Genomic DNA, 57671 nt, shown 5'->3' on the forward strand with positions numbered 1-57671 from the left:
CTTCCTTTGCCTATTCCAAGGGCTGGAATACCCAAAGGAACAGCTGGCGCTGTGTTTTTGCTGATCAGCCGCCACCCCCGCGCTGCGCGCGCTTCCCAACCTCCCACACCCATCGCAAGCTCTTGGAGTGGGAGGTTGGGAAGTAAAGGGGTGGCGGCAGATAAGCAAAAGGTTGAGGGAGAGGTTGAAGTTGAGAGACGCGGCGTAGTGAGTTGCCGGGGGTCGGGGTGACCTGTCCGAGGTAGCGTCAGCGCCCCGACGTACTGTCAGGTCATGGGAAGCATCAGCGCGTACCAAACCACGTCAGGCAAGCGCTATCGAGCGATGTTCCGAAAGCCCGACCACGCTCAGACCCAGAAGGGCGGTTTCAAGACCAAGCGCGAAGCCGAGCTGTTCCTCGCGAGCGTAGAGATCGACAAGAGTCGCGGTGCCTACATCGACCCGTCAAAGTCGCGCGTGCTCGTGGGCGAGTGGCTCGACGCATGGATGGATGGCCGCGCCGACTGGCGCGCAACCTCACGAGAGCGAGCTCGCGGGATCGTCGCGCTTCACATCAAGCCCTCGCTCGGCGGCTACCCGCTCGGCTCGTTGACCCACGGCACGGTCCAGGTATGGGCTGGTGGCCTCTCCAAGACGCAGTCGCCCTCGAGTGTGTGCAAGATTGTCAACGTGCTGTCCGGCAGTCTCCAGATGGCTGTGAAGGACGGGCGGCTTCCAGCCAATCCAGCCCACGGGCTGAATCTCCCCAAGGTCGGCAAGCCTGCCAAACGGTATCTCACTCACGACGAGGTCCGGGATCTCGCCGACGCCGTCGATTCGCTTGGCAAGGGGATGTATCGGGGTGAGCGAAACAACTACGGGCTCCTGGTGAAGGTGCTCGCGTATTGCGGGCTCCGCTGGGGCGAGGCATCCGGCCTGCGGGTTCAGGACATCGACTTCGCTCGTGGCCGGCTCGAGGTTCAGCACACAATTGTCGAGGTTGACGGGGTGCAACTCGACTCCGAGCCCAAAGACTACGAAGCCCGTTCCATCCCGGTTCCGGCGTCGATCCTCGCCGAACTCAAAACCCATGTCGAGGGCAAGGAAGGCGGTTCACCGGCTTTCGCGGCAGCCCGCGGTGGCTGGCTGCGTGGTCGCGTTTTCCGGCGCGGCTGGCTTGACGACGCGGCGAGCATGATCGGTCAGGACGGCCTGACCCCGCACGAGCTGCGGCACACGGCGGCTAGTCTCGCGATCAGCGCGGGAGCAAACGTCAAAGCCGTACAGCGGATGCTTGGACACGCGTCGGCCGCGGTCACGCTCGACGTCTACTCAGACCTCTTTGACAACGATCTGGACGCCGTGTCGGCGGTACTAGACATCGAGATAGCTCGGACGAGTTCGTCGGCACGAGCCTCAGCTATCTCCGAAGGTCCTCAATCGGGTTGAGACGAGCGCGCCGCTGGCTGTCGCACAACGATAGTGCGGTGAGCGCTGCGGCTTGTCCAACGGTCCTCACCGGGTTCTGCTTGGCAGCAATGCCGACATATTGCGGCAACAAGGACACCGCCATTTTTCGACAAGGGCCACAGGAGCGAGCGCCGGATCGCGAATAGTCCGGCCCGTAGGCCGACCTAATTACGGACAGCAGTCCACTCAAGGAGTGAATGCGGGAAGATCGGAGCATGGCGCGAGACGCAATTTACGTCGAGATCGAGATTCGCAGCCCGATGGATCGGGTCTGGCAGCTCACCCAAGAGCCGGCCCAGCATCCACGTTGGGACCTGAGGTTTAGCTCCATAACGCCGACTGCAGAACTTACCAGCGGCGGGTATCGATTCCGGTACGAGCGGCGCTTGCCGCTTCACACGATCATCGGCACGGGCACTTCGCTTGGCGAGCGAAGCAGACCTGACGGCACCCGGACATCCGCTCTGCGCTTCACGACCGACGACCGGTTGTCGCCACTCGGTGAAGGCCGCGGATACTGGCGCTACCTTCCGACACCGAACGGAGTCACCTTTATCACCGGCTACGACTACGCGCCAGGCTGGGGGCGACTGCTCGACCGAATCCTCCTGCGTCGATTTATTGGCTGGATGACCGCGTGGAGCTTCGACCGGTTGCGGATCTGGGCTGAAACGGGTGTCCCGCCCGAGACTTGGCCTCTCGCGTCAGTTCTGATGTTCTGGAGAGGCGACCGGCCACGCGCATCCCGCTGCCGAAGAGTGCCGCGTCGCGGCCGCGCCATGGACGATTTGCCCGAAACGCTCGGTACTCGCGAAGCGCCATGACCTCGATCTTCGAAAGCGCGCTCGGCGACGATTTCGCCCGACTGTCCCCGATGATGCAAAAGCGGTTCGGCGTCGGGCTCGACTCCGGCTACGCGTGCGTCGGTACGGGAGTGATGTCGCAGATCCGGCGAGGACCTTGGTGGGTGGTGCCGTTCCTTTATACCGGCAAGCTGCGCAACATCCTCATTCCGGATGTCGGCGAAAACGTTCCGTTTACGATCGAGAACTACCCGTACCGCGACCCGTTCGGGCGCGAAACGGTCACCTTCGTGCGCGAGTACCGCGTGCGACGCAGGCCGAGCCGTTTCGACGCGACCATGATTCTCAGCAACGGACGCGTGCTCGACTACCTCGGCACCCACCAGCATCTTGCAGTCGACCTGGACCTCAAAGTGGACGACGATGGCTCGCTTCGTCTCACGTCGAACGCCCAGCGGTTTTACGAGGGACGTTTCGTCGGGTTCCGATTCCCCATGCTGTTCAGCGGCCGCGCTCAGCTGCACGAACGCTTCGACGACGCCGCAGGTGTCTACAGGATCAGGATGGAAGTGCACAACAGGGTGTTCGGCTTCCTGTTCGGTTACGAGGGCGAGTTCACCTGCGAGTTCCCTGCTGCCGCGGACGCGCCTGTCCGCCTGAAACCAGTGCGTCACGAGCGACGGGTATGACCCAGTCGGTCTACGAGCGTGTGCTCGGCTCAGACTTCGAATTGCTTGCGCCAGAGCTGCGCGCATATTTCTCCGGCGGCCATGGAGTCGGAGTTGGTGGTGGCGTGTTCGAAGTCGCTGGATGCCGGCTCGCCATTCTTCGACCGATGCTCGCCTACCTGGCGCGGCAGCGCATCCTGTTCCCCGAGCTCGCTCGTGACGTGCCCTTCGACGTAGTGAACACCCCGACCGCGAGCGGCGAACTCGAGGCGCTGCGCACCTTCCACCTGCCCGCGCGCGATCGACCGCTCGAGGACACCATGCGGGTCATCGAGGGACAACTGCACGACTTCATGGGCAACAAGCGCGGGTTCGAAGTACGGATGGCCCTGGCGATCACAGACGGATCCCTGACGATGCGCTCCGACCGGCAATGGGTTCGCATTCTTGGCGCTCGAGTTAGGATTCCTCAACTCGCGACCGTGACAGTCTCCGAGTCCTGGCTTGACGGACATCAGCACGTGGATGTGCGATTGAGCACGCCCGTAATCGGTGAGTGGTTTCGTTATGCCGGCAGCTTCACTTACAGCTACCCCGGCGAGTGATTGCCGCCCGGAATCGCCACTAGCCGGCCGCTCTAACCTGATCTGTCCGAGTTCAGGCAGCGCTGAGATGGACCAACGAGTGCTCTACTCCCGCCAAAACAAGGGCTGCACCAGCCGCGCAGCCTGATCGCTGGGCTGCGATAAAAGTTCACCTTCCCGCGAGGCGAACACGTCGATGATCTGGGGGCAGCTCCACACGTCACGCTGTTCAATCATGCCGAAAAGGTAGCCCCAGCCCAGGTGCCGAGCGAAAGCCAGGTCACATTACCTTGGTTCGGCTTGCCACTTGGACCAGCATGAGTGTTGCCAAAGTTGTTGCCACAGACGGGGAAGGCTGCTTTGGCCCCGAAGTGGATATAGCCTCTGACCAGCTATTTTCTGTGGTGCCCCCAGGCAGATTCGAACTGCCGCCCCTGCCTCCGGAGGGCAGTGCTCTATCCCCTGAGCTATGGGGGCCAGGGTCAAGAGTCAAGGCTACCAGCCGCCGGGAGACGCGAACGTATGCTGGCAGCATCACCGACGAGTCCTGGCTCGATCGACTGCGCGCGCTTCGGGTGTTTGGCGGCGAACTGCCCGCGTTTGCCCCGGATGCCGCCCCCCGAGAACCCGCTGGCCCTGTTTTCCTAGTGGCTCGGATTCGCCATCGACTCGGGAGTGTCGCAGCCCCACGCGATGGCGATCGCGACCGTGAGCGGCGGTGGGGCGACATCCGCTCGCACTCTTCTGCTCAAGGATCTCGATGCGGAGGCCCTCTGGTTCGCCACGATGTCTACGAGCCAGAAGGGGCGGGAGCTCGCCGCGAACCCGAGCGCCGCGCTGCTCTTCTATTGGCGCGAGCAGGGGCGGCAGGTGCGGGTGACCGGGGATGCGGAGGCCGGCCCACGCGCGCTGAGCGAGTCGGACTTTCTGCAGCGCAGCCCGAACGTGCGGGTCGTCGCCTCGGCGGGCAACCAGAGCGACGTGTTGCCGGGTCTGGGGGAGTTCGACGCCGCAGTGGGGGAGTCCCGTCGGGCGATCGAGGCCGATCCGGGATTCGTGCCGGAGGGCTGGACCGCCTACCGACTGCGGCCGGCCGTGATCGAGTTCTGGCAGGCGACCCGCGACCGCGACCAGATCCGGCTGAGGTACACCAGGCAGGGCGACGGCCGGGCGCGCGAGCTGCTCTGGCCGTAGGCCAGGCACTCGAACGGGGCCGGTTCGGGCATCCGGGGCCGACGCGTCGGCCCAAAGTGCGCGCATTGGCCCCGATGGGACCCGGCCCCGATGGGACCCGGCCCCGATGGGACCCTGCCCCGAAAGGGAACCCGCCCGGATGGGACCCCGCCCCGATGGGACCCCGCCCCGAAAGGGACCCCGGCCCGGCAGGCGGAGCGGCACCCCGCGACGGAACGCGCTCACCGTCCCCGGGAGGAAACACCGGCGTGGGAGGATCGACGGATGCTGCGCAACGTCTCCGCCCGACTCGAACTCGACATTTCCGGCCGCGCCGACCTCGTGCTGAGCCTTGCCGTGGCGCACGGCGCCGAGCTCAGCAGTGAACGGCTGTCGATCGCGCTCAACGGCACGCCGATCGAGCCTCAGGAGATCGTGGACCGGCACGGTTCGCGGCTGCACACCCTGCAGAGCGACGCCGGCCGCATGACCATCGAGTACTCGGCCGAGGTGGTCGGCCAGGCCGAACCGGCGGCGATCGATGAGCTCGACCGCATCATCTACCTGCGCCCGAGCCGGTATTGCGAGTCCGACACCCTGCTGCCGACGGCGCGCTCCGAGTTCGCCGGCATCCGGGGTCTCGAACTTCTCGCGGCGGTGGGCGCGTGGGTGCAGGAACGGCTGTACTACGTGCCCGGTTCGAGCCGGGTGACGGATGGCGCGGTCGGCACGCTCCTGGCCCGCCAGGGCGTCTGCCGCGACTACGCCCACCTGGTGATCGCGCTGCTGCGCGCGCTGGACGTGCCGACCCGCATGGTGGCCGTCTACGCGCCGGGGCTCAGCCCGATGGACTTTCACGCCGTGGCCGAGGCGTTCATCGACGGCCAGTGGCACGCCGTGGATGCGACCGGACTCGCCCCGAGGCAGAGCCTCGTGCGCATCTCCACCGGACGAGACGCCGCCGACATCGCGTTTCTCACCAACCACTGGGCCAATCTCACCCTGCGTGAGCTGACGGTGCTCGCGATCGTCGACGTGCTGCCGACCGACGACCCGCTGCGGCTCGCCGAGATCCGTTAGCGCAGCTGCGAGACGGCGGAGGCCACGAGAGTGCGGGCATCCGCTCCGCTCGCGAAGTCCGACGCGCCCGCGAAGAAGACGGATGTCGCCACGAGCCAATACGTGCCGGTGAAGACGTCGAGTCGGCCGGTGCCGCCGCTCGAGGCGAAGTAGGCGGATTCGCCGATGCCCGCGACCGCGGTGCCGGCACCGGCGGTGGCCCTGAGCCCCGCGAGGGCGGCCGAACCGGGGCGCGCCACGGCGATGGTCACCTTGTCGCCGCTGGTCTGGTTGGTCCAGTCGCACGCGACACCCTTGGCCGCCACGGCCGTCGCCGCCGCCGTGCCGCCGGCCGGCTTGAAGCTCGCATCGAGCCCGAAGTTGGGGTTGAAGTCGTACATCGTCTGGGCTGAGACGAGCGCGTTGCAGCCGATCGTCACCGCCTGGGCCGGGGTGCCGGCCGTGGCGGTCGGGCTCGGCGAGGCTGGCGTGCCCGTGCCAGTCGGGGTCGGCGAGTGTGAGGCACTGGCGCTGGGGGAGGAGCTCGGCCCTGCCGGCTTCGGCGTGCCGACGCACCCCGTGAGTCCGATCGCGGCGATGGCGGCGACGCTCGCGAGCACGACAACCCTGTGACGGCGCGCGGCGGAAGTGGAAAACATGATGGACCCCCTGAAAGTCTCTGAGGCCATCTTCGCCGACGGCGATGACGACGCCAGCCGGACGCGCCAGCAAGCCCGGATAGAATCGATGCTCGTGACCCCAGCCGAACTCTCCGCCAACCTGCTCGCCATCGTCGAGGGCGCGCTCGAGCGACGCGGCGACGACACGACCACCGTCACGATCGACGACGTGCTGCTGGAGCGTCCCAAGAACCGGGAGCACGGCGACTGGGCATCGAACATCGCCATGAAGCTGGCCAAACCGCTCGGCACCAACCCGCGCGCGCTCGCCACCGAGATCGCCGACGGCATCCGCGCGATCGAGGGGGTCTCGTCGGTCGACGTTGCGGGCCCCGGCTTTATCAACATCAGCCTGGATGCGGCGGCAGCCGGCGCGCTCGCCAAGACGATCGTCGAGCAGGGCGAGGACTACGGCCACGGCGACCTCTACGAAGGCGTCACGATCAACCTCGAGTTCGTCTCGGCCAACCCGACCGGGCCCATCCACCTCGGCGGCGTGCGCTGGGCCGCCGTGGGCGACAGCCTCGCCCGAATCTTCACGGCCGAGGGCGGCATCGTCACCCGTGAGTACTACTTCAACGATCACGGCACCCAGATCGACCGGTTCGCCCGCAGCCTGCTCGCGAGCTACCTCGGCGAGCCGACCCCCGAAGACGGTTATGGCGGCCAGTACATCTCCGACATCGTCGACCGAGTGGTGGCGGGGTACACGGGCGACCTCTCCGAACTGTCCAGGGACGAGCAGCAGGAGGCGTTCCGAGCCGCCGGCGTCGAGCTCATGTTCGGCGACATCAAGAAGAGCCTGCACGACTTCGGCGTCGACTTCGATGTGTACTTCCACGAGAACCTGCTGCACGAGGGCGGCGACGTCGAGCGCGCGATCGCCCGCCTGAGGGAGCTCGGGCACATCTACGAGGCGGATGGTGCCACCTGGTTGCGCACGACGGAGTTCGGCGACGACAAGGACCGGGTGGTGATCAAGAGCGACGGCGACGCCGCCTACATCTCCGGCGACCTCGCCTACTACCTCAACAAGCGTGAGCGGGGCTTCGAGCGCAACTTCATCATGCTCGGCGCCGACCATCACGGCTACGTGAAGCGGCTGATGGCCATGACCTCCGCGTTCGGCGACGTGCCGCGGGTCAACCTGGAGATTCTGATCGGCCAGATGGTCAACCTGCTCAAGGACGGCACGCCCCAGCGGATGAGCAAGCGGGCCGGAACGGTTGTGGTGCTCGAGGACCTGGTGGAGGCCGTCGGCGTCGACGCCGCGCGGTACGCGCTCGTGCGATCGTCGAGCGACTCACAGCTCGACGTCGACCTCGACCTGCTCACGCGGCGCACCAACGACAACCCCGTGTTCTACGTGCAGTACGCCCACGCGCGCACCCGTTCGGTCGCGAGGAACGCGGCGGCGAGCGGGGTCGAACGCACCGCCTTCGACGCCTCCCTGCTCGACCACGACACCGAGAGCAGCCTGCTCGGCGTGCTCGCCGAGTTCCCCCGCATCGTGCGCCAGGCGGCCGAACTGCGCGAGCCGCACCGCGTTGCGCGCTACGCGGAGGAGCTAGCCGGCGCCTATCACCGCTGGTACGACAACTGCCGGGTCACGCCGCTCGGGGACGAGCAGGTCACCGACCTGCACCGCACCCGCCTCTGGCTCAACGATGCGACCGGCACGGTGCTGCGCAACGCGCTCGGCCTGCTCGGTGTGAGCGCCCCGGAGCGGATGTAGTGAGCGACCAGTCCACGGTTTCCCTTCCGCCCGATCCGGCCGCACCGCCCCGCACACGCCGTCGCGGCGTGGTGCTCTGGAGCGTGCTCGCCGCGATCCTCGTGGTGTTGATCGTCGCGGCGGTCGCGCTCGACGGAGTGGCGCGCGCCTACGCCGGCACTCTCATCGAAAACAAGGTGCGGTCGTCCCTCTCGATCCCGGCGAGCACGCCGGTCGACGCCAAGGTCGGCGGGGCATCCGTGCTGCTGCAGCTGCTCGCCGGCAAGCTCGAGAGAGTCGACGTGTCGTCGAAGGGGCTCGCGGTGGGGGCGCTCACCGGGGACGCCACGCTCACGGCCACCGGCATCCCCATCGACCAGAGCAAGCCCATCGATCACGCGAGGCTCGAGTTCACGGTGGACGAGACCCAGCTGAAGACGCTCGTCGGCACGGTGTCCGGCATCCCGGTCAACTCCCTCACGGTGCAGTCGGGGGCGATCGCCCTCGCCACCACGATCACGGTGCTCGGCATCGGCATCCCGGTGACGGTCGCCGTCGCGCCGTCGGCGGTCGGCGGGGAGCTCGTGCTCACGCCGAAGTCGGTGACGTTCAACGGGCAGACCCTCACGCCGGCCGACCTGCGCAAGACCTTCGGCTCGCTCGCCGACACGCTTCTCACCACGCAGAAGATCTGCGTCGCGCAGTTCCTGCCGAAGGCGCTCGCCCTCGACGCGGTGACGGTGAGTGGCTCGAACGTCGCCCTCGCCGTGTCGGCCGACAACGTCACACTGAACAGCGACCTGTTCGCGACAAAGGGCGTGTGTGCCTCCAAGTAATAGGATTCAGGGGGCTTGCATCCACCCGCTCCGGCGCGCTCGCCCCATCTTCCCGCCGGCCAGCCCCGAGGTTTCCCAGTGACAATCAATCCGCTTGCCCCATCGTGGCTCGCCCATCCGGCCGATGCGAACGCGCTCGCCCCCGGGCTCTGGTCGCACGGCACGGCACGCTCCGCGTCGGGGGAGGTCGAGGTCGCCGGCGTCGCGGTGTCAGATCTCGCGGCCCGCTTCGGCACGCCCCTGTTCGTGGTCGACGAGGCGGATGTTCGGTCGAGGGCCGAGTTCGTTCGCGAGTCGTTCGACCGGGAGTTCGCCCGCATCGGGTCGGCGGCGAAGGTCTACTACGCGGGAAAGGCGTTCCTCTCCGCCGAGGTCGCCCGATGGGTGAATGACGCCGGTCTCTACATCGACGTGTGCAGCGGCGGCGAGCTTGCCGTCGCCCTCGCTGCCGGAGTCGACCCGGCCAGGCTCGGTTTCCACGGCAACAACAAGTCGGTCGCCGAAATCGACCGGGCAGTGGCCTGCGGGGTCGGCGTGATCGTGATCGACAGCGACATCGAGATCGAGCGGGTCGCGGATGCCGCGGCTCGCCACTCGCGGGTGCAGCCGGTTCGACTGCGCCTCAACAGCGGTGTCCACGCCCACACCCACGAATACCTGGCCACCGCGCGGGAGGACCAGAAGTTCGGCATCGCGCTCGCCGACGCACCGGCCGCCGTCGCCGCGATCCGGGCGCACTCCTCCCTGGACTTCCTCGGCCTGCACTCGCACATCGGGTCGCAGATCTTCGAGTCAGACGGCTTCGCCGAGGCCGCCAGGCGCCTGCTCGCGCTGCAGGCCCGGCTGCTCGAGCATGGCCCGGTGCCGGAACTCAACCTCGGCGGCGGGTTCGGGATCGCCTACACGAGCGCCGAGACCGCGCTGCCCCTCGACGAGATCGCGGCAAGCTTCGCCGACATCGTGGCCGGCGAGTGTGCGAGGCTCGGCATCCCGGTGCCGATCGTGGCCATCGAGCCGGGCCGGGCGATCGTCGGGCCGTCCACCCTCACGCTCTACGAGGTCGGCACGGTGAAAGACGTGCTCGTCTCCGGCGACGGAACGACGCCGGTGATCCGGCGCTACGTGAGTGTCGACGGCGGCATGAGCGACAACATCCGGCCCGCGCTGTACAGCGCCGACTACTCGGTTCGCCTGGCCGGCCGCAGCTCGACCGCCGACCCCGCCCTCGTGCGCATCGCCGGAAAGCACTGCGAGAGCGGCGACATCGTCGTGCGCGCCGACTACCTGCCCGGCGACGTGCGGCCGGGCGACCTCGTGGCGGTGCCGGCGACCGGCGCGTACTGCTGGTCGATGGCCAGCAACTACAACTACCTGGGCCGGCCCCCCGTCGTCGCCGTGCGCGACGGCGAGGCCCGCGTGATCGTGCGCGGCGAGACCGAGGCAGACCTTCTCTCCCGGGATGCGGGCATCCTGGCAACGAACGGAGCACGATGATCGAGTACCGCAACCTCAGGGTCGCCCTCCTGGGCGCAGGATCCGTCGGCGCCCAGGTGGCGTCGCTGCTGCTCGAACACGGTGACGAACTCGCCAACCGTGCAGGCGCCGGGCTCGAACTGGTGGGGGTCGCCGTGCGCGACCTCGACGCGCCCCGCACCGCGAACATCCCGCGGGAACTCCTCACGACGGATGCCGAGTCCCTGATCCTCGGCGCGGACATCGTGATCGAACTGATGGGCGGCCTCGAGCCGGCGCGCACCTACATCCTGCAGGCGCTCACCTCGGGGGCCGACGTGATCACCGGCAACAAGGCGCTCCTCGCCACGCACGGCCCTGAACTGTTCGAACTCGCCGAGCAGGTGGGCGCCCAGCTCTACTACGAGGCGGCCGTCGCCGGGGCGATCCCGATCATCCGGCCGCTGCGCGACAGCCTCGCCGGCGATCGCATCAAGCGCATCCTCGGCATCGTCAACGGCACCACCAACTTCATCCTCGACCGCATGGACACCGCCGGCGAGTCCCTCGAGGCGGCCCTGGCCACCGCGACCGAGCTCGGATACGCCGAGAAGTCCGACCCGTCGGCCGACATCGAGGGCTTCGACGCCGCGCAGAAGACCGCGATCCTGGCCAGCCTCGCCTTCCACACGACGGTGCCGCTCGACGCGGTCTACCGCGAGGGCATCACCGCCATCACCATCGAGCAGGTGGACGCCGCCCGCAAGGCCGGGTACGTGATCAAGCTGCTGGCGATCTGCGAGCGGATGACGGATGCCGACGGCGTCGAGGGCGTGTCCGCCCGCGTGTACCCGGCACTCGTTCCCCGCAGTCATCCGCTCGCCGCCGTGCACGGTGCCAAGAACGCGGTGTTCATCGAGGCGGAGGCCGCCGGCGACCTCATGTTCTATGGCGCCGGCGCCGGGGGAATCGAGACGGCCTCCGCGGTGCTCGGCGACCTGGTGTCCGCCGCGCGTCGGCACGTGATCGGCGGCCCGGGCGTCGCGGAGTCGACCCATGCCAACCTGCCCATCCTGCCGATCTCGCGGGTCATCACGCGGTACCAGATCACGCTCAGCGTCGTCGACCAGCCGGGGGTGCTCGCCGCCGTGGCGACGCTCTTCAGTGAGCACGGCGTGTCCGTCGAGACACTGACCCAATCGGTGCAGGCGCAGCCGGTCCAGGCCGGTGCCGACCCTGCCCTGCCCAGCGCTACCCTAGTTATCGGCACCCACGAGGCGTCGGAAGCCGATCTCGCCGCAACCGTCGCGGCGCTCGAAACCAGCCAGGTCGTTCGAGCGGTCACGTCCGTACTCAGAGTAGAAGGATCCTAATGGCCCACCAGTGGCGCGGAGTTCTCCGCGAGTACGCAGACCGGCTCGACATCTCCGATGCGACCCCCATCATCACTCTCGGCGAGGGCGGCACTCCGCTGCTGCCGGCTCCCGCGCTCTCCGCCCGCACCGGCGCCACGGTCTGGGTGAAGTACGAGGGGATGAACCCCACCGGTTCGTTCAAGGACCGCGGCATGACCATGGCGGTGTCCAAGGCGGTCGAGCACGGCGCGAAGGCGATCATCTGCGCGTCGACCGGCAACACCTCGGCGTCTGCCGCCGCCTACGCTGCGCACGCCGGCATCACCGCCGCCGTGCTCGTGCCGGAAGGCAAGATCGCGCTCGGCAAGCTCAGCCAGGCCATCGCGCACAACGCGGAACTCCTCCAGGTGCAGGGCAACTTCGACGACTGTCTCGAGATCGCCAGGGACCTCGCGGCCAACTACCCGGTGCATCTCGTCAACTCCGTCAACAACGATCGCATCGAGGGCCAGAAGACCGCGGCCTTCGAGGTCGTCGAGGTTCTCGGAGACGCCCCGGACATCCACATCGTGCCGGTCGGCAACGCCGGCAACTACACGGCGTACTTCCGCGGCTACAGCGAGGAACTGGCGCGCGGCGAGACGACGAAGCTTCCGCGCATGTTCGGCTTCCAGGCCGCCGGCAGCGCTCCGATCGTGCTCGGCCACGTCGTGAAGAACCCCGACACCATCGCGAGCGCGATCCGCATCGGCAACCCGGCGTCGTGGGAGCTCGCCCTCGGGGCGCGCGAGACGAGCAACGGCTACTTCGGCGCGATCTCCGACGAGCACATTCTCGAGGCCTACCGCATCCTCTCCGCCGAGGTCGGCATCTTCGTGGAGCCCGCATCGGCGATCAGCGTGGCCGGCCTGCTGGAGCGGGCGGCTGCCGGACAGATCCCGCGCGGATCCACCGTCGTGCTCACCGTCACCGGCCACGGCCTCAAGGACCCGCAGTGGGCCCTTCGCACGGCCGACGGCTCGGACATCAAGCCCACCGTCGTGGCGAACGACACCGACGAGGTGGCCGGCGTGCTCGGCCTGTCCAAAGTCTCGGCCTAGCGTTGCCGACCACAGCGGTCTTCGGGAGCGCGAGATGAGGCCAGGGACGCCAGGGACGCCAGAGACAACGGGGTCAACCGGGACAACGGGGTCAACCGGGCCGTCGGGATCGACCGGGCCGTCGCTCGCCGGTCGTTCAGTCACGGTGAAGGTGCCGGCGACCACGGCGAACCTCGGTCCGGGCTTCGACACCCTCGGACTCGCGCTGTCGCTGTACGACGAGCTCACCGTGTCGGTGCGGCCCGAACCCGGTGCCACCGTCGAGGTGATCGGCGTGGGAGCAGGCGAGGTGCCCACCGACGAGTCGAACCTCGTCGTGAAAGCGATCGCGTACACCTTTGCCGCATACGGGCAGCCGCTTCCCGGGCTCGACCTCGTGGCGCGCAACAACATCCCCCATGGGCGGGGCCTCGGCTCATCCGGTGCCGCCATCGTCTCGGGCATCATGGCGGCGAAGGGCCTCCTCGAGGGAATCGTCGACATCGACTCCAACTCCCTGCTCGCGCTCGCGACGGCCATGGAGGGGCATCCGGACAACGTCGCGCCGGCCCTGTTCGGCGGACTCACGATCGCCTGGACCTCGGATGCCGGGCCGCAGCACAAGAAGCTGATGGTGCACCGCGGCGTCTCGCCCCTCATCGCCGTGCCGGAGTCCACGATGTCCACCGAGCTCGCGCGCAGCCTGCGACCGGCCTCGGTGCCGCACGAGGACGCCATCTTCAACGTCTCGCGGAGCGCCCTCCTGATCGCCGCCCTCATCCAGTCCCCGGAACTCCTGCTCGCCGCGACCGAGGACAAGCTCCACCAGAGCTACCGCGCGAGCGCCATGCCAGACACCGAGTACCTCATCGGCGAATTGAGGGCGGCCGGGCTGCCGGCGGTGGTGTCGGGCGCCGGGCCGTCGATTCTTGTGCTCTGCAGCGACCCGGCCCAGAGGCTCGTCGCCGCCGAGCTCATCGCGCGCCACGAGGGCGCGCCGTGGCAGTCGCTCGTGCTGGCCGTAGACTTCAAAGGTGCTACAGTTTCACTGCACCCGGTAGATATCTCGGCATAGCCGAAAGCCCCGGTTTGCACAATCACTAGCACTCGCTTCAATACTTTCCCTCACTGTGCAGCTGCTTACAACAGTCGCGCGGGCCCGGTGGAGAGTACGGACGACAAGCTCTCCCGCGAGCGTATCCCGCACCGTATCGGTGCGGACCTTGCGAGGGGAAAGGAACACTCTTAGTGACTGACCTCACTGTCCGCGCCACCCGGCCGGACTCAAGCACAAACCTCTCCAGCCTTCGCCTCCCTGAGCTGTACGCTCTGGCAGCCGAGTTGGGCATGAGTGGTGCCTCCAAACTTCGTAAGGGAGAACTCGTGGACGCGATCACCGAGATCCAGAACAACACCAAGACAACGGCGGATGCCGCACCGTCGACCAGCGAGGACGCCGCGGTGACCGAGTCGGCCACGACGGACGCCACAGCGACTGAAATTGCAGCGACTGAAATTGCAGCGACCGAGACCTCAGCGACCGAGGCCGCCGCCGCCCCGGCCGTTCGCAAGCGCGCACCGCGGCGCGCGAGCACCTCCATCGTGGACGCCGCCGCCTCCACCGCTCCGATCATCGACGCCCCGGCCTTCGAGCCGGAGCCCGTCGCCAAGGCGGCGCCCAAGTCGGTCACCAGGCACGTGAACCGTGCAGCGAGCGGCATCGACCTCATCCCCGGGCAGGAGGCCGAGCGCGAGGCGCAGGCCGACGCGCAGCCGACCGAGGGCCTCGACCGCATCCCCGGCCAGGAGGCCGAGCGCGAGGCGCTCGCCGACGCGCAGACCGAAAGCGTCCCCCGCCAGCGCAACACTCGCCAGCGCAACGCCCGCCAGGCCGGCATCGACCGCATCCCTGGGCAGGAGGCCGAGCGCGAGGCGCAGGCCGACGCGCAGCCGAGCGAGGGTCTCGACCGCATCCCCGGCCAGGAGGCCGAGCGCGAGGCGCTCGCCGACGACGGCGATGGGCAGCCGACGCGCAACTCCCGCAACCGCAACCGCAATCGTGGCGACCGTCAGCAGGCGGATACCGCCCGCGGCGACCAGGATTCCGACGACACCGCGCGCACCAACAACCGCAACGCCAACAACAGCCAGCAGAGCAACCGCCAGCAGCAGGGCGACCGCCAGCAGGGCGACCGCCAGCAGCAGGGCGACCGCCAGCAGCAGGGTGACCGGCAGCAGCAGAACGACCGCCAGCAGCCGAACAATCGCAACGGCAACGACCGCCAGCAGCAGCAGTTGCTGCAGGACGACGACGGCGAACGCAGCGGACGCAACCGCTACCGTGACCGCAAGCGCCGCGGCCCGGGCGGCAACGACGACTTCGAGCCCGAAATCACCGAGGACGACGTGCTCATCCCGGTGGCCGGCATCCTCGACGTTCTCGACAACTACGCCTTCGTTCGCACCAGCGGCTACCTCCCGGGCAACAACGACGTCTACGTCTCGCTCGGCCAGGTGAAGAAGTACAACCTCCGCAAGGGTGACGCCGTGGTCGGAGCAATCCGCCAGCCGCGCGACAACGACAACAGCGGCCGCCAGAAGTACAACGCGATCGTGAAGATCGACTCGATCAACGGACTGCCCGTCGACCAGGCCGCCGACCGTGTCGAATTCGGCAAGCTCACGCCGCTCTACCCCTCGGAGCGCCTGCGCCTCGAGACGGAGCCGCAGAAGCTCACCACCCGCATCATCGACCTCGTGTCGCCGATCGGCAAGGGCCAGCGCGGCCTCATCGTCTCGCCGCCCAAAGCGGGCAAGACGCTCGTGCTCCAGGCCATCGCCAACGCCATCGCCAAGAACAACCCCGAGGTGCACCTCATGGTCGTTCTCGTCGACGAGCGTCCGGAAGAAGTGACCGACATGCAGCGCACAGTCAAGGGTGAGGTCATCGCCTCCACCTTCGACCGTCCGGCAGAAGACCACACGACCGTCGCCGAGCTCGCCATCGAGCGCGCGAAGCGACTCGTCGAACTCGGCCACGACGTCGTCGTGCTGCTCGACTCGATCACCCGCCTCGGCCGCGCGTACAACCTCGCGGCCCCGGCATCCGGACGCATCCTCTCCGGAGGAGTCGACTCGTCTGCCCTCTACCCGCCGAAGCGTTTCTTCGGTGCAGCGCGCAACATCGAAGATGGCGGATCGCTCACCATCCTCGCCACCGCGCTCGTGGAGACCGGATCCAAGATGGACGAGGTCATCTTCGAGGAGTTCAAGGGCACCGGCAACATGGAGCTCCGCCTGTCGCGCCAGCTGGCCGACAAGCGCATCTTCCCCGCCGTGGACGTCAACGCCTCCGGCACGCGTCGCGAGGAGATGCTCATGGGTATCGATGAGACGAAGATCAACTGGAAGCTCCGCCGTGCTCTCGCCGGACTCGAGACCCAGCAGGCCCTCGAACTCGTACTCACGCAGCTCAAGGACACGACGAGCAACGTCGAGTTCCTCATGAAGATCCAGAAGTCGCTTCCGGGCGCATCGAGTACCAAAGAGGGCTAAGCAGCCATGGCAGACTCTGGCATTTTCGAGTCGGTGAAGACCCTGTTGGCCGAGCACGAGGATCTCCAGGAGCAGCTTGCCGACCCGGAACTCCACTCCAACCCGGCCAAGTCGAAGAAGGTCAACCGACGGTACGCCGAACTCAGCCGCATCGCCGATGCGTACCACCGCTGGGTGAAGCTCACCGACGACTTCGAAGCCGCGAGCGAGATGGCGGCGGAGGATGCGTCCTTCGTCGAGGAGCTGCCGAACATCAAGGCGGAACTCGACACGATGGAGGAGCGCCTCCGCCGGCTGCTCATCCCGCGCGACGAGAACGACGGCCGCGACGTCATCATGGAGATCAAGATGGGGGAGGGCGGCGCCGAGTCCGCGCTCTTCGCCGGCGATCTCCTGCGCATGTACCTGCACTATGCGGAATCCAAGAAGTGGAAGACCGAGATCATCGAGCAGACCTCGAGCGATCTGGGCGGCATCAAGGATGTCCAGCTCGCCATCAAAGGCAACTCCACCGACCCGGCGGAAGGCGTCTGGGCGCACCTCAAGTACGAGGGCGGCGTGCACCGCGTGCAGCGCGTTCCGGCCACCGAGTCGCAGGGGCGCATCCACACCTCGGCGGCCGGCGTGCTCGTGTTCCCGGAGGTCGACGAGCCTGAAGAGGTCGAGATCTCGCCCAACGACCTCAAGATCGACGTCTACCGTTCGAGCGGCCCCGGCGGGCAGTCGGTCAACACCACCGACTCCGCCGTGCGCATCACCCATCTCCCGACCGGGATCGTGGTGGCGATGCAGAACGAGAAGTCGCAGCTGCAGAACCGCGAGGCCGGAATGCGCGTGCTTCGTGCCCGCGTGCTCGCTCGCCAGCAGGAGGAGATCGACGCGGCGGCCTCCGTCGTGCGCAAGAGCCAGATCCGCACCATGGATCGATCGGAGCGCATCCGCACCTACAACTTCCCCGAGAACCGCATCGCCGACCACCGCACGGGCTACAAGGCCTACAACCTCGACGCCGTGATGAACGGCGCGCTCGACGCGGTGATCCAGTCGGACATCGACGCGGACGAGGAAGCCCGACTTGCGATGCTCGGTTCCACCGAGGAGTGAGTCCCCTCAGAAGCAATGGGCCCGCTCCGCTCGCACCCTTCGCTCTCGTCCGAACCGACCACCCTGGCTGCTCCCATGAATCCTGTTGTTAGCGTGGCGACTCTTCGCGACGAAGGCGTCGAGCTGTTGGCGCGCGCGGGCGTCCCAACGCCCGACGTCGACGCCGAGCTGCTCATCGGCCACGTGCTCGGCCTCAGCCGCGGAGAAGTGCAGGCGAAGGCCGTCATCGGCATGGCGGTGGCAGACGGCGACGCGACCGCCATCCGTGCCGCGTTCGCTCGCCGCGCCACCCGCGAACCGCTCCAGCACATCACGGGGACGGCTCCGTTCCGCTCGATGGAACTCGCCGTCGGACCGGGTGTTTTCGTGCCGCGACCAGAGACCGAGGAGGTCGCCCAGTTCGCGATTGACGCGTTGCGCGCCGCGGCCGCCCCCGAGCCGATCGCGGTCGACCTGGGGACCGGCAGCGGGGCGATCGCCCTCGCGATGGCGACCGAGGTGCCGCACTCACGCGTGTTCGGTGTCGAAAACTCCCCGCGCGCCTTCGTCTGGACCACCCAGAACTTCCGCGCCAGCGGAGCCGACAACGCGCGCGCCGTGTTCGTCGACCTGGCCGACGCCCTCCCCGACCTTGACGGCACCGTGGCCGTGGTCATCTCCAATCCGCCATACATCCCGTCCGGCGCCATCCCGCGTGACCCGGAGGTGCGGCTGTTCGACCCCGAGCACGCCCTCTACGGCGGTCCGGACGGCCTGGATGTCGTGCGCCAGGTCTCGCACACTGCGGCGCGCCTGCTGCACCCGGGTGGCACCCTCGTGCTCGAGCACGGCGAGCTGCAGGGGGCAGCCATCGCCGCGCTGCTCACCGCTGACGGCTGGCATGCCGTCGCGACGCACCGCGACCTGCTGGGCCGCGACCGCGCGACCACTGCCCTCCGCTAGCCCGACTGTTCCCCGTTCCGAAATCCATGCATTCCTAGCCGACACGCCGGTGGGGTGACAGGACACGCCGAGGTTCGGGCAGGGATGCATGGATTTCGGAAGTGCGGAAGTGCGGAAGTGCGGAAGTGCGGAAGCGGGCGAGCGGCTAGAGGGACTCGCTCGCCGCGTCCATCGCCGCAGCGCACTCGGAAAGGGCCTCCTGGGCCCACTCGCGCTGCTGGGCGGTGCCGAGGAGGTCTGCCCACCGGGCGGCCTCGGTGAACGAGGCGAAGGCGGCATCGAGGTTGTCCTCGTCGAAGTACCGCCAACCGAGGTTGCTGTGCAGCGACACGAGCCAGCGTTTCGTGCGGTCGTCGGGGGAGGCCTCGGCGAGTTCTACCGCGCGAGCCGTCCAGTCTTCGGCGCCGGGGGCGTCGACGATCGCGAGCATGTGCAACGCGTCGATCAGCAGGAACTCGGCGCCCAGGCGGCCGGCAATCGTGGCGGCCTGGCGGAACAGGCCGGCTGCGGCATCCGGATGCCCTGAGCTGTTCATGACGCGGCCGGACTCGAGGAGCACCCGCACCCCCACGATCGGATCCGACTCGTCCGGGACCTCGATCAGGAGCGCCGCCGCCTCGTCGAAACTGCCCTGAAGTCCGATCGCCCGCGCGAGCTGCGTGGTGAGCTCGGCGCGCTCCGTGTCGTCCCACGGGCCGCCCTGCTCCAGTTCGACCCGGAATCGGGCCTCCGACGCCGCGGGGTCGCCGAAGTCCCACAGTTCGTCGAGCGTGGGTTGGTCGATCATCCAGCTCTCTCCCTCTTTGGTCGTCTCCAGCCTAGGGCTGCGTCAGCGGGTACGGGCGAAGTCCTCGATCGCCGCGAGCAGGCCGGGGGCGCCGGCGAAGAGATGCCCGGTGATGCCGATCGAGCGAGCGCCCGCGACGTTCTCTGGCAGGTCGTCGGCGAAGAACGCGTCGCTCGCCGGTACGCCGTAGCGGGCGAGCACCCCCTCGAACACCTCCGGGTCTGGCTTGCGCGCCCCGTAGTCCGACGACGTGAAGAGATGGTCGCCGAAGATGGGCACGAGCTCAGGGGCGAGAGAGCGCAGGTGGCGCGAGGTGAGCGGGCCATTGTTGGTGAGGAGCGTCACCTGGCCGAGCTCGGCCGCGCGACGCACGGCGGCGATGGAATCCACCCACGGCGTCATGGCCGCGCCTCGAACTCGCACCCAGTCTGCCTCGTCCACGTCGATGCCGACGGCGGCGTTGAACGCGGCGAGGTAGTCGTCCGCACTGCCGATCCGGCCGGCCTCGGCCGCCCACTCGCCCTCGGCGTGCCACCAGCGCTCGCGCAGTTCGGCGAGGGAGAGCCCGGTGAGACCGGTCATCCCCGCCATCCGCCGACGCCAGTCGTAGTCGTAGAGCACGTCATCCATGTCGAAGATGAAGAGCATCATCACTTCTTCCTCGCGGCGAACCGCTCGATGGCCGCGTGCAACCCGTCCACCTGCGGCACGCCATTCAGGTAGACGAGGTGGTGCGTGTGGATTCCGACGGATGCCGCCCCGGCCACGTTCGCGGCCGAGTCGTCGACGAAGAAGGTGTCCTTCGGTCGCGCGTTGAACCGCCCGAGGGCGAGTTCGAAGACCTGCGGGTCGGGCTTCCGCACGCCGAGCTCGCAGCTCACCAGCCGGTTGTCGCCCACGATGGCAACGACATCCGGCGCGAGAACGGGCAGCGATTCGGCGAACACCGACGGGTTGTTGGAGAGCACGCAGGCCGTGCCGATCGACGCGGCGCGGCGCAGGGCGTCGATGCTGCCCGCGATGCGGGTGCTGGCGAGTGCACGCGCCTGCTGCCACTGCTCGAGGGTGATCGCGGCGCCCGTGATCCGCTCGAACTCCGCGAGGTATTCCACCGCGGTCGGCCACTCGCCCGATTCGGCGCGGATCTCGAATCCGCCCTGCCACCAGGTCTTGGCGATGTGGTACTGGCTCACCCCGCTCGCGATGCTCAGCGCGGGCAGCCGCTTGCGGGAATCGTACGCGTAGAGGGTCTTGTCGAAATCAAAGAAAAACAGGTCCACGGGGCTCCACTCGCAGCTACCAGTATCTCAGCCGACGCCGAGCCCGCCGTGGCCGGGCCTCCGCGAGGCTGTCAGGACGGTCGAAGTAGGATGGCTACCGACATGGCGACGACTTACGACTGCTCGGACCCCACCGGGCTTCTCACTGGCATGCGCCTCGCGAGGGTCGCAATCGGCCGAGGCGAGCTCGTAGTGCTGCCCACGGACACGGTGTACGGCCTCGCGGCCGACGCCTTCAGCCCGGAGGCGGTGCAGAGGCTCCTCGATGCGAAGGGCCGCACCCGCCAGTCGCCTCCTCCCGTGCTCATCCCGGGCATTCCGACCCTCGACGCCCTCGCCGAGGCAGTGCCAGACGAGGTCCGCGCGCTCGTCGCCGAGTTCTGGCCGGGCGGGCTCACCGTGATCCTCCCCGCCCGCGAGTCCCTCAAGTGGGACCTGGGGGACACCGACGGCACGGTCGCCCTGCGGATGCCGAACAACTTCTACGCGCTCGAGCTGCTCTCCGAGACGGGCCCGCTCGCCGTCTCGTCGGCGAACCTCACCGGCGAACCGGCCGCGACCACGGTGCAGGATGCCGAGCGCCTGCTCGGCGAGAGCGTAAGCGTGTACCTCGACGGCGGAGTGGCAGGCACGGACTACGCCGCCGGGGAGGGAACGGGGTCGACGATCGTCGACGCGACCGGGCTGCTCACCGAGGGCGGGACCCTGCGCATCGTGCGGCACGGGGTGATCTCCGAGGAGGCGATCAACGCCGTGCTCGACTCGGTTCGGGAGTCCAGGACGACCGAGTCCGGGGCCGCGGAGTCCGGAACGGGCCCCTCGTGAGAGTCATCTACTACGTCGCCGCCGGCGGACTCTCGGCCGTGGTCACCTTCGGCCTGTCGATCCTCATCGCGCGCCTGGGCATGAAGTACCGGCTGTACCCGGCGATCCGCGAGCGCGACGTGCACAAGCGCCCGACACCCCGGCTCGGCGGCGTCGCGATGTTCCTCGGCATCCTCATCGCGTTCGGCGTCGCGTCGCAGTTGCCGCAATTCCATCTCATCTTCGCCAAGCCCGGCCCGATCTTCGCGATCCTCGGGGCCGCCCTCATCATCGTGCTGATCGGGGTGGCCGACGACATCTGGGACCTGGACTGGGTCACGAAGCTCGCCGGCCAGATCATCGCCGCCGGGTTGCTCGCGTGGCAGGGTGTGCAGCTCACGTCGCTGCCGATCGTGGGCGGCATCGTCGTGCTGTCCTCGTACACGGGGCTGATCGTCACGGTTCTCGCGATCGTGCTGGTGATGAACGCCATCAACTTCATCGACGGCCTCGACGGCCTCGTCGCCGGTGTCGCCATCATCGCCAATGGTGTCTTCTTCATCTACAGCTGGATCCTCGCCACCAATATCGCCCAAACGGAATACTTCAATCTCGCCTCGCTCATCACCGCGGTGCTCATCGGCGCGTGCGTGGGGTTCCTGCCACTCAACTGGCATCCGGCGAAGCTCTTCATGGGCGACGCGGGCGCCCTGCTCGTCGGCCTCCTGATGGCGACCTCCGCCATTTCGGTCACGGGTTCGGTGGATGTCGGCCAGCTCACCTTCGCCAAGCAGCTCGTGCCGGCGTTCATCCCGATCCTGTTGCCGTTTGCGATCCTGATCGTGCCGCTGCTCGACTTCGGCCTCGCCGTCTTCCGCCGGCTGCGCGCCGGCAAGTCGCCGTTCAGTGCCGACCGCAAGCACCTGCACCACCGGCTGCTCGACATGGGGCACACCGACATCCCGGCGGTGCTCATCTTCTACGCCTGGACCACGGTGGTGGCCGTCGGCTGCCTGCTCTTCCTCTTCATGCCGGCCGCGCGAGCCCTCACCTTCATCGCCATCGGGCTGGTCGTCTGCACCGTGGTCACGCTGTCGCCGCTCACCAGGCGCAAGGCCGTCGAGGCGGCCGTGCAACTGGCAACCCCCGAGGAGGACGTGCCGGCGGTTGCCGCCCGCTTCGACCCGCTCGATGCGGCGGCCGACATGGTCTCGATCGGGACTGACGCCGACGACCACCCAGAAACGGATGCCGCGCAAGACGCGGCACTCGACGCCCTGAAGAAGAAGGAAGCCACATGAGCGCCGTCCCCATCCTCAAGCGCATCCTCGCCTACGGGGGCATCCTCGCGATCGTCATCGCGGTAGTCGGATCGATCATCGGCCTCGTCGTCGCCGGCGGCAGCGGGGTGCTGAGCGCCCTCATCGGCACCGCGATGGCCGTCGTGTTCCTCGGAATCACGGCGGCGAGCATCGTGGTCGCCACCCGCATCGCCAAGGGCGACTTCCTCAGCGTCGCCTTCTTCGGCATCGTGATGGGGGCGTGGCTGCTCAAGTTCGTGCTGTTCCTCGTGCTCGTGTTCCTGCTCAAGGACCAGCCCTGGATCCAGTCCACGATTCTTTTCCTCAGTCTCGTCGTTGCGGTACTCGGAACCCTCGTGGTCGACGTCGTCGTGATCGCCCGCTCTCGCCTGCCCTACGTGAGCGACGTGCGCCTTCCGGGGGACGCCGCCGAGGCGTCGTCGAGGGGCGAACAGGCCAAATAACGATTCTGGCCGCCTTCATTCTGTTGATAGAGTGGGAACGAACGCCCCCCCTTTCCATCGCCGCGTGACTACACGCCCCGATTCTGGAGATAGCGCTGTTATCTAACGCTCTCAATCTGCTCCTCCCTTCTGCCAATGACGGCGGCGGCGGTGGCTTCGTCGGGCCCAACATTGGCGAATTCTTCCCGCCCGTCGTGCTGTTCGCCGGAACCTATTTCGAGATCAACCGCGTCATGCTCATCCGCATCATCACGACGATCGTGATCGTGCTGGTCTTCTGGCTCGCCACTCGCAACCTGAAGATCGTGCCGGGCCGCGGGCAGTCGCTCATCGAGATGGGACTCGACTTCGTTCGGGTCGGCATCGCCGAAGACCTGCTCGGCAAGAAGGACGGCCGCCGCTTCCTGCCGATCCTCACCACCTTCTTCTTCATGATCCTCGCGATGAACCTCACCGGCACCATCCCCGGGTTCAACATCGCCAGCACCTCGGTGATCGGCGTTCCGCTGCTGCTCGCCGGCATCGCCTACTTCACCTGGATCTATGCCGGACTGCGTAAGCATCCCGGCAAGTTTCTCCGCAACGCGCTCTTCCCACCCGGCGTGCCGTGGGTGCTCTACATCATCGTGACGCCGATCGAAGTGCTCTCGACCTTCATCGTGCGGCCGATCACCCACACGCTCCGACTTCTCATGAACATGATCGTCGGCCATCTGCTGCTCGTGTTGTTCTTCCTCGCGACCTCGTTCTTCTTCTTCGAGGCGCCGGGGCTCTTCAAACTGTTCGGCATCGGAACGCTCGCCTTCGGGTTCGTCTTCACGCTGTTCGAACTCCTTGTCGCGGTGTTGCAGGCCTACGTCTTCACCATCTTGACCGCTGTCTATCTCCAGCTCGCGCTGGCAGACGAGCACTAATCGGATCGGGCGACCGCCCGCTTCATCATCACGGAAGGAATCACAACGTGGACACCACCACCGTCGCCGCCCTGAGCGGAAACATCGCGACGATCGGATACGGCCTCGCGGCCATCGGCCCGGCCATCGGCGTGGGCATCGTCGTCGGCAAGACGATCGAGTCCGTCGCGCGCCAGCCCGAACTGCAGGGTCGCCTCACGGTGCTCATGTACATCGGTATCGCGTTCACCGAGGCGCTGGCCTTCATCGGCATCGCCACGTACTTCATCTTCACTACCGGCCAGTAATGTTCCGTACAGTTTTCTCGGCAGCGGCTGAGGCTCAACACAATCCACTGATTCCGGGCGTTGCGGACCTCATCTGGTCCTTCGTGTGCTTCATCGTGCTGCTCGTCTTCTTCTGGAAGAAGATTCTGCCGTCGGTGCAGCAGAACCTGGATGCCCGTGCCGAGGTGATCGAGGGCGGGATCAAGAAGGCGGAGATCGCGCAAGCGGAAGCCGCCGCCGCCCTGGAGAAGTACACCGAGCAGCTCGCCGAGGCACGCGCCGAGGCCGGCACGATTCGCGAGCAGGCTCGTCAGGATGGCGTCAAGATCCTGAATGAGCTCAAGGAGCAGGCGGCCGCCGAGGCCGCCCGCGTCACCGCGAGCGCGTCCGCGCAGATCGAGGCGGAGCGCCAGTCGGCACTCGTGTCGCTGCGTGCCGAGGTCGGATCGCTCGCGATCGACCTCGCGTCCGGCGTGATCGGGCAGAGCCTGACCGACGACAAGAAGGCCGCAAGCCTGGTCGACCAGTTCCTGGCCGACCTCGAGAAGTCAGAAGAGACGGCAAAATAGTCATGGGATCAGCGACCAGGGAAGCGCTCGCCGCGTCACGGGCGAAGCTGTCGTCCACGGGCACTGCCGACCTGGCCACTGCCGACGAACTGTTCTCGGCCGGCCGGATCATCGGCGGCTCGGCACAGCTCATCTCGATGCTCTCTGACACGTCGACGGATGCCGCAGACAAGCAGGCCATCCTGTCGGCGGTCTTCGGCAGCAACCTCAGCGAGCCCACGCTCGGCCTGCTCGGCACCGTGGTCTCGCACCGCTGGTCGAGCACCGACGATCTTCTCGCGGGAATCGAGGAGCTCGGGCTGCGGGCGGCGGCGGATTCCGCGCCGGCCACCGTCAACATCGATGCGGAACTCTTCGCGTTCGGAACGGCGGTCTCGTCGGACTCCGAACTCGAACTGGCCGTGAGCAGCAAACTCGGCAGCACGGAGTCGAAGGTGGCTCTCGTGGAGGCGCTCTTGGTCGGGAAGGCCTCGCCGCAGACGCTCTCGATCGTGCGTCACCTGATGCAGCAGCCACGCGGCCGCCGCATCGGCGAGTTGCTGCGCACCGCGGCATCCATCGTGGCGGACCAGTCGGGCCTCGCGGTCGCGACGATCACGAGCGCCACCGCCATCCGCGCGGTTCAGCTCGAGCGCCTGCAGAAGGGCCTCGCGGCCAAGTTCGGGCAAGCGCTCAAGTTCAACCTGGTCGTCGATCCCGCGCTCATTGGCGGGCTTCGCGTGCAGGTCGGCGACAGGGTGATGGACGGCAGCGTCGCCTCGAAGCTCAAAGATCTCCGGCTGCAGCTCGCCCGCTAGGGCAGTACAGCCACAAACACAGACCCCCCGGAGCCGCACGGCTTCGCGAAGACAAGGAAACAACGGAAATGGCAGACCTCACGATCAGCCCGGACGAGATCCGCGACGCGCTCAAGGACTTCGTCAAGTCCTACGACCCCGCGTCCGCCTCGACGACCGAGGTCGGTTACGTCATCGACGCGGCCGACGGAATCGCGCACGTGCAGGGTCTTCCCGGCGTGATGGCGAATGAGCTCATCCGCTTCGCCGACGGCACGCTCGGCCTCGCCCAGAACCTGGACGAGAACGAGATCGGCGTCATCGTACTCGGCGAATTCGCCGGCATCGTGGAGGGCCTCGAGGTCACCCGCACCGGAGAGGTGCTCTCCGTGCCGGTGGGCGACGCCTACCTCGGTCGCGTCGTCGACCCGCTGGGCAACCCGATCGACGGCCTCGGCGAGATCGCCTCGGAGGGTCGCCGCGCGCTCGAGCTGCAGGCGCCTGGCGTCATGCAGCGCAAGAGCGTGCACGAGCCCATGCAGACCGGAATCAAGGCGATCGACGCCATGATCCCGATCGGACGCGGCCAGCGCCAGCTCATCATCGGTGACCGCCAGACCGGCAAGACGGCAATCGCGATCGACACGATCATCAACCAGAAGGCGAACTGGGCCTCCGGCGACACCACCAAGCAGGTGCGCTGCATCTACGTCGCCATCGGCCAGAAGGGTTCGACCATCGCCTCGGTGAAGGGCGCGCTCGAAGACGCCGGAGCAATGGAGTACACGACGATCGTCGCGTCACCGGCCTCCGACCCCGCCGGATTCAAGTACCTCGCCCCGTACACCGGATCGGCCATCGGCCAGCACTGGATGTACGCCGGCAAGCACGTGCTGATCATCTTCGACGACCTGTCCAAGCAGGCCGAGGCCTACCGTGCCGTCTCCCTGCTGCTGCGCCGCCCGCCGGGACGCGAGGCCTACCCGGGTGACGTCTTCTACCTGCACTCCCGCCTGCTCGAGCGTTGCGCCAAGCTCTCCGACGAGCTCGGTGCCGGATCGATGACCGGCCTGCCGATCATCGAGACCAAGGCGAACGACGTGTCGGCGTACATCCCGACCAACGTGATCTCGATCACCGACGGCCAGATCTTCCTGCAGTCCGACCTGTTCAACGCCAACCAGCGTCCGGCAGTCGACGTGGGTATCTCCGTCTCCCGAGTCGGCGGCGACGCGCAGGTCAAGTCGATCAAGAAGGTGTCAGGCACGCTCAAACTCGAGCTCGCCCAGTACCGCTCGCTCGAAGCCTTCGCCATGTTCGCATCGGACCTCGACCAGGCCAGCCGCCGCCAGCTCGCTCGCGGCGCTCGCCTCACCGAACTGCTGCGCCAGCCGCAGTACTCGCCGTATCCGGTCGAGCAGCAGGTCGTGTCGATCTGGGCCGGCACCAACGGCAAGCTCGATGAGGTGGCCGTCGAAGACGTGCTGCGCTTCGAGCGCGAGCTGCTCGACTACCTCGGTCGCAACACCGAGATCCTCACGAACCTCGCGAGCACGAACGTGCTCGACGACGCGACGGTGGCCGCCCTCGGCGAGGGAATCGACAAGTTTAAGCTCGAGTTCCAGACCGGCGAGGGCAAGCCGCTCGCCTCGGTCGGCACCGAGCGGTTCGTGGCGATCGAGCCGGAAGAAGTGCACCAAGAGAAGATCGTCAAGGCCAAGCGCTGACCGAGCACCGGCCGCCTCGCGGTCGGTGCGGCGCCCAGGCGCCCCACCAGCTCGACCCCACCGATCATCACGACAAAGGAAAGTAAGACACATGGGAGCGCAACTTCGGGTCTACCGGCAGAAGATCAAGGCTGCCCAGACGACCAAGAAGATCACTCGGGCCATGGAGCTGATCTCGGCTTCGCGCATTCAGAAGGCGCAGGCGAGAGTGGCGGCCTCCGGTCCGTACTCGCGCGCCGTCACGCGTGCGGTCTCCGCCGTCGCGACCTTCTCGAACGTGGACCACATCCTCACGACCGAGCCGCCGAAGATCGAGCGTGCGGCGGTGTTGCTCTTCACCTCCGATCGCGGGCTCGCCGGCGCGTTCAGCACGAACGTCGTGCGTGAAGCCAACGAACTCACGACGCTCCTGCGCTCGCAAGGCAAGGAGGTGGTCTACTACCTCGTCGGTCGCAAGGCCGCCGCCTACTTCGCGTTCCGCAAGCGTGCGGCCGAGGAGATCTGGACCGGCGGCACCGAGAAGCCCGAGTTCGAGACCGCCCAGAAGATCGGCGAGACCATCGTCGCCAAGTTCATCCAGCCGGCGAGTGAGGGCGGGGTCGACGAGATCCACGTCGTCTACAACCGCTTCGTGAGTGTGGTGACCCAGGTGCCCGAGGTCGTTCGACTCCTGCCGCTCGAGGTCGTGGAGGGCGTCGAGACGCCGGGAGAGAACGAGATCCTGCCGCTCTACGAGTTCGAGCCGGAGGTGGGCGACGTTCTGGATGCCCTGCTCCCGGTCTACATCGAGAGTCGTATCTTCAATGCCATGTTGCAGTCGGCGGCATCCGAGCACGCCGCCCGCCAGAAGGCCATGAAGTCCGCGAGCGACAACGCGGACAAGCTCATCACCAACTACACCCGGCTTGCGAACAACGCGCGCCAGGCAGAGATCACCCAGCAGATTTCCGAGATCGTCGGCGGCGCAGACGCCCTCTCGGTGAAGAACTGAATCAGCCCAGGAGAATAGAGAAGCAAATGACTACGACAGCCCCTGCTGCGAAGAATCCCGTCGCTGACACCGACTCGACCGCCATCGCCGGCGTCGGCCGCATCGCGCGCGTCACCGGTCCCGTTGTCGACATCGAGTTTCCTCACGACGCGATCCCCGGCATCTACAACGCCCTCAAGACCACGATCACCATCGGTGACGAGTCCAACGAGATCACCCTCGAGGTCGCCCAGCACCTCGGCGACGACCTCGTGCGGGCCATCGCCCTCAAGCCGACGGACGGCCTCGTTCGCGGCCAGGAGGTTCGCGACACCGGCGGACCAATCACGGTCCCGGTCGGGGACGCCACCAAGGGCAAGGTCTTCAACGTCATCGGCGAGGTGCTCAACGGAGCCCCCGGCGAGAAGTTCGAGTTCACCGAGCGCTGGCCGATCCACCGCAAGCCGCCGGCATTCGATCAGCTCGAGTCCAAGACCGAGCTCTTCGAGACCGGAATCAAGGTCATCGACCTTCTCACGCCCTACGTTCTCGGCGGAAAGATCGGCCTCTTCGGAGGTGCCGGCGTCGGCAAGACCGTGCTCATCCAGGAGATGATCCAGCGCGTCGCGCAGGACCACGGCGGCGTGTCGGTGTTCGCCGGAGTCGGCGAGCGCACCCGTGAGGGCAACGACCTCATCTTCGAAATGGAGGAGGCGGGCGTCTTCGACAAGACCGCGCTCGTGTTCGGCCAGATGGACGAGCCGCCGGGGACGCGTCTTCGCGTCGCACTTTCCGCGCTGACCATGGCGGAGTACTTCCGCGATGTGCAGAACCAGGACGTGCTGCTCTTCATCGACAACATCTTCCGGTTCACCCAGGCCGGCTCCGAGGTGTCGACCCTGCTCGGGCGCATGCCGTCCGCCGTGGGCTACCAGCCGACCCTCGCCGACGAGATGGGCATCCTGCAGGAGCGCATCACCTCCACGCGCGGCCACTCGATCACCTCGCTGCAGGCTATCTACGTGCCGGCCGACGACTACACCGACCCGGCGCCGGCCACGACCTTCGCGCACCTCGACGCCACCACGGAACTGAGCCGCGAGATCGCGTCGCAGGGCCTGTACCCGGCCGTCGACCCGCTCACCTCCACGAGCCGTATCCTCGACCCCCGCTACCTGGGCGCCGACCACTACCGCGTCGCCACGAACGTCAAGGCGATCCTGCAGAAGAACAAGGAACTGCAGGAGATCATCGCGATCCTCGGTGTGGACGAGCTCTCCGAGGAAGACAAGATCACCGTCTCCCGCGCCCGTCGCATCCAGCAGTTCCTGTCGCAGAACACCTACATGGCGAAGAAGTTCACCGGTGTCGAAGGATCGACGGTGCCGCTCAAGGACACCATCGAGTCCTTCGACGCGATCGTCCGTGGAGACTTCGACCACGTTGCAACGCAGGCCTTCTTCAACGTCGGCGGCATCAACGATGTCGAAGAGCAGTGGGCGAAGATCCAGAAAGAGAACGGTTAAGCATGGCCGAGCTCCAGGTGACAGTCGTGTCGGCGGACCAATCGGTCTGGTCCGGCGCGGCGTCGATGGTCGTGGCTCGCACGACGGAGGGCGAGATCGGCATCCTTGCCGGCCATGAGCCCCTGCTCGCGATCCTGGCCGCCGGCGAGGTGCGGATCACCGACCCCCGCGGCACGGTCGTGCGGGCGAAGGCCGACGACGGTTTCCTGTCGGTCGAGCACGACACCGTGACGATCGTCGCGCGGTACGCCGAACTCGCGACCGCCTAGCCGGAGGCCGCACGTGCTTATCGCGATGGCCGGGCTTCCGGGCTCTGGCAAGAGCACGATCGCCGAGATCGTCGGCGGTCGTCTTCGCGCGTCGGTGATCTCGGTCGACCCGATTGAGTCCGCGATACTGAGCGCGGGCATCGACAGAGACCAGCCCACGGGACTCGCCGCGTACCTCGTGGCCGAGAAGCTCGCCGAGTTCGTGATCGACGCCGGCCACGATGTGATCGTAGACGCGGTCAATGCCGTGGACCCCGCGCGAGAGCAGTGGGTGAACCTGGCGCGAGACCGCGGCGAGGTGCTCAAGTTCATCGAGGTCATCTGTTCGGATCTCGACCTGCACCGCTCGCGGCTCGAATCGCGGGAGCGCCGGCTGCCGCACCTCTCCGAGGTGAACTGGAACGCGGTGGAGCAGAGCGTCGACGAATACGACCCGTGGAGCGGGCCGAGCGCGGCTGTCGCGCGCATCACCCTCGACTCCGTGAACCCGATCGGCTTCAACGTCGACGCGGCGATGGCGTTCATCGCCTCCTGATGCTGATCCTGCTTCCCCCCTCCGAGACGAAACGAGACGGCGGGGCAGAGGGGTCGGCCCTCGACCTGTCGCTGCTCGGGCATCCGGAGCTCTCGCGGCCGCGCAAGGCCGTGCTCTCGTCCACCCGCCGTTTGTCGCGCAATCGGGCCACCATGTCCGCGGCCCTCGGGCTCGGACCGCAGCAGGCGTTCGAGGTTGATCGCAACCGGCAGCTGTCGACCTCGCCCACCATGCCGGCGCTGCTGAGGTACACCGGGGTGCTCTACGACGCCCTCGATGCCGCATCGCTCGAAGGGCCGGCCCTGGCGTTCGCCGCCGAGCACGTGGTGGTGCACTCCGCGCTGTTCGGGCTGGTCGGGGCGGACGATCCCATCCCCGCGTACCGCCTCTCGCACAACTCGCGGCTGCCCGATCTCGCCCTGCGCTCGACCTGGCGCGATGCAGTGTCGTCGGTGCTCGCCCGGCACGACGGGCTCATCATCGACCTGCGCTCGGAGGCCTACGTTCAGCTCGGGCCGATCCCGCCCGACCGGCACGCCTTCTTCGTGCGGGTGGCGGCGGAGGGACCGGACGGCCGCGTGCGGGCGCTCAACCACTTCAACAAGAAGGGCAAGGGCCTGTTCGTGCGTCGACTCGTCGAGGCGGGAATCAACCATTCGTCGGTCGATTCGCTCCTCGACTGGGCTGCGGCAGCCGGCATCCGACTCGCGAAAAAGGGTGAGTCGGAGCTCGAACTCGTGGTTGACTGACGTCAGGCCACGTGGTGCGCCCGTCGCACCGGCGAACGATCGAAGAGGGGTTCACATGAACGACAACGGATACGGACCGAGCGCCGCGGCGGCCCTGGCACTGGCACTGGTGTTCATCGTCGTCTACCTGGTGCTGATCCTCGGCGTCTATGCCCTCGTCGCCTGGATGCTGTCCCGCGTCTTCACGAAGGCCGGCGTGCTCCCCTGGAAGGCCTGGGTGCCGGTGTTCAACTACTGGGTGTTCTTCGAGATGGGGGGACAGCTGGGCTGGCTCGCCCTGCTGAGCCTCATCCCCGGCGTGAACATCGTCGCGGCGGTGTTCGCCTGCATCGCCGCGTGGCACGTCGGGTCGGCCTTCCAGAAGCCCGGGGCGGGCTGGCTTCTGCTCTACATCTTCCTGCCGGTGATCTGGATCGGGATCGTGGCCTTCGACGGTTCGAGGTGGGAGCCGGAGAAGATGGCCGTTCGACCTCTCTACGGACCCAACGTTCCCTGGCCGTCGACGGCCGGTTGATCCCTCGCTCGGTCAGGCCGCCCGCCAGCACCCCTCGAGGTGGTCGTCGACCATGCCGGCGGACTGCATGAGCGCGTAGAGAGTCGTCGGACCGACGAACCGCAGGCCCAGTGACCTCAGCGCCTTGCTCATCGCCGTCGACTCGGGAGTGACGGCTGGAATGTCGCCGAAGCCGCGCGGGCGCGATCGTCGCCCGCTGGGCGCGAAGCTCCACATCAGCTCGTCGAGAGCGCCGGGACTCTGCCGAACGAGCTCCTGCACGATGCGCGCGTTGCCGATCGTCGCGCTGATCTTCGCCCGGTTTCGGATGATGCCCGGGTCCTGCATGAGCGCCTCGGCCTCGGCGTCGTCCATGGCGGCCACCCGGTCGATGTCGAAGTCGTGGAACGCGATCCGGAAGGTCGGCCGCCGCCGGAGGATCGTGATCCAGGAAAGCCCGGCCTGGAATCCCTCGAGGCTGAGTTTCTCGAAGAGCGGCCGGTCTCCGTGCAACTCGAACCCCCACTCCTCGTCGTGATAGCGCCGGTATTCCGGATCGCTCGAGCCCCAGGCGCAGCGCGGCACGTCGTCTTCTCCGACCGCGACGGCGGGCCTCCCTTCGCTCACGGCCGGCAACTGATCATCACCCGTGTTCGGCGGCGTCTCCGGCTCCGTCACGAGACGTGCACGATCCCCTCGTGGTCGAGGAGCCACACCTTGGTCGGGATTCCATTGCCGCCGCTGTAGCCGGTGATGCGCCGGTTGGACGCGAGCACCCGATGACACGGGATGATGATCGGCACGGGGTTGGCGCCCACCGCTCCACCGACCGCCCGACCGGCAGACGGACGGCCCGTGGCGCGACCCAGCTCGCCGTACGAGGTGACCTCGCCGAACGCGAGCTCGGCGAGCTCCGCCCAGACCGCCTTCTGGAACGCCGTGCCTTTCACAGACACGGGAACGTCGAAGTTGGTGCGGGAGCCCGCGAAATACTCGGCGAGTTCGGCGGCCGCCCGATCGAGAACGTCATCGCTCGCCTCGGGGAATTCTTCGAGCGGGAGGTGGCCGGCTCGCTCAATGGTGAGGGAGGTAACGGCCGTGCCGTCGCCGGTCAATTCGATCCTGCCGATCGGACTCTCCAATCGACGGAGTTGTGCGGGCGGCATCGGCCCGATGGGTACTGAAGTCATGATTCGACTGTAGCCGCGGCCTCCGACCTCGCTCCGGCGGTTTTCGGACATCGGGTGGGAGGCCCTGCTCGCGGGTACCGGCGGAGGACTGGAGCCGTCGCAGCGCCTGGCCACCGAGATCTAGGCTGGAGGAATGCCTGACATCCAGTACCGCACCCTCGGCCGGTCCGGCCTCATCGTGTCAACGGTCGGCCTCGGCTGCAACAACTTCGGGCGTCCGAAGACGGCAACCGAGAGCCAGGCGGGCACCGATGCCGTCATCTCGGCGGCAATCGACGCTGGGGTGACGCTCTTCGACACCGCGGACATCTACGGCGGCGAGCGCGGCCTGAGCGAGACGCTCATGGGCAAGTCGCTCAAGGGCCGCCGGGGCGACATCGTGCTCGCCTCCAAGTTCGGCATGGATATGGCCGGTGCAAACGGACCGGACTGGGGCACCCGCGGGTCGCGACGGTATGTACGACTCGCGGTCGAGGCCTCGCTGCGTCGCCTGCAGACGGACTGGATCGACCTCTACCAGTTGCACGCCCCAGACCCGAGCACCCCGATCGAGGAGACCCTCTCGGTGCTCGACGACCTCATCACCGAGGGCAAGGTGCGCTACATCGGGCACTCGAACCTCACCGGCTGGCAGATCGCGGACGCCGAGTACAAGGCGATCCTGGGCGGGCATCCGAAATTCATCTCCGCGCAGAACGAGTATTCGCTGCTCGCGCGCGGTGTGGAGGCGGAGGTGCTTCCGGCGGTGAACCACTACGGCCTCGGATTCCTCCCGTACTTTCCGCTCTACAACGGCCTGTTCACCGGCAAGTTCAGCCGGGAGGGCGGGCCGGCGGACAGTCGGATCATGGCGATCCGTCCGCACCTGATCGAGACCGCCCCATGGGACACGATCGAGCGGTACGAGGCGTTCTGCGCCGACCGCGGAGTGAGCATGCTCGCCGCGACATTCTCCTGGCTGCTCGCCCAGCCGGGGCTCACGAGCGTGATCGCCGGCGTGACCAAGCCGGAGCAGATCGTGCAGAACATCGCGGCCGCCAATGAGTGGGCGCCGACCGTGGCCGACATCGCCGAGATCTCGGAGCTCTTCGCCAACCCGAGCTAGCCCCCGCGTCTCAGGGCAGAAGCAGCACGATCTTGCCGAGCAGGTGGCGCGACTCGAGTTGCGTGTACGCCTCGCGCACCTCGCTGAGCGGGTAGGTCGCGGCGATCGGCAGCACGAGCTCGCCGTCGGCCACGAGCCTCGCGAGTTCGGCAAGCTCGGCCGAGGTCTTTCCGCCGCCGCCGACCGCCTGGATGCCGTACTTGTCCACGCCCGCGTAGTAGACGATCGTGTTGATGCGCTTCGGATCGACCCGAAGTTCGAGGCCGAGAAGCACGGTCTCCTCGCCCGCGCTGTCGAGCACCGCCGTGATGCCGTTCGGTGCCGCGGCGCGCACCCGGTCGCCGAGTCCGGGGCCGTAGGCGACCGGGATCACGCCGAGGCCGCGCAGAAACTCGTGGTTCGCCTCGCTCGCCGTGCCGATCACGGTCGCGCCGGCGCGGATCGCGAGCTGGGACTCGAGCAGTCCGACGCCGCCGGCCGCCGCGCTCACGAGCACGGTGTCGCCGGGGCCGGGGGAGACGGCATCCGTCGCCCTCCTCGCGGTGTTGCCGACGAGGCCGATGCCTCCGGCCGTCGCCCAGTCGAGGGTTGCCGGCTTCGGCGCCAGCTGGGTCGGCGGCACGACCACGTAGTCGGCCTGCGCGGCGAAGGAGACCCAGCCGAGCACCTCGTCCCCGACAGCGACCCCCTCGACGCCGTCGCCGACCTCGTCGACGACACCGGCGAACTCGTGGCCCTGGCCGCTCGGGAGCTTCTTCGAGGGCAGGTAGGAGGCGTCCCGCCGCACCTTGAAGTCGAAGGCGTTCAGTGCGGCCGCCCGCACGCGGACCCGCACGGTGCCGGCGCCGGCGTGCGGCTCATCCACCTCCACCACGTCGAGTACCTCCGGACCGCCATTGCGGCTGAATCGCACTGCTCTCGACACGGTCTGCTCCCTAGAATCGAATTCCTACCATTCTGCCTCCGCCCACTTGTGAGTGAGTGCTCACTCATTTAGAATCCTGACGTGGAGTTGACGAAGACCAGCCGCGCGCGGCCCCTCCCGCTCGATGATCGTCGGGCGATGATCGTCGACGCGGTGATCCCGCTCCTCCTCGAACACGGCCGCGACATCACGACCCGGCAGATCGCCGACGAGGCGGGAATCGCCGAGGGCACCATCTTCCGCGCCTTCGGCGACAAGGAGTCGATCATCCAGGCCGCCGTGGACAAGTTCCTCGACCCGCTGCCGTTGCGCACCGCACTGCGGTCGATCGACCCCGACCTCCCGCTCGAGCAGAAGGTGCACGACATCCTGTTCCACCTGAGGGCCCGGTTCGCCGGAATCATCGGCATCATGTCCGCGATCGGCATGACCGGCCGGCCGCCGGGCCACGGCGCGCGCAACGAATTTGCCGAGATCGTGGCCGAGGTGCTCGAGCCGGAGGCGGCCAGGCTGAGGCTCGACCCGACGAAGGTCGCCTACCTCGTGCGGATCATCGCGTTCGCCTCGTCCATCGGTCCGTTCAACGATTCGCACCCGCTCTCCACCGACGAACTCACCGACATCATCCTGCACGGTATCGTCAGCCGACCCGACAACGACCACAAGGAATGACCATGCTGCTCAAAGTCTTGCGCACCTACCTCCGACCGCACGGGCTGCTGCTGCTGGGGGTTATGGTGTTCCAGTTCGCCCAGTCGATCGCGTCGCTGTACCTTCCGAGCCTGAACGCGGACATCATCGACAACGGGGTGGCGAAGGGCGACACGGCTTACATCCTCCGCCTGGGCATGGTGATGCTCCTCATCACGCTCGGCCAGGTCGCCTGCTCGATCATCGCCGTCTACTTCGGCGCGAAGGCCGCGATGGCGCTTGGACGCGATCTGCGCGGAGCGGTGTTCCACCAGGTCGGCGCCTTCTCCGAGCGCGAGGTGTCCAAGTTCGGCGCACCGTCACTCATCACGCGAACGACGAACGACGTGCAGCAGGTGCAGATGCTCGTGCTCATGACCTGCACCCTGCTCGTTTCGGCCCCGATCCTCGCGATCGGCGGGGTCATCGCCGCCCTCCAGCAGGATGTCGGACTGTCGTGGCTGCTGGTCGTGGCCGTTCCGGTGCTCCTGCTGTCGATCTCGCTGATCATCGTGCGGATGGTGCCCCAGTTCCGCCTGATGCAGAAGAAGATCGACATGGTCAACCAGGTTCTGCGAGAGCAGCTCACCGGCATTCGCGTCGTGCGCGCCTTCGTGCGCGAGACGGTCGAGACCGAGCGCTTCGAACAGGCGAACGCCGGCGTCACGCTCACCGGCCTTCGCTCCGGCCGGCTCTTCGCCCTCGTCTTCCCCGTGGTGATGCTCGTGGTCAACGTCACGAGCATCGCCGTGCTGTGGTTCGGCTCGTTTCGCATCAACGACGGCTCCATGCAGATCGGCGCCCTCATCGCCTTCCTGAGCTACCTCATCCAGATCCTCATGGCGGTGATGATGGCGACCTTCATGTCGATCATGATTCCGCGAGCAGCCGTCTCGGCCGACCGCATCGCCGAGGTGCTCGACACGGAATCGAGCGTGGTGCTCCACCACGCCCCGGTGACGTCATTGCGCGGAAAAGGCACCGTGCAGTTCCGCGACGTGACCTTCTCCTACCCGGGAGCGGAGGCTCCCGTGCTCCACCATCTCGATTTCGACGCCGTGCCCGGACGCACGACCGCCATCATCGGCAGCACGGGCGCGGGCAAGACGACGCTCGTTAGCCTGATCCCGCGACTCTTCGACGCGACAGGAGGCTCGGTCCTGGTCGATGGCGTGGATGTTCGCGAGCTCGAACCCGACCTGCTGTGGAGTCGCATCGGCCTCATCCCGCAGAAGCCGTACCTGTTCTCCGGCACCATCGCATCCAATCTCCGCTACGGAAAGCCGGATGCGACGGACGAGGAGATCTGGGAGGCGCTGGACATCGCCCAGGCGAGGGACTTCGTGTCCGAGATGCCGGAGAAGCTCGATGGGCCGATCGCCCAGGGCGGCACGAATCTCTCCGGCGGTCAACGCCAGCGACTGGCGATTGCGCGCGCGCTCGTGAAGACCCCCGAGATCTACGTCTTCGATGACTCGTTCTCGGCCCTCGATACGGCGACCGACGCCCGGCTCCGTCTGGCGCTCGCGCAGCGGGTCGCCAATGCGACCGTGATCGTCGTGGCTCAGCGGGTCTCGACGATCATCGGCGCCGACGAAATCCTGGTGCTCGAACACGGGGAGATAGTGGGCAGGGGAACGCACGACGAACTCGTCGGGTCGAACCCGACCTACGCCGAGATCGTCGGCAGCCAGTTGCGAGCGGAGGAAGTGGCATGAGCCAGGCATCGACACGGGGCCCATCCACACGGGCCCCATCGGCACCGGACCGCCCGCCGATCAGACGGGGGCCGGGAGGCGGCGGACCGTGGGCCGGCATGAGCATGCCCGTCGAGAAGTCGATGAACTTCGGGGCGTCGTCGAGGCGGCTCCTCGGGCAATTGCGCCCGGAGCGCCTCAAGGTGATCGGCGTGGTGCTGCTCGGCATCGTGAGCGTCGCGCTTTCCGTAGCCGGGCCGAAGCTTCTGGGCAACGCGACGAACCTCATCGTCGACGGATTCTTCTCCTCGAAGTTCCCCGCCGGAACGACGAAGGCGCAGGTGGTCGCCGGCCTCAAGGCGAACGGGCAGGACGCGCAGGCCAAACTCCTCGGCGGCGTGAACCTGAACCCCGGCCATGGCGTCGACTTCACCGCCCTCGGCAACCTGCTCCTGCTGATCCTCGCGCTCTACGTGTTCGCCTCGGTGTTCCAGTGGCTGCAGGGATTCGTGCTCAACGGAGTCACCCAGCGCACGGTCTATCGCATGCGCCGCGACGTGGAGGCGAAAATCAACCGGTTGCCGCTCGGCTATTTCGACAAGACCCCCCGCGGCGAGCTGCTCAGCCGGGTGACCAATGACATCGACAACATCTCGACCACGCTGCAGCAGACGCTGAGCCAGCTCATCACCTCCGTACTCACGGTGCTCGGCGTGCTCGTGCTGATGTTCACCATCTCGTGGGAGCTCGCGCTCATCGCCCTCATCGCTGTTCCGCTGACGCTGTTCATCGCGGCGACGATCGCCAAGCGCTCGCAGAAGAAGTTCGTCGTGCAGTGGGCGCATACCGGCGCGCTCAACGGCCAGATCGAAGAGGCCTTCACCGGGCACGCCCTCGTGAAGGTGTTCGGACGCCAGCGCGAGGTCACCGCGAGATTCGCCGACAAGAACGAGGAGCTGTTCCAGGCGAGCTTCAGCGCCCAGTTCATCAGCGGCATCATCATGCCGTCGATGATGTTCGTCGGCAACCTCGTCTACGTCGGGATCGCCGTCGTCGGCGGTGTGAAGGTCGCTTCGGGAACCCTCGGGATCGGCGACGTGCAGGCGTTCATCCAGTACTCGCGCAACTTCACTCAGCCGCTCAGCCAGCTGGGCTCGATGGCCAACCTGCTGCAATCCGGTGTGGCGAGCGCCGAGCGCGTCTTCGAGCTGCTCGATGCCGAGGAACAGTCGCCGGATGCCGGTGATGCGATTTCTCCGGCGGCCGGCCCCGGTCGGCTGGCGTTCGAACACGTCAGCTTCCGGTACGACCAGGACACCCCGCTCATCGATGACCTGTCACTCGTGGCGAATCCCGGGCAGACCATCGCGATCGTTGGCCCGACCGGTGCGGGCAAGACCACCCTCGTCAACCTGATGATGCGTTTCTACGAGCTCGATTCCGGGCGCATCACCCTCGACGGTGTCGATATCACGACGATGACGCGAGACAGCCTCCGGTCGAAGCTCGGGATGGTGCTCCAGGACACCTGGCTGTTCGGCGGCACCATCCGCGACAACATCGCCTACGGACGCACCGGAGCGACGGAGGAGGAGATCCTGGAGGCGGCGACGGCCTGCTACGTCGATCGCTTCGTGCACGCGCTGCCCGACGGCTACGACACGGTGCTCGACGACGAGGCGTCCAATGTGAGCGCGGGCGAGAAGCAGCTCATCACGATCGCGCGGGCGTTCCTCGCGAAACCGAGCGTGCTCATCCTCGACGAGGCGACGAGCTCGGTCGACACGCGAACCGAGCTGCTGGTGCAACAGGCGATGCGGGCCCTCCGCACCGACCGCACGAGCTTCGTGATCGCGCACCGGCTCTCCACGATTCGCGATGCCGACCTGATCCTCGTCATGGAGTCCGGCGCCATCGTCGAGCAGGGCACGCACACCGAGTTGCTCGCCGCGGAGGGGGCGTACTTCCGTCTGTACAACGCGCAGTTCGCGGCCCCGGCCACCGCCGAGCTCTAGGCCCGTTGGGCCCTACTTGCTCGGCAGGGCCGGCTGCAGGTTGAGCCCCTTGTATAGCTCGTTGGTCTGGTCGGTGAGCGCGGTGAGGGCCGCGTGGTCGGCGTTGAACTCGTTGTGCTTCGCGACGACGTCGGCGTACTGGGCGTCGAGCGCCGCCCGCCGGGACTCGAGAGCGCGCGTGGCCCGGCTGATCTCCGCGTTCGAGGTCCAGTCGGTGCGGGCGTTGAACGCGAGCACGTCGGCGTTGAGCCCCTCATAGCCGGAGGAGTACGCGGCGTACTCGGTATCGATCCCGGCCTTGAGCGCTGCCATGGCGGTGGAGAGCGCTGCCGAACGGGCCTGCAGGTCGGTGAAGACCGCATCCGATTTCTCGTGCAGGGCGACGACCGCGCCTCGGTCGCTGAGGTACTGGGCGTAGTGCGCCTCCAGGGCCGGTCCGATCGAGGCGACCTCCGTGCCGATGATGGAATGCAGCTCGTTGTCGTGCTCGCCCGGTTCGGCCTTCGCGTAGTACGCCATCCGGCTGGTGAAGTCGGCATTGCCGGAGAGTCGGCTCGCGGCCGCCTCGAGCTCGGGGATGAGCTGCTGGCGCTCCAGCGTGTTCATCCGGTCCCAGGCGGCATGCAGCATCTCGTGGGCGCCGACGACGTCTTCGAGGCCGGCGAGGCGTTCGTCGGTCACGTCGAAGAGGTGGATGGTACGCCCGGTCGGCAGGTAGCAGCCGAGGATTCCGCTTCCCTCCTGCTCGCTCGCGCAGCTCGAGTCGAAGAGTGCGGCGGGCTCCACCGCCGGCTTGCTCGCGAAAAAGAGGAATCGGCCATTCGCGGTCATCCGCGATCCGTCTGCAATCGACTCGGCCGCGGCGGACGGGGTGAAGGTCCAGACCGTGTACTGGTCGACGAGGCGCTGGAAGCTCACGACACCCCATGCGCCGGCGGCGACCAGTAGGAGGGCGATCACCGTCGGGATGACGCGGGACAGTCTCCGGCGACGTCGCGTCGGCGCGGCGTACGGCTGGTCGCCCCCGTCGAACAGTGTCATGGTCTCCTCGATCGCGCCTGCCGCCGACCCCATCGGCTTCGAAATGCTAGCAGGATCGCCTCGGCGTTCTCCTGACCGGTGTCAGTGTCCGACGAGCGGTCCCATGAGCTTCGCCACGACCGACGCGTGGCCGGTGATGCGCTCCTCCACGTCGGCGGCACCCATCGCGGCAAGGCCGAGATTCGAGCCGATGAAGCGCAGCGGTTCGGGTTCCCAGTCGGGGGAGACGTGGTTGGCCCACGGCAGCCGGGTGAGCTCGCTGTCCCGGCCGAGAATGAGGTCGGCGAGCGTTCGGCCGGCGAGGTTGGTGGTGCTGAGGCCATCGCCGACGTAACCGCCGGCGAAGGCGATGCCGCTCGCGCGGTCGAAGCTCGCGGCGGCGTGCCAGTCGCGCGGTACGCCGAGGGGACCGCCCCAGCGGTGGGTGACCGCCGCGCCCTTCGCTGCCGGGAACAGATCGACGAGGGTCTTGCGCAGGTGCTCGAAGACGTGGGGGACCCGGTCGTAGTCCGGACGGATGCTGCTGCCCCAGTGGTACCTGGCCCCACGGCCCCCGAAGGCGAAACGATTGTCGGCGGTGCGCTGGCCGTAAATGAGCAAGTGGCGGTAGTCGGTGAAGGTGTGCCCGTGCTCGATTCCGATCTCGGCCCAGGTCTCCTCGGCTAACGGTTCGGTGGCGATCATGAGCGAGTAGAGGGGCAGGATTCGGCGCCGGGTCCTGGGCAGCGTCGCGCCGTAGCCCTCGGTCGCGACGACCACGACGGGCGCGCTGACCGTGCCGCGAGTGGTCGTCACGCGGTGTTCCGCCCAGTCCAGAACCTCGGTGTCTTCGAAGATCGCGACTCCGAGGCCCTCGACCGTGTCCGCGAGTCCGCGCACGAGTTTGGCGGGCTGCACCCTCGCGCACGCCGGATCGAAGGCTGCGCCGATGGCGCCGGCCGCGCCGCTCGGGATGTCGTCTCCCCGCCGCAGTTCCAGCCGGTCCACGCCGAAGCGCGCGGCATCCGCAACCTCCGCGGCGGCCTCGCGCAGCTGCAACGGGCTGCGCGCGAACGCCAGGGTGCCGCCCCGCACGAAGTCGCAGTCGATTCCTTCCGCTTCGGCGACCCGACCGACCTCATCGACGGTGTCGACCATCGCTCGACGCATGGCGACCGCGGCGTCCCGCCCGTGGCGGCGTTCGAGCGCGCCGGCGCTCGCGGGGAAGAGGGCGGAACACCAGCCGCCGTTACGGCCCGATGCCCCGAATCCCGCGATCCTCTTCTCCAGCACGACGATGCGCAGCGCGGGGCGCGCCTTCGCGAGGTAGTACGCGGTCCAGAGGCCGGTGAGGCCACCGCCGATGATCGCGACGTCGGCGTCCCGGTCGCCTGGGAGGGCGGCGCGCGGCTCGAGGGCGTCAGCCCCGGACTCCGCGAGGGAATCGAACCAGAAGCTCAGGTCCCGGTAGGTCACGACCGTGCCCCCATCATCTTCGACATCCCTTCTCCGCCCTTCGCCCGCTCCGAAATCCATGCATTTCTCGGCGACACGCCGTAAATCGTGTCATTTGTGCCGTGTCGCCGGAAGAATGCATGGATTTCGGAAGCCCGAGCTGGAAGCCCGAGCCGGAAGCCCGAGCCGCGCCCTCGCCGGACCCGGCCGAGGCAGCGCGGACCGGGCGTGCGGCTAGAGGCGGGTCCAGGCCTCGGTGAGCACCCCGCGCAGGATGCCCTCGATCTCGTCGAACTCCTTCTGGCCTACCGTGAGCGGCGGGGCGAGCTGAACGACGGGGTCTCCGCGGTCATCCGCCCGGCAGTACAGGCCGGCGTCGAAGAGGGCCTTCGACATGAAGCCGCGCAGTAGTCGCTCGGACTCGGCGTCGTCGAAGGTCTCCCGAGTCGCCTTGTCCTTCACAAGCTCGATTCCGAAGAAGTAGCCGTCGCCGCGAACGTCGCCGACGATCGGCAGGTCGAGGAGCTTCTCGAGCGTCGCCCGGAAGGCCGGAGAGTTCTCGCGCACGTTCTCGTTGAGCCGCTCCTCCTCGAAGATGTCGAGGTTGGCGAGTGCGACCGCGGCCGAGACCGGATGCCCGCCGAAGGTGTAGCCGTGATAGAACGACACGTTGCCGTGCTTGAACGGTTCGTAGATCTTCTCGCTCACGATGGTCGCACCGATGGGGGAGTACCCGCTGGTCATGCCCTTCGCGCAGGTGATCATGTCCGGCACGTAGTCGTACGCGTCACAGGCGAAGAACTCGCCGATGCGCCCGAAGGCGCAGATGACCTCGTCGCTCACGAGCAGCACGTCGTACTGGTCGCAGATCTCGCGAACCCGCTTGAAGTAGCCGGGCGGCGGCGGGAAGCATCCGCCGCTGTTCTGCACCGGCTCCAGGAAGACCGCCGCGACCGTTTCCGGTCCCTCGAACAGGATCATCTCCTCGATGCGGTTCGCGGCCCACAGGCCGAAGGCCTCCAGGTCTTCGCTCGGCGCGCCCATCTCCGCCGCGCGGTAGAAGTTGGTGTTCGGCACGCGGAAGCCGCCGGGGGTCACGGGCTCGAACATCGCCTTCATCGCCGGGATGCCGGTGATGGCGAGGGCGCCCTGCGGGGTGCCGTGGTAGGCCACGTTGCGCGAGATCACCTTGTGCTTGGTCGGCTGGCCCTTGAGCTTCCAGTAGTACTTGGCGAGCTTGAAGGCCGTCTCGACCGCCTCGCCGCCGCCCGTGGAGAAGAACACGCGGTTGAGGTCTCCCGGCGCGTAGTGGGCCAGGCGGTCGGCGAGTTCGATGGCACTCGGATGCGCGTACGACCAGAGCGGGAAGAAGGCGAGTTCCTCGGCCTGCTTGGCGGCGACCTCGGCGAGGCGTCGGCGGCCGTGGCCGGCGTTGACCACGAAGAGCCCGCTCAGGCCGTCGAAGTACTTCTTGCCCTTGCTGTCCCAGATGTGGTGGCCCTTGCCCTTGACGATGATGGGCACGCCGTGACCGTCCTCCATCACGGACTGGCGCGCGAAATGCATCCAGAGATGGTCCTTTGCCTTGCGCTGAAGGTCGGCTTCGTCGTGGTCGAGCGGACGGGTTGACGGCTCGACGGGGGTTGGCATGGTCATGGTTATCTAGTTCCCCAGTTGTAGAACTGCTTCTGCAGTTTGAGATAGACGAATGTCTCTGTGGATTGGACTCCCGGGATTCCCCGGATTTCCTTGTTGAGCAGGTCGATGAGGTCTTCATCGTTCTCGCATACGACCTCGACGAGGATGTCGAAGCTCCCGGCCGTGAGCACGACGTAGTCGACGGCGGAGATCCTGGCGAGCTTCTCGGCCACCACGGTCGTGTCGCCGCTCACCCTCACCCCGACCATCGCCTGGCGGTAGAAACCGAGCTGCATCGGGTCGGTCACGGCCACGACCTGCATCACCCCGGAATCCGTGAGTTTCTGTACGCGCTGCCGAACCGCGGCCTCGCTGAGCCCGACCGCCTTGCCGATCTCGGCATAGCTCCGCCGGCCGTCGGCCTGCAACTGTTCGATGATCGCCTTCGAGACATCGTCGAGTTGGAGGGGTTTGGGATTCACGCTCATAACGTGATTCTGTCAGCGGATCGGGGCACTGACAAGTGAATCCGTAAGTCCGAGGGGCGTTTCGCGACGGAATCGGTGGAAAACAGGGAATGGCGCGCGCGAATCGACCTGACTATGTTGTGAACATGAGCGCCCAACTTCGCAACTTCATCAACGGCGAGTACGTCGCCGCTCACGCCGAGTCGTCCTTCGAACTGATCGACCCGGCGACCGAGCAGTCATACGGCACCTCGCCGGTCTCCAGCCGCGAGGACGTCGACAACGCCTTCGCCGCCGCGGCTTCCGCCTTCGAGGAATGGGGCGAGACGACCCCCGCCGAGCGCCAGCTGGCACTCTTCCGCATCGCCGACGCCATGGAGGAGAGGGCCGAAGAGTTCGCCGACCTCGAATCCAGGGACACCGGTAAGCCGAGGGGCTCCCTGGTGGAGGACGAGATCCTGCTGTCGGTGGACCAGATCCGCTTCTTCGCCGGAGAGGCCCGCCACCTCGGCGGGATGGCCGCGGGGGAGTATCTGAAGGACCACACCTCGTTCGTACGCCGCGAGCCGATCGGCGTGATCGGACAGGTGACCCCCTGGAACTACCCGCTGAACATGGCGGTCTGGAAGTTCGCCCCGGCACTCGCGGCCGGCAACACGACGGTGCTCAAGCCGTCGGACACGACCCCCTCATCCACCCTTCTCCTCGCCGAGGTCGCCGCCGAATTCCTGCCGCCCGGGGTGCTCAACGTGATCACCGGGGACCGGACGACGGGCGCCGCGATGATCGAGCACAAGACGCCGCAGATGGTGTCGATCACGGGCTCGGTGCGCGCCGGCATGGAGGTCGCGAAGTCCGCGGCGAACGACCTCAAGCGCGTGCACCTCGAACTCGGAGGCAAGGCGCCGGTCGTCGTGTTCGACGACGCGGACATCCCGTCGGCCGTTCGGGGGATCGTTTCGGCCGGCTACTTCAACGCCGGGCAGGACTGCACCGCCGCCACCCGGGTGCTCGTGCAGGCCGGGATCCACGACGAGTTCGTGGCCGCGCTCGCCGCGCACGCGAGGGACAACGCGAAGACGGGGGCGCCGAACGCCGGCGACGTGCTCTTCGGTCCGGTCAACAACGCCCACCAGCTCGCCCAGGTCGAGGGAATCATCGACCGCCTGCCCGACAACGCCGTGCTCGAACTCGGCGGTCGCCGGCAGGGCTCGGCCGGCTACTTCCACGAGGCCACGATCGTGTCCGGGCTGGTGCAGGCGGATGAGGCGATCCAGAACGAGATCTTCGGCCCGGTGATCACCGTGCAGAGATTCACGAACGAGGCGCAGGCGCTCGAGTGGGCGAACGGCGTGCAATATGGGCTCGCCTCGAGCGTGTGGACACAGAATCACGGCCGCGCGATGCGCTTCGCCAAGCACCTGGACTTCGGTTGCGTGTGGATCAACACCCACATCCCCATCGTCGCCGAGATGCCGCACGGCGGATTCAAGCACTCCGGCTACGGCAAGGACCTGTCGTCGTACGGCTTCGAGGACTACACGCGCGTCAAGCATGTGATGAGTTTCATCGGGGAGTGACGGTCTGAGCCCGGTTTGGCCGCAGAATAGACCGCATGGACGCCGAGGACGACAACACGGTCATCAGACCGCGGGCGATTCCGAACGCCGATGCGGGGATCCCCGACGACGACACGATCATTCGCGACCGGGTGCCGTTCGCCGACCTGGCCCTGATCTTCGAGGAGGTCGCCCGACGGGCCGGCGTGGCATCCGAACCGTTCGCCCTCGTCGAGCCGAATCGGGCACCGCCGACGGAGGCGTCCGTGCCGATCGTCGAGCGCGCGAGGGCCCAGTTGCCGCCAGCCGACGACTCGTCGCGGGCGGCGCCCGTCCACCGGTTCAGGGTCAACAACCACGAGCCGATCGCGCTGGATGCGCCGGCGATCCTCGGCCGGAGGCCGAGCGCGCCGCGCGTCACGAAGGGGCCGCTCGCCCGGCTCGTGCGAGTGCCATCTCCGCTGCGCGAGGTCTCCAGCACGCACCTCGAGTTGCGCCAGCACGGCGCATCGGTGATTGTCACCGACCTCAGGTCCACCAACGGCACCATCATCACCGTGCCCGGATTTTCGGCCCAAAAGCTGTTGCAGGGCGAGTCGGTGGTCGTTTCGGCGGGCACGGTGGTGGATATTGGTGACGGCAACCTCGTCGAGATCCTGCCGGTCGAGCGCGTGTCGGCGACCGGCGGATGATGCACAGGCATCGCAACCTGCGAAAGGCGTGACTTGTGACACAGCTCGGACGAAGTGAAGGACGGCGCTCCGTGGAGGTGCCCGGACGACCGGATGCCAGCCTCGTGATCGCCTGGGGTGCCGCAACGGACACCGGCCGCAAACGGCACCACAACGAGGACAGCTACCTCGCCGAGCTGCCGCTGTTCGTGGTCGCGGACGGCATGGGCGGTCATTCCGCCGGTGACGTGGCGAGCGCGGCCGTCGTGTCGAGGCTCGAGAAGGAGATCTCCTCGGACTTCGCCGAAATGGACGCGGTCGAACGCGGGTTGCATGCCGCAACCGACGACATCGCGCTCGCCGCCGACGAGAAGGAACTCGGCGTGGGCACCACGGCGACCGGCGCCGCGCTCACCCTCGAGAACGGCGAGCCGTGCTGGATGGTCTTCAACGTGGGCGACTCGCGGGTCTACATGTTCGAGAACAACCTCCTCAGCCAGGTGTCCGTCGACCATTCGGTGGTGCAGGAGCTCGTGGATGCCGGCCTCATCCGGGCAGAGGACGCCGAGTTCCACCCCGACAGCAATGTGATCACGAGGGCGGTCGGGTTCAACGCCGCGCCGTTGCCCGACTACTGGATCGTGCCGATCCGTACCGGGCTGCGGCTGCTGCTCTGCTCGGACGGCCTGACGAAGGAACTCGACTCGGAGCGGATCCGCTTGCACCTCGCGGCGGCGCTCGCCCCCGCGGAGACCGCGCAGGCCCTCGTGGACGCGGCCGTCGCCGCCGGCGGACGCGACAACGTCACCACGATCGTGGTCGACATCGTGGAGAGTTCCGGGCTTTACGACCTCGAGCACACGGTGCCGAGGCCAACCAGGTTGTGACGACGGCGACCAAATCACCCCCGAAGGGGGGACAAAAACAGGCGCTTCACCAGCGGATTTGTTCGACGGGGCACATTCGGCAGGTGCCTACAATGGGACACCGGGTCGTGCGATCAGGAAGATCGCCGCGACAGTATTCCGGCGAGCGCTGCAAAGGGGGAGCTCATGGCACGACGATTGCCGTCACAGCCTCCAGTGCTGCCCGGTTTCTCGCACATCCACATCCTCGGCTCCGGCGGGTTCGCCGATGTGTTCCTCTACGAGCAGAACATGCCGAGGCGCCAGGTCGCGGTGAAGGTCATGCTGAGCGAGGTCGTGAACGACCAGGTGCGGCAGATGTTCCAGGCCGAGGCGAACCTCATGGCCCAGCTGAGCTCGCACCCGTCGATCCTCACGGTGTACCAGGCGAGCGTCTCGTCCGACGGCCGGCCGTACCTCGTGATGGAGCTGTGCTCCTCCTCGCTCAGCGAGCGGTACCGTCGCGAGCGATTGCCGGTGCCCGAGGTGCTGCGAATCGCGGTCAAGATCGGCAGCGCCATCGAGACCGCCCACCGTGCCGGCGTACTGCACAGGGACATCAAGCCGTCGAACATCCTGCTCACCGCCTACGGGCATCCCGTGCTCTCGGACTTCGGAATCGCCTCGACCCTGAGCGAGGCCGAGACCCAGGAGTCGGTCGGCCTCTCCATCCCCTGGTCGGCGCCGGAGGTGCTGATGGATGAGACCCCGGGCTCGATCGAGTCGGAGGTGTGGTCGTTCGCCGCCACGGTGTACTCGCTGCTGGCCGGCCGTTCGCCGTTCGAGGTGCCGGGCGAGTCGAACAAGTCGGCCGACCTCATCTCCCGCATCAACCGCGCGAAGGTGCAGCCCATCGGCCGGTCCGACGTGCCGCCGAGCCTCGAGCGGGTGCTGCAGAAGGCGATGTCGCGCAAGCCGGAGGCGCGTCCGCTCACCATACTGGAGCTCGTGCGTGAGCTCCAGGCGATCGAGACGGAGCTCGGCGTGCCCCAGACGCCGATCGAGGTCGCGATGGACGACTGGGCTCTCGCCACGGTGTCCGATCTCGAGGACCGCACCCGCATCCGGGCCGTGCCGGGCTCCACGGGCCCGCCCAAACGGCGGCGTCGGCGTCGCATCCAGCCCGGCGTCTATTCCCCGGTCGGCACGGTGCTTCGGCAGACCGCGGGGTCTCCGCACAACAGCGGAACCCAGCCTCTGACGCAAAGCAGGGGGATGCAGGCGCTCGCGTGGGGCCTGGTGGCAAGCGCGGTGCTCGTGATCGCGCTCGGTGCGACGGCCACCCTCGTGCTCATCAAAGCGAACACGAGCGACATTCCCCGGGTGACCGACATCTCGGCGAAGTCCGCCGCCTCGTCGATCGAGTTCAGCTGGACCGATCCGGGCATCAAGGCGGGCGACTCGTACCAGATCACGACGAGCGACGGCAGGTCGAGCATCCAGCGGCTGGCGGCCTTCGCCGTCGAGGCGAAGCCCGGTGACCACGTCTGCATCACCGTCACCGTCAACCGCGAGGGCAAGACCGGCCCGGAGAGCGGCGAGAAATGCGTGGACTTCGGCAAGTGATCGATTCCCGTGTTTAGGCAGTGGCTCGGATCCCACAAGTCGCTCGTCGCCACCGCGACGAGTGGCACGGTCATCGCCGCCCTGCTCGCCACCGTCGCGATCGTATCCAGCGGGTACACGGCCCAGCGCCTGGATCTCGGCGACGGCTCGGTCTGGGTCGCCAACGGCACAAAAGAGGTGATCGGCCGGGCGAACACCCAGGTGCTCGCGCTCAACACGGTCGTGGCGAGCACCGGCGCGAACATCGACGTCGTGCAGAACGGCGCGACGGTGCTGCTGTTCGACCACAGCAACGCCAAGGTCGACGTGGTGGACCCGGCCAGGTCGAAGGTTCTCGACAGCGTGCCTCTCCCGCCGCAGAATCCCCAACTGTTCCTCGCCGGCGACAACGTCATCGTGGGGTCCGGCGGAACCGGCGAATTCTGGATTCTGCCGATCGCGCAACTGCCGACGTTCAGTGCCCAGACCCAGCCCACGCTGAGCCTGGGCGCGAACACGGTCGCGAGCGTCACGCCGGAGGGTGTGCTGTACGCGTTCTCGCGGGCCGCCCACCAGGTGTACCGGGTGGATGCCGCCCACGGTGACACCGTCGACCAGACGAACGCCGCGAACTTCGGCGACGCCCAGAGCACCTTCTCGATCAGTTCGGCCGGGGGGCGGTGGGCCGTTCTCGACTCCGCGAGCCGCATCGTCCACACCGCCGCGGGGAGCGTCAACCTCGCCGCCGAGATCGCCGTCACCGACAATCCGGTGCTTCAGGAGCCGACGGCGTCTGGCGACACGGTGCTCGTCGGCTACTCGGGCGGACTGCTGCGCGTGCCGCTCGGCGGCGGAGACCCGGTGCGGCTCGAGACCGGGAAGACCGGATTCGCCGCGGCGCCGATGATCCTCGGAGGCTGCACCTTCGCCGCCTGGTCGGGCGGGGGCGCCTGGCGCAAGTGTGGAACCGACGCGGCGGAGACGCTGCGGTTGCCGTCGGTGGCTTCGGCATCCAGTCGGCTCGCCTTCGAGGCGAACGGCGACAATGTCGTTCTCAACGACCCTCGTGGCGGCGCGACCTGGGCGGTGCAGCAGGGCGGTGAGCTCATCGACAATTGGTCCGAGCTCATCACCGTGAAGCAGGACCAGCAGCAGGTCGACACCAATCAGGAGGACACTACACCCAACTACGAGAAGGCGCAGGTGCCGCCGGTCGCGGTGAACGACGCGTTCGGGGCCCGGCCGGGACGCACGAGCATGCTCCCCGTGCTGCTCAACGACTACGACGCGAACGGCGACGTGCTCGTGATCACCGCGGTCACCGCGATAGACGAGAACGTCGGGCGCGTGGACATCATCAACAACGGGCAGCAGCTGCAGGTGACGCTGAGCCCGGCGGCCACGGGCACCCTCACCTTCGGCTACACGATCAGCGACGGCCGGGGAGGCTCAGCTGGCGCGACCGTCACCGTGACGACACGCGCGCCGAACGAGAACTCGCCGCCGCAACAGGTGCGGCAGACGAAGGCCATCGTGGCGCAGGGCGGTCGCGTGACCATCAAGGCGGTGCTCGGCGACTGGGTGGATCCCGACGGGGACGCGTTCTACTTGTCCAACGCGGCGACAGAGGCACCGGACCGGGTGAGCTACAAGCCGGAGGGCAGCGTCGTCTTCACCGAGGGTGGAGCGGCCGGCGCACTGCGCTCGGTGTCCCTCGTCGTCTCGGACGGCCGGGCGACCGGCGCGGGCAGTCTCACGGTCACGGTCAAGCCGTCCGGCCAGGTGCCGATCATCGCTGACCCCTTCGTGGTTCCCGCCTACGCGGGCCAGGAGGTGACGGTGAATCCGCTCGAGCACGTCCGCGGCGGCAGCGGCACGATCCGACTCGCGAGTGTGCCCGCGAAGACGGGCGCCACCATCGTGGCGAGCCTCGAGGCCGGCACCGTCCGCTTCTCGAGCACCGAGGTGGGCACGCACTACCTCGAGTACGTCGTGAACGACGGGGACCAGACCGCCACGGGAGAGATTCGCGTCGAAGTCGCCGCACCGCCCGACGCGAACAGCAAGCCCATCACCATTCCGAAGACCATCTTCGTGAAGACCCTCAGCAGCCAGACCATCGACGTCGCTTCCACCGACATCGATCCGGGCGGCGCGGTGCTGCTGGTGACCGGTGTCTATGACATTTCGGCCAACGTCGGCATTCGGGCCGAGGTGATCGAGCAGCGGGCCATCCGGGTCACGCTCGTCGCCCCGCTCGAGTCGGGCCCGGTCAGCTTCAACTATCGAGTGAGCAACGGGCTCGCCGAGTCCGAGGGAATCGTGACCGTGGTCGAGATTCCCGTGCCCTCCCAGCTCCAGCCGCCCATCGCCAACGACGACAGCGTCACCGTGCGCGTCGGCGACGCGATCGACATCCCCGTTCTCAACAATGACGTTCAGCCGGACGGGGAGAAGCTCACCCTCAACCCGGTGCTGACGACGAGCCTCGGCAACAGCTCCGGACTGCTCTTCGCCTCCGGCGACGTCCTGCGCTACCTCGCACCGCAGAAGACGGGAGACTTCACCGCGATCTACGAGGTCTCCGGACCGGACGGCCAGGTCGCGCAGGCCCAGGTGAAGATCGCGGTTCGCGAGGCGGTCGAGGCCACGAACAACCCGCCGGTGCCCGTCACGATCGTGTCCAGGGCGCTGGCGGGGGAGACCGTGCGCATCATGGTCCCGCTCACGGAGATCGATCCGGATGGCGACTCCGTGCAGTTGCTGGGGCAGGCCACGAGCCCGCTTAAGGGCTCCGTCATCGACGTGGGCACCGACTACATCGACTACCAGGCCGGCAGCTACTCGGCCGGCACCGACAGCTTCACCTACACGGTCATCGACGCCCTCGGCGCCCGCGCCATCGGTACGGTGCGAGTGGGGATCAGCCCGAAACTGGATGGCGCGCGCAACCCGGTCGCGATCGAAGACGAGGTGACGACACGCCCGGGCACCACGGTATCCATCCAGGTGCTCGCCAACGACTCCGACCCGGACGGCGGAGCGCTCAAGATCATCAAGGTGGAGCCGAACACCAAGGACATCGTCGCGTCGATCGTCGGGGACATCGTGAAGGTCTCTCCGCCGAGCACCCCGGGCACCTATGGGCTGGTCTACACGATCCAGAACTCCTTCGGAGGCACCAGCTCGAACTTCATCACCGTGAAGGTAGACCCGAACGCTCCCCGTGCGCACCCGGTGGTGAGCGACACGGTCCTCACCCTCACCGACATTCTCGGCCGCGAAACGGTCGACGTGAACGTGCTCGCCAAGGTCTTCTTCGCCGATGGGAACGCCAACACCCTCAAGGTCTCTCTCCTGCCGGGCTACGACACCACCGCGACAGTGACGGCGAACAAGCGCATCCGGGTGTCCGTGCAGAACAAGAGCCAGATCATCCCGTTCGCCGTGGCGAACCCCGACGATTCGAGGGTGGTGTCGTACGCCTTCGTCTGGGTGCCGGGGCTCGACGACGCCCTGCCGCAGCTCAATCGCAAGGCGCCGCCGCTCACCGTGGCGAGCGAGTCGACGCTCACGATCGACCTTGCAGACTACGTGCTCGCGATCGGCGGAAAGAGGGTTCGACTCACCGACTCCACGAGCGTGCAGGCGACGCACGCGAACGGCGATCCGCTCGTGGTGAACGACCACACCCTCAAGTTCACCTCCTCCGAGAAGTACTTCGGGCCGGCCTCGATCTCGTTCACGGTCACCGACGGCGATTCGGCGAACGACCCGAACGGCCACGTCGCGACCCTCGTGCTGCCCATAAAGGTGACCGCCAGGGCCAACCAGCCGCCCTCCTTCGTGGGCGGTGTGATCGACTTCGAACCCGGCGAGTCGAAGGTTCTCGACCTGGTGAAACTCACCAACTATCCGTACCCGAAGGATGTCGCCGAGCTCGCATACACGGTGCTCAGCCCCCTGCCCGACGGCTTCAGCTACACCCTCGTCGGCCAGACGCTGACCGTCCGCGCCAACGAGGGCGTTCCGAAGAACTCGACGACCTCCATCCTGCTCGGCGTGAGGGACGCCCTCGCGGCTGGCCAGTCGGGGCGGATCCAGCTCAACGTGGTGGCGTCGAGCCGCCCGCTCGCCAAGCCCGCGCCCGACTCGGTGCTCGCGCAACGCGGCCAGACGACCACCGTGGACGTGCTCGCCAACGACGAGGCCACCAACCCCTTCCCCGGCAGGCCGCTCAGCGTCGTCGCCATCCGGGGCCTCGATGGCGGGCAGCTCCCTGACGGCCTCTCGATCTCGCCGAGCGCTGACAAGCGGAGGCTCACCATCACCGTGGCCTCGTCCGCCGCGCCCGGCGACACCAATCTGCAATACCAGGTCGCCGATGCCACCGGCGACCCGGACCGTTACGTCTGGGGATCCGTGACGGTGTCGGTTCAGGACCGGCCCGATCCGGTCGTCGCGGTGCAGGCCACCGCGTTCGGCGACAGGACGATCACGCTGCGCTGGAGTGCCGGGGAGACGAACAACTCGCCGATCACGGGCTTCGACGTGCTCGAGTACAGCCCGTCGCTCGTGCTGCTCTCCACCACGCCGTGCGCCGCGGCGATCTGCGACATCGCGACGCCGGGCAACGGGCCGGACAACGCGGTGCGCCTTCGCGTCGTGGCGAAGAATGCGATCGGAGCATCCGATCCGGCCGGTCTCGACAGCACGGTGTGGTCGGACATCGTCCCCGGCGCGCCGGCCTCGGTCAGCGCCGACCCGCTCGACGGCGGCCTTCGAATCTCCTGGACCAAGGTCACGACCGGAGCCGGGGGAAGCCCGGTCAACAGCTACCACGTCACGGCCGGCTCACGCGCGGTCGACGTCGATCCGTCGGCCTGCTCCGGTTCGACCTGCACCGTGGACGTGAACGGCCTCACCAACGGCCAGACGGTGCTGGTGAGCGTGAGCGCCCGCAACTCCGCCTACGCCCCGCTCACCACCTGGACCTCGTCGGGAACGAGCGCGAGCCCGGCCGGCGTACCGCTCGTGGTGGCAGCGCCGACGGCGGCCGCGGTCGACACGTCGATCTCGCTCGACTGGGCCGGTGTATTCACCGACAACGGGCGCCCGATCACCGGCTACACCGCCGTTGCGTACACCGGAGCGGCGCCCACCTGCGCCAGGACCAACCCTCCTGGCTCGACCTCGAGGTCGGTGGGCACGGCGACCTCGACGACCTTCACCGGTCTCTCGAGCGAGGCGAACTACTCCCTTGTCGTCTTCGCGACCAACACCATGGGATGTGCCGCGAGCGCGGCGGTCACCGCCCACACGAGTCCCGGCGTGATCACCGGAGTGTCGACGACCGGCCCGGACAAGACCGGGAACGTCTACAACTTCGTGCTGACCGGCGCGTCGAGCGGTTCGACCGACTTCACCAGCGACTACTCGTTCTTCTACCGGCTGGTCAGTGGCGGGTCGCCATCCACCTCCGGCTCGGTCGGCATCGGAGGGCCACTCACCGCGACCTCGCTGTACGGCAAGGACGTATCCGTGCAGCTGCGCGCGTGCCGCAGCTACGGCGGGGGCGCCCCGATCTGCCAGTCGGAGTGGTCGGCATCCTTCCACCTCGGCACGCCGGTCGACCCGCAGGTCACGAGCCTGGCATTCGCGCTCACCGGGGACGGCGTGATCGACCAGAGCGGAACGTTCACCTGGGCCAACTGGCCGGTGGGCGACTACGAGGCGATCCAGTACCGCTGCGGGGACACTCCCGGCGGAGCGTGGCAGACCGCGACGGCGGCCGACCTGAGCGAGGCCGGGCAGTGCCAGGCCGACGGCAGCCTCGGCGCCCCGACCCTCGACATCCGCGTGGTGGCCAACCGCGGCAAGAGCTATGACATAACGTACGACACGAGCGGGAATGCGCAATAGCGCCCCGGTCGGCCGCCCCAACGAGAAGGTAACAGCATGACGATGACAGCCGAACAGGCCACCTGGTTTTCGGAGCGCTTCAATCGGCTCGTCTCCAATGTGGACCAGGTTCTGCTCGGGAAGACCTTCGTGATCAAGCTGTCGTTCACGGCGTTGCTGAGCGAGGGACATCTCCTGCTCGAGGACTTCCCCGGCACCGGCAAGACCTCCCTCGCCCGCGCCATGGCGCAGAGCGTCGACGGGTCGACCAACCGCATCCAGTTCACGCCCGACCTGCTGCCGGGGGACATCACCGGGGTGAGCATCTACGACCAGGGCGCCAACGACTTCGAGTTCCACCGCGGACCGGTGTTCGCCAACATCGTGCTCGCGGACGAGATCAACCGGGCCAGTCCCAAGACCCAGGCCGCGCTCCTCGAGGTGATGGAAGAGGGCCAGGTCACGGTCGACGGTGTCACCCACGATGTCGGTGCGCCGTTCATGGTGATCGCGACCCAGAACCCGATCGAGCAGGCGGGCACCTACCGGTTGCCCGAGGCGCAACTCGACCGTTTCATCATGAAGGCGTCGATCGGCTACCCGGACCACGCCTCGACCGTGCGGATCCTCGAGGGAGCGGGTGTCAAGGCCCACGAGACGATCCTGCCGCCCATCGCGTCGGCCCAGGTCATCGTGGAGATGGGTGCGCTCGCCCGCACCGTGCACGTCGACCCGTCGATCAACGACTACGTGTCGAGGCTCGTCGAGGCGACGAGATCCACGCCCGAGATCCGGCTGGGCGCGAGCGTTCGCGGTGCGCTCGCCCTGATCCGCACGGCGAAGACCCTCGCGGCCGCAAACGGGCGCCACTACGTGATTCCGGATGACGTGAAGGCCCTCGCCGAGCCCGTGCTCGCCCACCGCCTCCTGCTCGACCCGGAGGCCGAGTTCGACGGGGTGACCGCGTCGAGCGTGATCGCCCAGATCCTGATCGAGACGCCGCCGCCGAGTGACAGGCAAGCGGTGTGACCGATCGCAGCGACTCCCTGCGCGTGCCGGAGCGCTCGGCCCGCTCGACCACCTCGACCTCGTCCGCGCGATTCGACACCGCGCACTTCACGACGATCGAGGGGCTGACCAACGCTCGGACGCGCATCGTCGGCACGCGCACCGGATTCATGGCGGACGCTATCGTCGTCGGGGTGCGGCTCGCGAGGGCCCTCGGCGTGGTCGTCGGCAGGGTGTCACGACGAGTGTCGGCGGTCATCACGCCTCTCGGCTGGGTGATGCTGTTCGCCGTGCCAGCCGCATTCGTTCTTGGTTACCAGTTCGGCTGGATCGAGCTCGTTGCGGTCGGGTTCGCCGGAAGCGTCCTGATCGTCGTCGCGGCCCTCTACCTCATCGGCCGAAACGCCGTCAGGATCGAGTTGACGGTGCCGCACAGCCGAGTCGTCGTGGGGGAGAAGGCCACTGGTGTCGTGACGGTGACCAACCCGGTGCGTCGCCGGATCGCCGGGGTGAAGGTGGAGGTGCCGGTCGGCAAGGGGCTCGCCGAGCTCGCCATGCCGAGTCTCGATCGCGGGGCGAGCTCCGAGCACGAGTTCGTGGTGCCCACCGCGAGGCGCGGAATTCTCTCGATCGGGCCGGTGCGCACCGTGCGGGCGGATCCGGTGGGCCTCGTACGGCGGGAACTGGTGTGGACGGGCGCCGTGCAGCTGTTCGTGCACCCACGCACCATCGGAATCCCCAGCACGAGCACCGGATTCATCCGCGACCTCGAGGGAAACCCCACGCGGGACATCTCCAACAGCGACGTCTCGTTCCACGCCCTGCGCGAATATGTCCCGGGGGACGATCGCCGCTACATCCACTGGAAGAGCACGGCCAAGACCGGCACGTACATGGTGCGCCAGTTCGAGGAGACCCGGCGAAGCCACCTCGTGATCGCGTTGAGCCTTGCGACCGCGAACTACGCCACGGACGAGGAATTCGAGATGGCGGTGAGCGTGGCCGGTTCGCTCGGCGCGCGCGCGATCCGGGATGCCCGTAACGTCTCGGTCGTCGTGAGCGAGAAGACTCCGGAATTCGCCAAGCGGAAGGTGCTCGCCGTGCGGCACCTCAACACGCTCACGAGGACGAGGCTGCTCGACGACCTCTCCGTCGTCGAGCATGCGGAATCCGCCCTCGGAATCCTCGACGTCGCGCGGGTCGCCGCCGACGAGGTGATCGGTATCTCGGTGGCCTTCCTCGTCTGCGGGTCGCTCGCAACGCCGACCGAGCTGCGGGCCGCGTCGACCAAGTTTCCGCCCGGCGTCGAAGTCGTCGCCATCGTGTGTGACCCGGAGACGGTGCCCGGGCTCCGGCGGGTGGCCGGACTGAGCGTGCTGACCATTGGTTTCCTCGAGGACCTGCAGAAGTCCCTCGCCCGATCGGCGGCGGCATGACGTCCAGCCGCGCACTGCCCCAGTCCTTCGTCGTGGCCAACACCACAATGCTGTGGCTGGCGACCGCGATCGCGAGCGCCGAGCTCTGGCCGATCTACCAGAGCCCCCAGTTCATTGTGCTCGTGATTGTCACGGTGGGCGTCGGCACCCTCATCGCGATCGGTGGGGCGCGCTATCGCTGGTCGAGCCTCGTGGTACTGCTCGCTACCGTCGCGGCCTATTTCGCGATCGGGGTTCCGCTCGCGGTTCCGAGCCGGGCCCTGTTCGGTGTGCTGCCGACCCTCGACGGACTCGTCGAACTCGCCACCGGCACCGCTCTGAGCTGGAAACAGCTCGTCACCATCACGCCGCCCGTCGGCAGCTACCAGTCCCTGCTCGTGCCGGCCCTGGTGCTCCTGCTCGTGACGACCGTCGTCGGACTGTCGACGACCCTCCGCGGCCGGTGGGGCGAGCTCGGCGTGCTCGGACCCGTCGCCCTGTTCGTGGCCGGCATCCTGTTCGGTCCGGCGACCGCCGTACTTCCTCTCCAGATCGCCCTCGGCCTGCTCGGCGTCGTGCTGC

At 67.5% G+C, this 57671-nt stretch carries 52 protein-coding genes, 1 tRNA gene and 1 pseudogene (1 of these 54 running past the window's edge); 41 read left to right on the plus strand and 13 right to left on the minus strand.

All coding sequences use genetic code 11. The features are described 5' to 3' along the window. Window positions 1–273: 273 nt before the first annotated feature. The 4 genes from VIM54_RS09485 (at window position 274) to VIM54_RS09500 (ending at window position 3525) form a co-directional block, all read left to right on the plus strand. On the plus strand, window positions 274–1428 hold the full coding sequence (locus VIM54_RS09485) for a tyrosine-type recombinase/integrase (RefSeq protein WP_331900832.1): 1155 nt from the start codon (window positions 274–276) through the stop codon (window positions 1426–1428). 236 nt (window positions 1429–1664) lie between these two features. Then, window positions 1665–2273, plus strand: a complete 609-nt coding sequence (locus tag VIM54_RS09490) for an SRPBCC family protein (RefSeq protein WP_331900833.1) — start codon at window positions 1665–1667, stop codon at window positions 2271–2273. After that, complete coding sequence (locus VIM54_RS09495; RefSeq protein ID WP_331900835.1) at window positions 2270–2941, plus strand: DUF4166 domain-containing protein; 672 nt, start codon at window positions 2270–2272, stop codon at window positions 2939–2941. The genes VIM54_RS09490 and VIM54_RS09495 overlap by 4 nt, the downstream gene beginning before the upstream one ends. After that, a complete protein-coding gene (locus VIM54_RS09500) occupies window positions 2938–3525 on the plus strand; it encodes a DUF4166 domain-containing protein (protein ID WP_331900837.1) in 588 nt (195 codons plus the stop codon). The genes VIM54_RS09495 and VIM54_RS09500 overlap by 4 nt, the downstream gene beginning before the upstream one ends. 84 nt (window positions 3526–3609) lie before the next feature. Here the strand turns inward: VIM54_RS09500 and VIM54_RS09505 are convergent, their stop codons facing one another. Beyond that, the gene (locus tag VIM54_RS09505; protein WP_331900839.1) at window positions 3610–3741 is read right to left on the minus strand and encodes a hypothetical protein; all 132 of its coding nucleotides are present in this window, start codon (window positions 3739–3741) and stop codon (window positions 3610–3612) included. Between the two features lie 165 nt (window positions 3742–3906). After that, a tRNA-Arg gene (locus tag VIM54_RS09510) sits at window positions 3907–3981 on the minus strand. Window positions 3982–4164: 183 nt separating this feature from the next. Between VIM54_RS09510 and VIM54_RS09515 the strand changes: the two are divergent. Then, window positions 4165–4698, plus strand: a pseudogene (locus tag VIM54_RS09515) (pyridoxine/pyridoxamine 5'-phosphate oxidase); the annotation flags it as partial. A gap of 264 nt (window positions 4699–4962) precedes the next feature. Further along, window positions 4963–5757 (plus strand): transglutaminase family protein, encoded by a 795-nt coding sequence (locus tag VIM54_RS09520; RefSeq protein ID WP_331900841.1) that lies wholly within the window; start codon window positions 4963–4965, stop codon window positions 5755–5757. Here the strand turns inward: VIM54_RS09520 and VIM54_RS09525 are convergent. Continuing rightward, on the minus strand, window positions 5754–6395 hold the full coding sequence (locus VIM54_RS09525; protein WP_331900843.1) for an arginyl-tRNA synthetase: 642 nt from the start codon (window positions 6393–6395) through the stop codon (window positions 5754–5756). The genes VIM54_RS09520 and VIM54_RS09525 overlap by 4 nt on opposite strands. A gap of 94 nt (window positions 6396–6489) precedes the next feature. Here VIM54_RS09525 and argS point away from each other — a divergent pair, with 94 nt between their 5' ends. From argS to prmC, 9 genes are all read left to right on the plus strand, one after another. After that, window positions 6490–8151 (plus strand): arginine--tRNA ligase, encoded by a 1662-nt coding sequence (gene argS / locus VIM54_RS09530; RefSeq protein WP_331900844.1) that lies wholly within the window; start codon window positions 6490–6492, stop codon window positions 8149–8151. Then, entirely contained in the window at window positions 8151–8966 is an 816-nt protein-coding gene (locus VIM54_RS09535) for a DUF2993 domain-containing protein (protein ID WP_331900845.1), read from the plus strand. Before argS ends, VIM54_RS09535 begins: the two co-directional genes overlap by 1 nt. Before the next feature lie 78 nt (window positions 8967–9044). After that, the gene (gene lysA / locus VIM54_RS09540) at window positions 9045–10460 is read left to right on the plus strand and encodes a diaminopimelate decarboxylase (protein ID WP_331900846.1); all 1416 of its coding nucleotides are present in this window, start codon (window positions 9045–9047) and stop codon (window positions 10458–10460) included. Then, window positions 10457–11791 (plus strand): homoserine dehydrogenase, encoded by a 1335-nt coding sequence (locus VIM54_RS09545; protein ID WP_331900848.1) that lies wholly within the window; start codon window positions 10457–10459, stop codon window positions 11789–11791. Before lysA ends, VIM54_RS09545 begins: the two co-directional genes overlap by 4 nt. Then, entirely contained in the window at window positions 11791–12873 is a 1083-nt protein-coding gene (gene thrC, locus VIM54_RS09550; protein ID WP_331900849.1) for a threonine synthase, read from the plus strand. The genes VIM54_RS09545 and thrC overlap by 1 nt, the downstream gene beginning before the upstream one ends. A 145-nt stretch (window positions 12874–13018) precedes the next feature. Then, window positions 13019–13927: a homoserine kinase gene (thrB, locus tag VIM54_RS09555; RefSeq protein ID WP_331900850.1), complete on the plus strand. Its 909-nt coding sequence runs from the start codon at window positions 13019–13021 to the stop codon at window positions 13925–13927. A gap of 173 nt (window positions 13928–14100) precedes the next feature. Beyond that, window positions 14101–16407 (plus strand): transcription termination factor Rho, encoded by a 2307-nt coding sequence (rho, locus tag VIM54_RS09560; protein WP_331900851.1) that lies wholly within the window; start codon window positions 14101–14103, stop codon window positions 16405–16407. Window positions 16408–16428: 21 nt separating this feature from the next. After that, on the plus strand, window positions 16429–17511 hold the full coding sequence (prfA, locus tag VIM54_RS09565; protein WP_331900985.1) for a peptide chain release factor 1: 1083 nt from the start codon (window positions 16429–16431) through the stop codon (window positions 17509–17511). Between the two features lie 75 nt (window positions 17512–17586). After that, window positions 17587–18453, plus strand: a complete 867-nt coding sequence (gene prmC, locus VIM54_RS09570) for a peptide chain release factor N(5)-glutamine methyltransferase (RefSeq protein WP_331900852.1) — start codon at window positions 17587–17589, stop codon at window positions 18451–18453. 145 nt (window positions 18454–18598) lie between these two features. On the opposite strand, the gene VIM54_RS09575 is transcribed toward prmC, so the two are convergent. The 3 genes from VIM54_RS09575 to VIM54_RS09585 are packed head-to-tail and all read right to left on the minus strand — an operon-like array spanning window position 18599 to window position 20520. Further along, window positions 18599–19240: a hypothetical protein gene (locus VIM54_RS09575; RefSeq protein WP_331900854.1), complete on the minus strand. Its 642-nt coding sequence runs from the start codon at window positions 19238–19240 to the stop codon at window positions 18599–18601. Window positions 19241–19282: 42 nt separating this feature from the next. After that, a complete protein-coding gene (locus tag VIM54_RS09580) occupies window positions 19283–19891 on the minus strand; it encodes an HAD family phosphatase (protein WP_331900855.1) in 609 nt (202 codons plus the stop codon). Continuing rightward, window positions 19891–20520, minus strand: coding sequence for an HAD-IA family hydrolase (locus VIM54_RS09585; protein ID WP_331900856.1), 630 nt, complete (start codon window positions 20518–20520; stop codon window positions 19891–19893). Before VIM54_RS09585 ends, VIM54_RS09580 begins: the two co-directional genes overlap by 1 nt. A 102-nt stretch (window positions 20521–20622) precedes the next feature. Here VIM54_RS09585 and VIM54_RS09590 point away from each other — a divergent pair, with 102 nt between their 5' ends. The 14 genes from VIM54_RS09590 to VIM54_RS09655 all read left to right on the plus strand — a co-directional run bounded on the left by VIM54_RS09590 (window position 20623) and on the right by VIM54_RS09655 (window position 31904). Then, on the plus strand, window positions 20623–21345 hold the full coding sequence (locus VIM54_RS09590) for an L-threonylcarbamoyladenylate synthase (RefSeq protein ID WP_331900858.1): 723 nt from the start codon (window positions 20623–20625) through the stop codon (window positions 21343–21345). Continuing rightward, window positions 21342–22625 carry an MraY family glycosyltransferase gene (locus VIM54_RS09595; protein ID WP_331900859.1) on the plus strand — a complete coding sequence of 428 codons (1284 nt, stop codon included), beginning with the start codon at window positions 21342–21344 and terminating at the stop codon, window positions 22623–22625. The genes VIM54_RS09590 and VIM54_RS09595 overlap by 4 nt, the downstream gene beginning before the upstream one ends. Continuing rightward, window positions 22622–23089 carry a hypothetical protein gene (locus VIM54_RS09600; protein ID WP_331900860.1) on the plus strand — a complete coding sequence of 156 codons (468 nt, stop codon included), beginning with the start codon at window positions 22622–22624 and terminating at the stop codon, window positions 23087–23089. Before VIM54_RS09595 ends, VIM54_RS09600 begins: the two co-directional genes overlap by 4 nt. An 89-nt stretch (window positions 23090–23178) precedes the next feature. After that, complete coding sequence (gene atpB, locus VIM54_RS09605) at window positions 23179–24003, plus strand: F0F1 ATP synthase subunit A (protein ID WP_414673205.1); 825 nt, start codon at window positions 23179–23181, stop codon at window positions 24001–24003. Window positions 24004–24050: 47 nt separating this feature from the next. Then, entirely contained in the window at window positions 24051–24290 is a 240-nt protein-coding gene (atpE, locus tag VIM54_RS09610) for an ATP synthase F0 subunit C (RefSeq protein WP_147784898.1), read from the plus strand. Next, window positions 24290–24838, plus strand: coding sequence for a F0F1 ATP synthase subunit B (locus VIM54_RS09615; RefSeq protein ID WP_331900862.1), 549 nt, complete (start codon window positions 24290–24292; stop codon window positions 24836–24838). The genes atpE and VIM54_RS09615 overlap by 1 nt, the downstream gene beginning before the upstream one ends. 2 nt (window positions 24839–24840) lie before the next feature. Then, on the plus strand, window positions 24841–25635 hold the full coding sequence (locus VIM54_RS09620) for a F0F1 ATP synthase subunit delta (protein WP_331900864.1): 795 nt from the start codon (window positions 24841–24843) through the stop codon (window positions 25633–25635). A 68-nt stretch (window positions 25636–25703) separates the two neighbouring features. Then, window positions 25704–27341 (plus strand): F0F1 ATP synthase subunit alpha, encoded by a 1638-nt coding sequence (gene atpA / locus VIM54_RS09625; protein ID WP_331900866.1) that lies wholly within the window; start codon window positions 25704–25706, stop codon window positions 27339–27341. A gap of 91 nt (window positions 27342–27432) precedes the next feature. Further along, complete coding sequence (locus tag VIM54_RS09630) at window positions 27433–28332, plus strand: F0F1 ATP synthase subunit gamma (protein WP_331900868.1); 900 nt, start codon at window positions 27433–27435, stop codon at window positions 28330–28332. 26 nt (window positions 28333–28358) lie between these two features. Next, window positions 28359–29837 (plus strand): F0F1 ATP synthase subunit beta, encoded by a 1479-nt coding sequence (atpD, locus tag VIM54_RS09635; RefSeq protein WP_331900869.1) that lies wholly within the window; start codon window positions 28359–28361, stop codon window positions 29835–29837. A gap of 2 nt (window positions 29838–29839) precedes the next feature. Beyond that, the gene (locus VIM54_RS09640; RefSeq protein ID WP_147784893.1) at window positions 29840–30106 is read left to right on the plus strand and encodes a F0F1 ATP synthase subunit epsilon; all 267 of its coding nucleotides are present in this window, start codon (window positions 29840–29842) and stop codon (window positions 30104–30106) included. A 13-nt stretch (window positions 30107–30119) separates the two neighbouring features. Continuing rightward, entirely contained in the window at window positions 30120–30641 is a 522-nt protein-coding gene (locus VIM54_RS09645) for an AAA family ATPase (RefSeq protein WP_331900871.1), read from the plus strand. After that, window positions 30641–31390 carry a peroxide stress protein YaaA gene (locus tag VIM54_RS09650; RefSeq protein ID WP_331900872.1) on the plus strand — a complete coding sequence of 250 codons (750 nt, stop codon included), beginning with the start codon at window positions 30641–30643 and terminating at the stop codon, window positions 31388–31390. Before VIM54_RS09645 ends, VIM54_RS09650 begins: the two co-directional genes overlap by 1 nt. Window positions 31391–31445: 55 nt before the next feature. After that, on the plus strand, window positions 31446–31904 hold the full coding sequence (locus tag VIM54_RS09655; protein WP_331900873.1) for a DUF5684 domain-containing protein: 459 nt from the start codon (window positions 31446–31448) through the stop codon (window positions 31902–31904). A 12-nt stretch (window positions 31905–31916) separates the two neighbouring features. Here the strand turns inward: VIM54_RS09655 and VIM54_RS09660 are convergent, their stop codons facing one another. Further along, window positions 31917–32510 carry a DNA-3-methyladenine glycosylase I gene (locus VIM54_RS09660; RefSeq protein ID WP_331900874.1) on the minus strand — a complete coding sequence of 198 codons (594 nt, stop codon included), beginning with the start codon at window positions 32508–32510 and terminating at the stop codon, window positions 31917–31919. Window positions 32511–32557: 47 nt separating this feature from the next. Further along, window positions 32558–33073, minus strand: coding sequence for a methylated-DNA--[protein]-cysteine S-methyltransferase (locus tag VIM54_RS09665; RefSeq protein ID WP_331900875.1), 516 nt, complete (start codon window positions 33071–33073; stop codon window positions 32558–32560). 133 nt (window positions 33074–33206) lie between these two features. On the opposite strand from VIM54_RS09665, the gene VIM54_RS09670 reads away from it, so the two are divergent. Further along, window positions 33207–34178: an aldo/keto reductase gene (locus tag VIM54_RS09670; protein WP_331900876.1), complete on the plus strand. Its 972-nt coding sequence runs from the start codon at window positions 33207–33209 to the stop codon at window positions 34176–34178. Window positions 34179–34188: 10 nt separating this feature from the next. Here VIM54_RS09670 and VIM54_RS09675 read toward each other — a convergent pair whose 3' ends face one another. Continuing rightward, the gene (locus VIM54_RS09675) at window positions 34189–35103 is read right to left on the minus strand and encodes an NADP-dependent oxidoreductase (protein WP_331900878.1); all 915 of its coding nucleotides are present in this window, start codon (window positions 35101–35103) and stop codon (window positions 34189–34191) included. Between the two features lie 81 nt (window positions 35104–35184). Between VIM54_RS09675 and VIM54_RS09680 the strand changes: the two genes are divergently transcribed. Genes VIM54_RS09680 through VIM54_RS09690 form a run of 3 tightly spaced genes read left to right on the plus strand, consistent with a single transcriptional unit; the run spans window position 35185 to window position 39505 of the window. After that, window positions 35185–35775 (plus strand): TetR/AcrR family transcriptional regulator, encoded by a 591-nt coding sequence (locus VIM54_RS09680; protein ID WP_331900880.1) that lies wholly within the window; start codon window positions 35185–35187, stop codon window positions 35773–35775. Between the two features lie 2 nt (window positions 35776–35777). Beyond that, the gene (locus tag VIM54_RS09685; RefSeq protein ID WP_331900882.1) at window positions 35778–37511 is read left to right on the plus strand and encodes an ABC transporter ATP-binding protein; all 1734 of its coding nucleotides are present in this window, start codon (window positions 35778–35780) and stop codon (window positions 37509–37511) included. Beyond that, the gene (locus tag VIM54_RS09690) at window positions 37508–39505 is read left to right on the plus strand and encodes an ABC transporter ATP-binding protein (protein WP_414673203.1); all 1998 of its coding nucleotides are present in this window, start codon (window positions 37508–37510) and stop codon (window positions 39503–39505) included. The genes VIM54_RS09685 and VIM54_RS09690 overlap by 4 nt, the downstream gene beginning before the upstream one ends. A 12-nt stretch (window positions 39506–39517) precedes the next feature. Here the strand turns inward: VIM54_RS09690 and VIM54_RS09695 are convergent, their stop codons facing one another. From VIM54_RS09695 to VIM54_RS09710, 4 genes are all read right to left on the minus strand, one after another. Then, window positions 39518–40579, minus strand: coding sequence for a hypothetical protein (locus VIM54_RS09695; protein ID WP_331900885.1), 1062 nt, complete (start codon window positions 40577–40579; stop codon window positions 39518–39520). Window positions 40580–40627: 48 nt separating this feature from the next. Continuing rightward, on the minus strand, window positions 40628–42001 hold the full coding sequence (locus tag VIM54_RS09700; protein WP_331900886.1) for an FAD-binding oxidoreductase: 1374 nt from the start codon (window positions 41999–42001) through the stop codon (window positions 40628–40630). 213 nt (window positions 42002–42214) lie between these two features. Continuing rightward, window positions 42215–43630, minus strand: a complete 1416-nt coding sequence (locus VIM54_RS09705; protein ID WP_414673206.1) for an aspartate aminotransferase family protein — start codon at window positions 43628–43630, stop codon at window positions 42215–42217. An 8-nt stretch (window positions 43631–43638) separates the two neighbouring features. Continuing rightward, window positions 43639–44106 (minus strand): Lrp/AsnC family transcriptional regulator, encoded by a 468-nt coding sequence (locus VIM54_RS09710; RefSeq protein ID WP_331900889.1) that lies wholly within the window; start codon window positions 44104–44106, stop codon window positions 43639–43641. Between the two features lie 125 nt (window positions 44107–44231). Here VIM54_RS09710 and VIM54_RS09715 point away from each other — a divergent pair, with 125 nt between their 5' ends. From VIM54_RS09715 to VIM54_RS09750, 8 genes are all read left to right on the plus strand, one after another. Further along, window positions 44232–45665 carry an aminobutyraldehyde dehydrogenase gene (locus VIM54_RS09715; RefSeq protein ID WP_331900890.1) on the plus strand — a complete coding sequence of 478 codons (1434 nt, stop codon included), beginning with the start codon at window positions 44232–44234 and terminating at the stop codon, window positions 45663–45665. Window positions 45666–45700: 35 nt separating this feature from the next. Continuing rightward, window positions 45701–46336, plus strand: coding sequence for an FHA domain-containing protein (locus tag VIM54_RS09720; RefSeq protein WP_331900891.1), 636 nt, complete (start codon window positions 45701–45703; stop codon window positions 46334–46336). Between the two features lie 71 nt (window positions 46337–46407). Next, window positions 46408–47202 (plus strand): PP2C family protein-serine/threonine phosphatase, encoded by a 795-nt coding sequence (locus VIM54_RS09725; protein WP_331900892.1) that lies wholly within the window; start codon window positions 46408–46410, stop codon window positions 47200–47202. Window positions 47203–47367: 165 nt separating this feature from the next. Further along, window positions 47368–48786, plus strand: coding sequence for a serine/threonine-protein kinase (locus VIM54_RS09730; protein WP_331900894.1), 1419 nt, complete (start codon window positions 47368–47370; stop codon window positions 48784–48786). Window positions 48787–48795: 9 nt separating this feature from the next. After that, complete coding sequence (locus VIM54_RS09735) at window positions 48796–54687, plus strand: Ig-like domain-containing protein (RefSeq protein ID WP_331900896.1); 5892 nt, start codon at window positions 48796–48798, stop codon at window positions 54685–54687. A gap of 36 nt (window positions 54688–54723) precedes the next feature. After that, window positions 54724–55695 (plus strand): MoxR family ATPase, encoded by a 972-nt coding sequence (locus tag VIM54_RS09740; protein WP_331900898.1) that lies wholly within the window; start codon window positions 54724–54726, stop codon window positions 55693–55695. A gap of 149 nt (window positions 55696–55844) precedes the next feature. Beyond that, complete coding sequence (locus tag VIM54_RS09745) at window positions 55845–57110, plus strand: DUF58 domain-containing protein (RefSeq protein ID WP_414673207.1); 1266 nt, start codon at window positions 55845–55847, stop codon at window positions 57108–57110. Continuing rightward, window positions 57107–57671, plus strand: partial view of a transglutaminase-like domain-containing protein gene (locus tag VIM54_RS09750; protein WP_331900902.1) — the 5' portion only. The gene runs 1757 nt beyond the window's last position; 565 of the gene's 2322 nt are visible here — the first part of the coding sequence; its start codon is at window positions 57107–57109; its stop codon lies off the right edge, out of view. The genes VIM54_RS09745 and VIM54_RS09750 overlap by 4 nt, the downstream gene beginning before the upstream one ends.

It is taken from the genome of Lacisediminihabitans sp., assembly GCF_036569425.1.
GTDB lineage: Bacteria > Actinomycetota > Actinomycetes > Actinomycetales > Microbacteriaceae > Lacisediminihabitans.

What these genes read in the sequence shown, in the direction of transcription:
- thrC (WP_331900849.1), top strand. Translation starts at nt 11,791, where the DNA reads ATGGCCCACCAGTGGCGCGGAGTTCTCCGCGAGTACGCAGACCGGCTC.
- VIM54_RS09630 (WP_331900868.1), top strand. Translation starts at nt 27,433, where the DNA reads ATGGGAGCGCAACTTCGGGTCTACCGGCAGAAGATCAAGGCTGCCCAG.
- VIM54_RS09650 (WP_331900872.1), top strand. Translation starts at nt 30,641, where the DNA reads ATGCTGATCCTGCTTCCCCCCTCCGAGACGAAACGAGACGGCGGGGCA.
- VIM54_RS09495 (WP_331900835.1), top strand. Translation starts at nt 2,270, where the DNA reads ATGACCTCGATCTTCGAAAGCGCGCTCGGCGACGATTTCGCCCGACTG.
- VIM54_RS09575 (WP_331900854.1), bottom strand. Translation starts at nt 19,240, where the DNA reads ATGATCGACCAACCCACGCTCGACGAACTGTGGGACTTCGGCGACCCC.
- VIM54_RS09655 (WP_331900873.1), top strand. Translation starts at nt 31,446, where the DNA reads ATGAACGACAACGGATACGGACCGAGCGCCGCGGCGGCCCTGGCACTG.
- VIM54_RS09685 (WP_331900882.1), top strand. Translation starts at nt 35,778, where the DNA reads ATGCTGCTCAAAGTCTTGCGCACCTACCTCCGACCGCACGGGCTGCTG.
- VIM54_RS09745 (WP_414673207.1), top strand. Translation starts at nt 55,845, where the DNA reads ATGGCGGACGCTATCGTCGTCGGGGTGCGGCTCGCGAGGGCCCTCGGC.
- VIM54_RS09545 (WP_331900848.1), top strand. Translation starts at nt 10,457, where the DNA reads ATGATCGAGTACCGCAACCTCAGGGTCGCCCTCCTGGGCGCAGGATCC.
- prmC (WP_331900852.1), top strand. Translation starts at nt 17,587, where the DNA reads ATGAATCCTGTTGTTAGCGTGGCGACTCTTCGCGACGAAGGCGTCGAG.
- VIM54_RS09670 (WP_331900876.1), top strand. Translation starts at nt 33,207, where the DNA reads ATGCCTGACATCCAGTACCGCACCCTCGGCCGGTCCGGCCTCATCGTG.
- atpA (WP_331900866.1), top strand. Translation starts at nt 25,704, where the DNA reads ATGGCAGACCTCACGATCAGCCCGGACGAGATCCGCGACGCGCTCAAG.
- VIM54_RS09615 (WP_331900862.1), top strand. Translation starts at nt 24,290, where the DNA reads ATGTTCCGTACAGTTTTCTCGGCAGCGGCTGAGGCTCAACACAATCCA.
- VIM54_RS09505 (WP_331900839.1), bottom strand. Translation starts at nt 3,741, where the DNA reads ATGATTGAACAGCGTGACGTGTGGAGCTGCCCCCAGATCATCGACGTG.
- VIM54_RS09690 (WP_414673203.1), top strand. Translation starts at nt 37,508, where the DNA reads ATGAGCCAGGCATCGACACGGGGCCCATCCACACGGGCCCCATCGGCA.
- VIM54_RS09500 (WP_331900837.1), top strand. Translation starts at nt 2,938, where the DNA reads ATGACCCAGTCGGTCTACGAGCGTGTGCTCGGCTCAGACTTCGAATTG.
- VIM54_RS09720 (WP_331900891.1), top strand. Translation starts at nt 45,701, where the DNA reads ATGGACGCCGAGGACGACAACACGGTCATCAGACCGCGGGCGATTCCG.
- VIM54_RS09695 (WP_331900885.1), bottom strand. Translation starts at nt 40,579, where the DNA reads ATGGGGTCGGCGGCAGGCGCGATCGAGGAGACCATGACACTGTTCGAC.
- VIM54_RS09715 (WP_331900890.1), top strand. Translation starts at nt 44,232, where the DNA reads ATGAGCGCCCAACTTCGCAACTTCATCAACGGCGAGTACGTCGCCGCT.
- VIM54_RS09640 (WP_147784893.1), top strand. Translation starts at nt 29,840, where the DNA reads ATGGCCGAGCTCCAGGTGACAGTCGTGTCGGCGGACCAATCGGTCTGG.
- VIM54_RS09665 (WP_331900875.1), bottom strand. Translation starts at nt 33,073, where the DNA reads ATGACTTCAGTACCCATCGGGCCGATGCCGCCCGCACAACTCCGTCGA.
- VIM54_RS09485 (WP_331900832.1), top strand. Translation starts at nt 274, where the DNA reads ATGGGAAGCATCAGCGCGTACCAAACCACGTCAGGCAAGCGCTATCGA.
- VIM54_RS09620 (WP_331900864.1), top strand. Translation starts at nt 24,841, where the DNA reads ATGGGATCAGCGACCAGGGAAGCGCTCGCCGCGTCACGGGCGAAGCTG.
- VIM54_RS09590 (WP_331900858.1), top strand. Translation starts at nt 20,623, where the DNA reads ATGGCGACGACTTACGACTGCTCGGACCCCACCGGGCTTCTCACTGGC.
- VIM54_RS09710 (WP_331900889.1), bottom strand. Translation starts at nt 44,106, where the DNA reads ATGAGCGTGAATCCCAAACCCCTCCAACTCGACGATGTCTCGAAGGCG.
- VIM54_RS09740 (WP_331900898.1), top strand. Translation starts at nt 54,724, where the DNA reads ATGACGATGACAGCCGAACAGGCCACCTGGTTTTCGGAGCGCTTCAAT.
- VIM54_RS09705 (WP_414673206.1), bottom strand. Translation starts at nt 43,630, where the DNA reads ATGCCAACCCCCGTCGAGCCGTCAACCCGTCCGCTCGACCACGACGAA.
- VIM54_RS09520 (WP_331900841.1), top strand. Translation starts at nt 4,963, where the DNA reads ATGCTGCGCAACGTCTCCGCCCGACTCGAACTCGACATTTCCGGCCGC.
- atpD (WP_331900869.1), top strand. Translation starts at nt 28,359, where the DNA reads ATGACTACGACAGCCCCTGCTGCGAAGAATCCCGTCGCTGACACCGAC.
- VIM54_RS09600 (WP_331900860.1), top strand. Translation starts at nt 22,622, where the DNA reads ATGAGCGCCGTCCCCATCCTCAAGCGCATCCTCGCCTACGGGGGCATC.
- VIM54_RS09525 (WP_331900843.1), bottom strand. Translation starts at nt 6,395, where the DNA reads ATGTTTTCCACTTCCGCCGCGCGCCGTCACAGGGTTGTCGTGCTCGCG.
- VIM54_RS09730 (WP_331900894.1), top strand. Translation starts at nt 47,368, where the DNA reads ATGGCACGACGATTGCCGTCACAGCCTCCAGTGCTGCCCGGTTTCTCG.
- VIM54_RS09490 (WP_331900833.1), top strand. Translation starts at nt 1,665, where the DNA reads ATGGCGCGAGACGCAATTTACGTCGAGATCGAGATTCGCAGCCCGATG.
- VIM54_RS09580 (WP_331900855.1), bottom strand. Translation starts at nt 19,891, where the DNA reads ATGATGCTCTTCATCTTCGACATGGATGACGTGCTCTACGACTACGAC.